The 55923-nt window shown below is 50.1% G+C and carries 65 protein-coding genes (1 of these 65 only partly in view); 17 read left to right on the forward strand and 48 right to left on the reverse strand.

From position 1 onward, the window contains the following. Positions 1 to 89 precede the first annotated feature (89 nt). Both KTR06_RS06715 and KTR06_RS06720 read right to left on the reverse strand, forming a co-directional pair. Complete coding sequence (locus KTR06_RS06715; protein ID WP_217290095.1) at positions 90 to 287, reverse strand: hypothetical protein; 198 nt, start codon at positions 285 to 287, stop codon at positions 90 to 92. 111 nt (positions 288 to 398) lie between these two features. Beyond that, positions 399 to 674, reverse strand: coding sequence for a hypothetical protein (locus KTR06_RS06720; RefSeq protein WP_204393653.1), 276 nt, complete (start codon positions 672 to 674; stop codon positions 399 to 401). 555 nt (positions 675 to 1229) lie between these two features. Between KTR06_RS06720 and KTR06_RS06725 the strand changes: the two genes are divergently transcribed. From KTR06_RS06725 to KTR06_RS06760, 8 genes are read left to right on the forward strand one after another with little or no spacing between them, the layout of a single operon-like run. Next, positions 1230 to 1490 carry a hypothetical protein gene (locus tag KTR06_RS06725; protein ID WP_204404715.1) on the forward strand — a complete coding sequence of 87 codons (261 nt, stop codon included), beginning with the start codon at positions 1230 to 1232 and terminating at the stop codon, positions 1488 to 1490. A 12-nt stretch (positions 1491 to 1502) separates the two neighbouring features. Then, complete coding sequence (locus KTR06_RS06730) at positions 1503 to 1991, forward strand: SLOG family protein (RefSeq protein WP_117616271.1); 489 nt, start codon at positions 1503 to 1505, stop codon at positions 1989 to 1991. A gap of 8 nt (positions 1992 to 1999) precedes the next feature. Further along, positions 2000 to 2218 (forward strand): hypothetical protein, encoded by a 219-nt coding sequence (locus KTR06_RS06735; RefSeq protein ID WP_205095309.1) that lies wholly within the window; start codon positions 2000 to 2002, stop codon positions 2216 to 2218. A gap of 12 nt (positions 2219 to 2230) precedes the next feature. Continuing rightward, the gene (locus KTR06_RS06740; RefSeq protein WP_217290096.1) at positions 2231 to 2821 is read left to right on the forward strand and encodes a hypothetical protein; all 591 of its coding nucleotides are present in this window, start codon (positions 2231 to 2233) and stop codon (positions 2819 to 2821) included. A 25-nt stretch (positions 2822 to 2846) separates the two neighbouring features. Then, on the forward strand, positions 2847 to 3104 hold the full coding sequence (locus KTR06_RS06745) for a hypothetical protein (RefSeq protein WP_071150616.1): 258 nt from the start codon (positions 2847 to 2849) through the stop codon (positions 3102 to 3104). Positions 3105 to 3115: 11 nt separating this feature from the next. Further along, positions 3116 to 3349, forward strand: a complete 234-nt coding sequence (locus KTR06_RS06750) for a DUF3873 domain-containing protein (RefSeq protein ID WP_071150844.1) — start codon at positions 3116 to 3118, stop codon at positions 3347 to 3349. Continuing rightward, positions 3342 to 3587, forward strand: coding sequence for a hypothetical protein (locus KTR06_RS06755; RefSeq protein WP_071150617.1), 246 nt, complete (start codon positions 3342 to 3344; stop codon positions 3585 to 3587). Before KTR06_RS06750 ends, KTR06_RS06755 begins: the two co-directional genes overlap by 8 nt. A gap of 4 nt (positions 3588 to 3591) precedes the next feature. Beyond that, on the forward strand, positions 3592 to 3759 hold the full coding sequence (locus tag KTR06_RS06760; RefSeq protein ID WP_158098078.1) for a hypothetical protein: 168 nt from the start codon (positions 3592 to 3594) through the stop codon (positions 3757 to 3759). Positions 3760 to 3790: 31 nt separating this feature from the next. Here KTR06_RS06760 and KTR06_RS06765 read toward each other — a convergent pair whose 3' ends face one another. The 17 genes from KTR06_RS06765 to KTR06_RS06845 all read right to left on the reverse strand — a co-directional run bounded on the left by KTR06_RS06765 (position 3791) and on the right by KTR06_RS06845 (position 15796). Further along, positions 3791 to 4249, reverse strand: a complete 459-nt coding sequence (locus KTR06_RS06765) for a DUF3872 domain-containing protein (protein ID WP_072545356.1) — start codon at positions 4247 to 4249, stop codon at positions 3791 to 3793. Positions 4250 to 4264: 15 nt separating this feature from the next. Further along, positions 4265 to 4852 (reverse strand): conjugal transfer protein TraO, encoded by a 588-nt coding sequence (locus KTR06_RS06770; protein WP_217290098.1) that lies wholly within the window; start codon positions 4850 to 4852, stop codon positions 4265 to 4267. Between the two features lies 1 nt (position 4853). Beyond that, positions 4854 to 5852 (reverse strand): conjugative transposon protein TraN, encoded by a 999-nt coding sequence (gene traN, locus KTR06_RS06775; protein WP_217290099.1) that lies wholly within the window; start codon positions 5850 to 5852, stop codon positions 4854 to 4856. Positions 5853 to 5883: 31 nt separating this feature from the next. Further along, a complete protein-coding gene (traM, locus tag KTR06_RS06780; protein WP_162612727.1) occupies positions 5884 to 7185 on the reverse strand; it encodes a conjugative transposon protein TraM in 1302 nt (433 codons plus the stop codon). Then, positions 7124 to 7447: a TraL conjugative transposon family protein gene (locus KTR06_RS06785; RefSeq protein ID WP_217290101.1), complete on the reverse strand. Its 324-nt coding sequence runs from the start codon at positions 7445 to 7447 to the stop codon at positions 7124 to 7126. Before KTR06_RS06785 ends, traM begins: the two co-directional genes overlap by 62 nt. Before the next feature lie 6 nt (positions 7448 to 7453). After that, a complete protein-coding gene (traK, locus tag KTR06_RS06790; protein ID WP_072545361.1) occupies positions 7454 to 8077 on the reverse strand; it encodes a conjugative transposon protein TraK in 624 nt (207 codons plus the stop codon). A 30-nt stretch (positions 8078 to 8107) separates the two neighbouring features. Next, on the reverse strand, positions 8108 to 9115 hold the full coding sequence (gene traJ, locus KTR06_RS06795) for a conjugative transposon protein TraJ (RefSeq protein WP_072545362.1): 1008 nt from the start codon (positions 9113 to 9115) through the stop codon (positions 8108 to 8110). A gap of 2 nt (positions 9116 to 9117) precedes the next feature. After that, positions 9118 to 9750: a DUF4141 domain-containing protein gene (locus tag KTR06_RS06800; protein ID WP_071150624.1), complete on the reverse strand. Its 633-nt coding sequence runs from the start codon at positions 9748 to 9750 to the stop codon at positions 9118 to 9120. Positions 9751 to 9776: 26 nt separating this feature from the next. Next, positions 9777 to 10058 carry a DUF3876 domain-containing protein gene (locus KTR06_RS06805; protein ID WP_087210234.1) on the reverse strand — a complete coding sequence of 94 codons (282 nt, stop codon included), beginning with the start codon at positions 10056 to 10058 and terminating at the stop codon, positions 9777 to 9779. Between the two features lie 4 nt (positions 10059 to 10062). Continuing rightward, complete coding sequence (locus KTR06_RS06810; RefSeq protein ID WP_217290102.1) at positions 10063 to 12567, reverse strand: TraG family conjugative transposon ATPase; 2505 nt, start codon at positions 12565 to 12567, stop codon at positions 10063 to 10065. After that, on the reverse strand, positions 12564 to 12884 hold the full coding sequence (locus KTR06_RS06815; RefSeq protein WP_071150627.1) for a DUF4133 domain-containing protein: 321 nt from the start codon (positions 12882 to 12884) through the stop codon (positions 12564 to 12566). Before KTR06_RS06815 ends, KTR06_RS06810 begins: the two co-directional genes overlap by 4 nt. A gap of 33 nt (positions 12885 to 12917) precedes the next feature. Further along, a complete protein-coding gene (locus KTR06_RS06820; protein WP_071150628.1) occupies positions 12918 to 13220 on the reverse strand; it encodes a DUF4134 domain-containing protein in 303 nt (100 codons plus the stop codon). Between the two features lie 31 nt (positions 13221 to 13251). Beyond that, entirely contained in the window at positions 13252 to 13944 is a 693-nt protein-coding gene (locus KTR06_RS06825; RefSeq protein ID WP_087250212.1) for a conjugal transfer protein, read from the reverse strand. A gap of 13 nt (positions 13945 to 13957) precedes the next feature. After that, complete coding sequence (locus KTR06_RS06830) at positions 13958 to 14350, reverse strand: DUF3408 domain-containing protein (protein WP_087250209.1); 393 nt, start codon at positions 14348 to 14350, stop codon at positions 13958 to 13960. 2 nt (positions 14351 to 14352) lie between these two features. Then, complete coding sequence (locus tag KTR06_RS06835; RefSeq protein ID WP_072545369.1) at positions 14353 to 15117, reverse strand: ParA family protein; 765 nt, start codon at positions 15115 to 15117, stop codon at positions 14353 to 14355. Between the two features lie 118 nt (positions 15118 to 15235). Further along, a complete protein-coding gene (locus tag KTR06_RS06840; protein ID WP_217290103.1) occupies positions 15236 to 15436 on the reverse strand; it encodes a hypothetical protein in 201 nt (66 codons plus the stop codon). A gap of 24 nt (positions 15437 to 15460) precedes the next feature. Then, on the reverse strand, positions 15461 to 15796 hold the full coding sequence (locus KTR06_RS06845; protein WP_217290105.1) for a hypothetical protein: 336 nt from the start codon (positions 15794 to 15796) through the stop codon (positions 15461 to 15463). Between the two features lie 18 nt (positions 15797 to 15814). Here KTR06_RS06845 and mobA point away from each other — a divergent pair, with 18 nt between their 5' ends. From mobA to mobC, 3 genes are read left to right on the forward strand one after another with little or no spacing between them, the layout of a single operon-like run. Continuing rightward, positions 15815 to 16258: a conjugal transfer protein MobA gene (gene mobA, locus KTR06_RS06850; protein WP_217290106.1), complete on the forward strand. Its 444-nt coding sequence runs from the start codon at positions 15815 to 15817 to the stop codon at positions 16256 to 16258. Further along, a complete protein-coding gene (gene mobB / locus KTR06_RS06855; RefSeq protein WP_217290107.1) occupies positions 16233 to 17462 on the forward strand; it encodes a conjugal transfer protein MobB in 1230 nt (409 codons plus the stop codon). The genes mobA and mobB overlap by 26 nt, the downstream gene beginning before the upstream one ends. A 57-nt stretch (positions 17463 to 17519) precedes the next feature. Then, on the forward strand, positions 17520 to 19535 hold the full coding sequence (mobC, locus tag KTR06_RS06860; protein ID WP_217290108.1) for a conjugal transfer protein MobC: 2016 nt from the start codon (positions 17520 to 17522) through the stop codon (positions 19533 to 19535). A gap of 1 nt (position 19536) precedes the next feature. Here mobC and KTR06_RS06865 read toward each other — a convergent pair whose 3' ends face one another. Continuing rightward, positions 19537 to 19929, reverse strand: a complete 393-nt coding sequence (locus KTR06_RS06865) for an RteC domain-containing protein (RefSeq protein WP_217290109.1) — start codon at positions 19927 to 19929, stop codon at positions 19537 to 19539. Between KTR06_RS06865 and KTR06_RS06870 the strand changes: the two genes are divergently transcribed. Next, entirely contained in the window at positions 19915 to 20115 is a 201-nt protein-coding gene (locus KTR06_RS06870) for a hypothetical protein (RefSeq protein WP_217290110.1), read from the forward strand. The genes KTR06_RS06865 and KTR06_RS06870 overlap by 15 nt on opposite strands. 115 nt (positions 20116 to 20230) lie before the next feature. On the opposite strand, the gene KTR06_RS06875 is transcribed toward KTR06_RS06870, so the two are convergent. The 13 genes from KTR06_RS06875 to KTR06_RS06935 all read right to left on the reverse strand — a co-directional run bounded on the left by KTR06_RS06875 (position 20231) and on the right by KTR06_RS06935 (position 30932). Further along, positions 20231 to 21088 (reverse strand): helix-turn-helix transcriptional regulator, encoded by an 858-nt coding sequence (locus tag KTR06_RS06875; RefSeq protein WP_217290111.1) that lies wholly within the window; start codon positions 21086 to 21088, stop codon positions 20231 to 20233. A 119-nt stretch (positions 21089 to 21207) separates the two neighbouring features. Further along, on the reverse strand, positions 21208 to 21729 hold the full coding sequence (locus KTR06_RS06880) for a hypothetical protein (protein ID WP_217290150.1): 522 nt from the start codon (positions 21727 to 21729) through the stop codon (positions 21208 to 21210). A gap of 170 nt (positions 21730 to 21899) precedes the next feature. Further along, the gene (locus KTR06_RS06885) at positions 21900 to 22925 is read right to left on the reverse strand and encodes a hypothetical protein (RefSeq protein ID WP_254306400.1); all 1026 of its coding nucleotides are present in this window, start codon (positions 22923 to 22925) and stop codon (positions 21900 to 21902) included. Positions 22926 to 22990: 65 nt separating this feature from the next. Beyond that, a complete protein-coding gene (locus tag KTR06_RS06890; RefSeq protein WP_217290112.1) occupies positions 22991 to 24073 on the reverse strand; it encodes a hypothetical protein in 1083 nt (360 codons plus the stop codon). Positions 24074 to 24118: 45 nt separating this feature from the next. Next, positions 24119 to 24502, reverse strand: a complete 384-nt coding sequence (locus KTR06_RS06895; RefSeq protein WP_254306401.1) for a hypothetical protein — start codon at positions 24500 to 24502, stop codon at positions 24119 to 24121. A 94-nt stretch (positions 24503 to 24596) separates the two neighbouring features. After that, positions 24597 to 25325 carry a hypothetical protein gene (locus KTR06_RS06900; protein WP_217290114.1) on the reverse strand — a complete coding sequence of 243 codons (729 nt, stop codon included), beginning with the start codon at positions 25323 to 25325 and terminating at the stop codon, positions 24597 to 24599. 69 nt (positions 25326 to 25394) lie between these two features. Further along, positions 25395 to 25757, reverse strand: a complete 363-nt coding sequence (locus tag KTR06_RS06905) for a hypothetical protein (RefSeq protein WP_217290115.1) — start codon at positions 25755 to 25757, stop codon at positions 25395 to 25397. Positions 25758 to 26437: 680 nt separating this feature from the next. Continuing rightward, the gene (locus tag KTR06_RS06910; RefSeq protein WP_217290116.1) at positions 26438 to 26857 is read right to left on the reverse strand and encodes an NTF2 fold immunity protein; all 420 of its coding nucleotides are present in this window, start codon (positions 26855 to 26857) and stop codon (positions 26438 to 26440) included. Between the two features lie 49 nt (positions 26858 to 26906). Further along, positions 26907 to 27326 (reverse strand): hypothetical protein, encoded by a 420-nt coding sequence (locus KTR06_RS06915; RefSeq protein ID WP_147346651.1) that lies wholly within the window; start codon positions 27324 to 27326, stop codon positions 26907 to 26909. 12 nt (positions 27327 to 27338) lie between these two features. Beyond that, positions 27339 to 27884, reverse strand: a complete 546-nt coding sequence (locus KTR06_RS06920; protein WP_117858198.1) for an SMI1/KNR4 family protein — start codon at positions 27882 to 27884, stop codon at positions 27339 to 27341. A gap of 114 nt (positions 27885 to 27998) precedes the next feature. Continuing rightward, complete coding sequence (locus KTR06_RS06925; RefSeq protein ID WP_217290117.1) at positions 27999 to 29105, reverse strand: site-specific integrase; 1107 nt, start codon at positions 29103 to 29105, stop codon at positions 27999 to 28001. A 96-nt stretch (positions 29106 to 29201) separates the two neighbouring features. Continuing rightward, complete coding sequence (locus tag KTR06_RS06930) at positions 29202 to 29813, reverse strand: TetR/AcrR family transcriptional regulator (protein WP_217290118.1); 612 nt, start codon at positions 29811 to 29813, stop codon at positions 29202 to 29204. A gap of 468 nt (positions 29814 to 30281) precedes the next feature. After that, on the reverse strand, positions 30282 to 30932 hold the full coding sequence (locus KTR06_RS06935; RefSeq protein WP_217290119.1) for a hypothetical protein: 651 nt from the start codon (positions 30930 to 30932) through the stop codon (positions 30282 to 30284). A 269-nt stretch (positions 30933 to 31201) separates the two neighbouring features. Between KTR06_RS06935 and KTR06_RS06940 the strand changes: the two genes are divergently transcribed. The 4 genes from KTR06_RS06940 (at position 31202) to KTR06_RS06955 (ending at position 40974) form a co-directional block, all read left to right on the forward strand. Further along, positions 31202 to 32542, forward strand: coding sequence for a DUF3945 domain-containing protein (locus KTR06_RS06940; RefSeq protein ID WP_217290120.1), 1341 nt, complete (start codon positions 31202 to 31204; stop codon positions 32540 to 32542). A 27-nt stretch (positions 32543 to 32569) separates the two neighbouring features. Further along, positions 32570 to 34675 carry a type IA DNA topoisomerase gene (gene topB, locus KTR06_RS06945; RefSeq protein WP_217290121.1) on the forward strand — a complete coding sequence of 702 codons (2106 nt, stop codon included), beginning with the start codon at positions 32570 to 32572 and terminating at the stop codon, positions 34673 to 34675. 142 nt (positions 34676 to 34817) lie between these two features. Beyond that, entirely contained in the window at positions 34818 to 35282 is a 465-nt protein-coding gene (locus tag KTR06_RS06950; RefSeq protein WP_217290122.1) for a DUF1896 domain-containing protein, read from the forward strand. Beyond that, a complete protein-coding gene (locus KTR06_RS06955) occupies positions 35272 to 40974 on the forward strand; it encodes an N-6 DNA methylase (RefSeq protein WP_217290123.1) in 5703 nt (1900 codons plus the stop codon). Before KTR06_RS06950 ends, KTR06_RS06955 begins: the two co-directional genes overlap by 11 nt. Positions 40975 to 41072: 98 nt before the next feature. Here the strand turns inward: KTR06_RS06955 and KTR06_RS06960 are convergent, their stop codons facing one another. The 7 genes from KTR06_RS06960 to KTR06_RS06990 all read right to left on the reverse strand — a co-directional run bounded on the left by KTR06_RS06960 (position 41073) and on the right by KTR06_RS06990 (position 46720). Next, on the reverse strand, positions 41073 to 41228 hold the full coding sequence (locus KTR06_RS06960) for a hypothetical protein (RefSeq protein WP_164488585.1): 156 nt from the start codon (positions 41226 to 41228) through the stop codon (positions 41073 to 41075). A gap of 20 nt (positions 41229 to 41248) precedes the next feature. Further along, positions 41249 to 42208, reverse strand: coding sequence for a nucleotidyl transferase AbiEii/AbiGii toxin family protein (locus KTR06_RS06965; protein WP_217290124.1), 960 nt, complete (start codon positions 42206 to 42208; stop codon positions 41249 to 41251). Continuing rightward, the gene (locus tag KTR06_RS06970) at positions 42205 to 42930 is read right to left on the reverse strand and encodes a DUF6088 family protein (RefSeq protein ID WP_072545381.1); all 726 of its coding nucleotides are present in this window, start codon (positions 42928 to 42930) and stop codon (positions 42205 to 42207) included. Before KTR06_RS06970 ends, KTR06_RS06965 begins: the two co-directional genes overlap by 4 nt. Before the next feature lie 194 nt (positions 42931 to 43124). Next, positions 43125 to 43538 carry a helix-turn-helix domain-containing protein gene (locus KTR06_RS06975; protein WP_072545382.1) on the reverse strand — a complete coding sequence of 138 codons (414 nt, stop codon included), beginning with the start codon at positions 43536 to 43538 and terminating at the stop codon, positions 43125 to 43127. Positions 43539 to 43557: 19 nt separating this feature from the next. Continuing rightward, positions 43558 to 45600 (reverse strand): bifunctional DNA primase/helicase, encoded by a 2043-nt coding sequence (locus KTR06_RS06980; RefSeq protein ID WP_191762904.1) that lies wholly within the window; start codon positions 45598 to 45600, stop codon positions 43558 to 43560. Then, positions 45593 to 45952, reverse strand: coding sequence for a helix-turn-helix domain-containing protein (locus tag KTR06_RS06985; RefSeq protein WP_072545384.1), 360 nt, complete (start codon positions 45950 to 45952; stop codon positions 45593 to 45595). Before KTR06_RS06985 ends, KTR06_RS06980 begins: the two co-directional genes overlap by 8 nt. A gap of 546 nt (positions 45953 to 46498) precedes the next feature. Continuing rightward, positions 46499 to 46720, reverse strand: coding sequence for a hypothetical protein (locus KTR06_RS06990; protein WP_120068070.1), 222 nt, complete (start codon positions 46718 to 46720; stop codon positions 46499 to 46501). A 190-nt stretch (positions 46721 to 46910) separates the two neighbouring features. On the opposite strand from KTR06_RS06990, the gene KTR06_RS06995 reads away from it, so the two are divergent. Beyond that, a complete protein-coding gene (locus KTR06_RS06995; RefSeq protein ID WP_004317740.1) occupies positions 46911 to 47507 on the forward strand; it encodes a type 1 glutamine amidotransferase family protein in 597 nt (198 codons plus the stop codon). Positions 47508 to 48083: 576 nt separating this feature from the next. Here the strand turns inward: KTR06_RS06995 and KTR06_RS07000 are convergent. From KTR06_RS07000 to KTR06_RS07035, 8 genes are all read right to left on the reverse strand, one after another. Beyond that, a complete protein-coding gene (locus tag KTR06_RS07000) occupies positions 48084 to 48506 on the reverse strand; it encodes a pyridoxamine 5'-phosphate oxidase family protein (RefSeq protein WP_008025491.1) in 423 nt (140 codons plus the stop codon). Between the two features lie 91 nt (positions 48507 to 48597). After that, entirely contained in the window at positions 48598 to 49476 is an 879-nt protein-coding gene (locus KTR06_RS07005; RefSeq protein ID WP_008771206.1) for an AraC family transcriptional regulator, read from the reverse strand. Between the two features lie 122 nt (positions 49477 to 49598). Further along, the gene (locus tag KTR06_RS07010) at positions 49599 to 50147 is read right to left on the reverse strand and encodes a Crp/Fnr family transcriptional regulator (RefSeq protein WP_009039845.1); all 549 of its coding nucleotides are present in this window, start codon (positions 50145 to 50147) and stop codon (positions 49599 to 49601) included. Between the two features lie 40 nt (positions 50148 to 50187). Further along, complete coding sequence (locus KTR06_RS07015) at positions 50188 to 51552, reverse strand: MATE family efflux transporter (RefSeq protein ID WP_120068067.1); 1365 nt, start codon at positions 51550 to 51552, stop codon at positions 50188 to 50190. 260 nt (positions 51553 to 51812) lie between these two features. Continuing rightward, entirely contained in the window at positions 51813 to 53342 is a 1530-nt protein-coding gene (locus KTR06_RS07020; RefSeq protein WP_120068129.1) for an STM4011 family radical SAM protein, read from the reverse strand. Positions 53343 to 53353: 11 nt separating this feature from the next. Further along, on the reverse strand, positions 53354 to 54628 hold the full coding sequence (locus KTR06_RS07025) for an STM4012 family radical SAM protein (RefSeq protein ID WP_008020253.1): 1275 nt from the start codon (positions 54626 to 54628) through the stop codon (positions 53354 to 53356). Continuing rightward, positions 54625 to 55479 carry an STM4013/SEN3800 family hydrolase gene (locus KTR06_RS07030; RefSeq protein ID WP_120068059.1) on the reverse strand — a complete coding sequence of 285 codons (855 nt, stop codon included), beginning with the start codon at positions 55477 to 55479 and terminating at the stop codon, positions 54625 to 54627. The genes KTR06_RS07025 and KTR06_RS07030 overlap by 4 nt, the downstream gene beginning before the upstream one ends. Then, a protein-coding gene (locus KTR06_RS07035; protein WP_120068055.1) for an STM4014 family protein crosses the window boundary here: on the reverse strand, positions 55466 to 55923 show its end. The gene runs 553 nt beyond the window's last position; only the last 458 of its 1011 coding nucleotides appear in the window; its start codon lies beyond the right edge, outside the window — the gene reads right to left on this strand; the stop codon is at positions 55466 to 55468. The genes KTR06_RS07030 and KTR06_RS07035 overlap by 14 nt, the downstream gene beginning before the upstream one ends.

Consider the following 55923-nt stretch of genomic DNA (forward strand, 5'->3'; position numbering starts at 1 on the left):
CCTGTTCTTGGGACGGACGGTGAAAACGGGGAAAGAATAAAAGGAACATTTCACAGAGTCGGACAACCCAAAGTTCTGAGTTGGGCAACTCAAAGTTGTGAGTCGGGCAACTCAGCAAAACGAGTTGGGCGACTTGCAGGCTTGGGATAAATGCCAAAGAATACAATATTCCAATCCCCGACCCAAGCAGCGGAATGTAAAAGCCCGTCATTTCCGTCGGCAAGCATATCCCCGTTCCCTTTGGGAATGGAAATACCCTTGCCGCCTACGCAAAACCGTAGAAACATGCCGCATGGTCAAGCGTGATGAACCCAATCATCACACCATATCCCATACGCCACCTTTCCTTGACCGGTTTTGTCGCCAAGGTAGGCTTTTACGCTTGTCCGACCCGCCCGTTATTGCACGTTGCCGCCTTCGAGGGCGGAGTCGAAGGCATTGTAATGGTCGTCGTCATGCACGCTCAATGCCGCCACGAGGCTGTTCAACGTGCGCACGGCATCCAGCCTCTGTTCCGGCGAGCATTCCTCCGGATGGCTCAATACATCAATGGCGCAGGTCAGATGCGCCTTCGTCTGCTGCAAGGTGGACACATCTTGGATGGGAAACAGATAGAAAAGTTCTTCATCGGAAGAACGGACGATGCCCTTCAGGGCGGTAGCTTGTAATTCCATATCTTTCGGGTATTAACAAATGACGTAACGCTGCCGGCCACCGCACCCAAAGCATCGCCAAACGCTTAACACGAAGTGAACCGGCAGGTTACGTCAAGGTATAACCTACCCGGTTCATTTACCTTCGTGTTTTGAAATTGGCGATTTCTGGATGCCGGTAAATGAACAACATTACCACGATGCTATTTGCACCGCTGGCACAAAGGTAAGAAAATAAAGCCAATAATCCATTGCCATCCTTAAAAAACCTCCTTCGGAAAAGTCCATTGCGGAGAGAAATCAACGTTCCTACGGTATGTTTCCCTTGCCGCTTTCATTCCCCATCACTCCACCATGCGCGATTGAAAGGTTGGATGGGCTGACTTATTACGTGCGCAAAAGTAATTTCGGGTTTTGACGGACTAATCAAATTTTTTAGGCACAATCTCCACACTTCGCAGGCTCAGGTAGTATTCCACCGAAAAAATTTGCTTCTGCAAAACCCTATCCTTTGCCCCGCTTACGAAATAAGTCAGCTCACCCAACTCGTCAATGCATAAAAAAAATGTCGTGATTATGAAAGCAACAAGAGAAACAAATGGAAATAAGTCGCTTCCCAATCTGCCTCTGCATAAATTCGTGGGCGTGGCGGTGAGGTTCTCCCTTGCGGCACTCGGCACATCCCTGTACGGTGGCTCCCTTCTGGTGTGGTTCGTCGGGCTGTGGCTGGCGTGGAACTTCCTTGTGGGTGTAGTCCGTTTCCTGTGGGTCTGCCTTGTGTTCCTTTTTGCGTTTGTTTCGGTTGTCGCTTTCATAGTCTGGGTATTAACACTCTAAACTCACATCATCATGGATACAACAAACATTTCAAAGAACGTTTCGTTTACCGGACACCGCTCCGGCAGGATAAGCCAACCCATGCTTACTCTTTTTACAGGCATGGTGACGGAAATCAAAAGACTGTATGCTTTGGGCTACCGTAACTTTCTCTCAGGCATGGCGGAAGGCAGCGATTTGATTTTTGCAAAGGCAGTCTTGACGGTAAGAAACGAATTAACCGATATACGGTTGGTAGCTGCCATCCCTTTCCGGAAGCAGTCCGCACGCTATTCCGACACGAACAAGAGGCTTTACATCAGTCTGTTGGAAGAAGCGGACAAGACGGTTATCCTTTCAGAAAGCTATCACAAGGGCTGTTTCCACCGGCGCAACGACTTTCTGGTGGAACATGCGGCAATCATGCTCGCTTATTGGGACGGACTGCCCTATGGCGGCACATACTATACCATAGGAAAGGCGCAGATGCTGAACAGAATAATTATAAACCTTTATAAATAAGAACGCTTATGAAACGGTACAGCAAGACTGTCGCACAGCAGTGCAAGTATTATGAAGTGGAGGACATTTTCGAGTACATGGTGGAAACCTACATCAACGGCAACCACAGCACCTTTACCCGGCTGTTCAAGGAACTGGAGAAGGACGCACGCAGGCTGTTCATCGAATACCTGTTATGGGAAGTCAATCCCCAATACCATGTGGAAATACTGAAAGCAACCATCTAAAAAATTACGGTTATGGACAAGAAAATATCCCAAATGACGAGAGAAGAAAAATTGCAGGTTTTGGCGGACTACCATGCCTGCAAGCGTGAGCGGCACATCATTCTCCGCTATGTCCAGGCACTCCGCCGGGAAGATGCGGAACAGACCGCCTATTTCGAGAGCTTCGGCGAAAGCGTGCATCAAATTGTGCTGAACGTGAATACCTACGAGCGCAGGCTTGTTTTCGGCTATGTGGACAAGCAGTTCAACGAATATGGATGGATAAATGGCATGTTGCCCATCGTGGAGGAAATACGGTTGGACACATCCAACGTGATACACATCGGCCAGTCCGTGAATGGCACGTATGCCGTTACGGTGAGCTGGTGTACCGGCACGGCAGGAGGCGGTAGCCACCCATCGGTATGGGATGAACCCATTTCCGACTACAAGGAAGCGGTACGCACGGGAATACATCGGCTGGAAGGGCATTACACTTATGCGGAACGCCACTCCCTGACAGACAAGGGAAATTACAACCCGAAGTATATCCGCAAGTTGAAAGCCGGATTGCGGGAACTGAAGTTACGCTATACCGCCCCGCAGCAGTTGAGCCTTTTTTGATTATTCACCTATAAATATATAATGTATGGACGTAAAGATTGAAAGCATGATTTTCGGGTGGGACGAGCGGATACCCGAAGTGTTGGTAAAGTTCATCAATTCCGTGACGCTGACAAAGGACGAACAGGAGCTTCGCGAACTGGTGAAAGTATTTGCACAAAGCAAGGAGTTCAACCGCTTCTTCGCTTTCGGATACGGGAGCAGCCACTTTTGGCTCAAACAAAGGATGGCATCTGACCCGGACAAGTGCATGGAGAACCGCTTATTGATTGTCGAATTTTAAGGAATTGTATGATGGTTACAAGAATGACAGAAAACGGCGTTTCGACCTGCCGGGCAGCAGGAACGGAACAATTCGAGAAATTCCAGACTGGTTTTGGGAGAAGAAAACGCACGCTTGTGCAGTACGATTACAGGGCATCCGATGGGGAATTGTTCTCCTGCGTGGCTCCGACTTTGGAGGAATGCCGCCGCAGGCGCGATGCATGGTTATCGGAAAAGGAAAGAAAGGAGGCCGGCAATGAATGACGGTTACGAAACGCTGATAATCACATTTAGCGAACCCATCGAGGTTTTGGACGGTAGGTTTGAGGACATCGACACATGGGGCGTGGACAGCCTGAAGAAGTGGGTGGACGATTACGAGACCACACGCTTCACCCCGATAAACGGCTATACGGCAGTCATCACATCCGAATACAACATGAAGCCCGTAAGGGAATGGTTGGAACATTACATGCCCATAGCGGAAATGAAGGAATTGTAGAGGGATGATGCGCTTGCAGAAGCAGCCCGCCGGAACCAATCCGACGGGCTGCAACCGTTTCACACCACAGGCATGTCAGTCCGTTTCCTCGCCCCAAAGCTCCGTATCAGTCGGGGCATGGCGTATGGCACGCCAGATGCAACAGCCGGTTACGGCAAGAAGCGTCAAGTAAGCAATGGCAAAACAAAGCATAGCCGTCAGTATTATGGAGCAGGCTGTTCCGGGTTCTCTACTCCTTCTTCCGTCTCGTTGTTGAACGAAAAGCTCTTGGTTACCGTCTGGTTAAACGAATCCACAATGTAGATGTCAATCGTCTGCTGGTCGGTGCAGAGCGACCTGTAATAGAGCCGGAAGGTCTCGCCCGGCAACGAATAAAGGTCATTGGGCAGCAATACCGTGCCGTCCTCCAGACGAAGCTCCCCCTTGCCCGTAGGCTGGAAATAGCGGATGAAATACTCCGTTTCCTCGTACCGCCCGCTGCGTACCAACTGGCAGCGTATTTCGGCTTCCCCGCCTTCCACGATGGTACTCTGTACCGGCAGGGTTGCCAAATCGAACTCATACACCTGCTGGATGTCCAGCTTGTCGGAACAGGCGCAAAGCAGCACGGCGGCAACCAGCGCGAAACCGGCGGTAAAAATCAGTTCAGTCATTCGTTTCATTTTCTTGATGATTTATTAGTCCAATATGAATTTCAGTCCCACCCCGAACTGGAAGTGGAAATTTCCCGTATCGCCACCCCACAGGCAGCGTTCACGCGCATGGAGCAGCAATACCGTCCGGTTGGTGAGGTAGGTCTCTATCTCCAGCGACACCGCGCCGCCATAGACGAAAGCGTCGCCGTCCGTGATGCGTGCCCCGTCATAAAGCAGGCTCTCGCCCCAGTTCACCGTTTCATAGCCCGCTATCGCCGAGCCGCCCACGTAGCAGAGGAACACCTTGTTCGCATCCGAGAGGAAGTTGTAGTAGTAGCCGCCCTCCGCCGTGAACTGCGACAGCGGCAGGCGCGTGTCCTTGTACGGGTGGTACTTTTGCAGGTACTCCGCGCCGAACACCCACTTGCTGCACCCTTTCGTGTACGAGTCCATCGACAGCCCGAAGTGGTAGCCCAGCTCATTGCGCCGGCTTGCCGAATGGAAGCCGTCCGCCATGCCAGCCGTCAGCCGCAGCCCTTTCATGCCCGGCAGACAGCGTTGCGCCTGCACCTTGTCTGCAAGGACAAGGCACAGCGCCATGCCGATTAGAATAAACACCGTCCGTTTCATCTTACTTCACCTTCAGTTCGTTGATGACACGGGCACGCACCAGTTCGGCATTGGTGACCGTGAACTGCTGATGCCTCCCGCCGTTCTGCTCGTTTATTTCCACCACCAGTTGCTTGTCGTCCGGCAGGGTGAACTTGGGCAGGGTGAACACCGTGCGCTCCCGGCTCTTGCCGCCAATCTCCGTCACGTAGTTATAGGCACGCAGCGGTACAATCACTTGCTCTTGGATGGCGGTGCGCTTCGCCACTTTCCGGTCCACCACCTTGAACGACACGAAATCCACCGTGAACGGCACGTTGGAGGAGTTCTTCAGTTCCGTGTGGAAGTAGAGCAGCCCGTTGTGCGTGTAGATGCCCTTCAGGATGTACTGGATGCCGAAGCGTTTGCAGCCGATATGCTTCACCAGCCGCTTGTCGTCCTTGTGGATGGACTTCATGATGAGCCGCACCAATAACGGAGACTCGCTGCCCAACTCCTTCAGGTACACTTCCTGCGAATTATTCGGGCGGTTCACCGCCTCCCCGTCGTGCAGGAAGTCCTTCATCTCGATGTTCAGCTTGACCGGCTCGTCGGCATATTTCACGTTATAAGTATAGTAGCTCCCATCCTCGGTTATCACCGCCAGATTGGTCTCTCGGGAGAAGTCGCGCAGGGCGGCCTTCACCCGGAGCACGTTTTCCGAGCCGTCCGCCTTGCCCGCAATGATGTCGGCGGAACCCAAGTCCACATACTTGATGGCGGAGGGAAAGATGATATGCACGGTCTTGTAAAACGTAACCTCCAGCGCATACGGTGGTATCATCCGGTCGAAGGTTATCGGGCGTGTCAGCCCGTCGAACAGGTCGCCGGTGGACGGGCTTTGTTTTACCCCATCATCGCCCGTTTCAGTTTGCTCTACTGTTTCTTCCGTTTCTTTCAAGTCGGTTTCTTCCACGACCTTTTGCGCATGGGCTTGGGTCATTGCGGCGATGAACGCCGCCATAAGCATAATTTTCTTCATTTTTCCTTGTGAATAATAGTGATACATAAGATTATTTCTTGGCCACGAGTAGCACCGCGTGGTTCGCCTTGAGCGTTACCTTGACGGTGCGGAACTTCGTGGCGAGGTATTGCGACAGCCCCTGTATCGCACCGCGTCCCAAGTCCGAGGCCAGTTGCGCCCCGGCATCGGTGGAGATGTTGATGCTGCTGCCCATCGTGGAACCCATGTTGGCCGCCATCTCCTTGAGTGCGGTCAGTTCCTGCGACCCCGGCACCGAGATGCCTTTCATGCCGCCCATGTCATATACCTCCAGTTCCACCGGCACGACCCTCCCTTTATAGGCAATGGTACTGATGGTCAGTTCCATGCGCTCCCCGTTGATGCGTGCCGTGGCGGTCAGCACGGTGTTGGCCGGTATATACATGCCCCCGACGTCAATCGGTTCCAGCAGGCGGATTTCCGCCTCCTTGCCGTCGCTTACTGTAACCGTGCGCCGGATGCAGGCACGGATGCTGTTCCTGCCTGCCGTGTGCGCTTGGTCTGTTACCGTGTGGAACCCCATGTTGTGGGGCCGGCTGTACCGTTCCATGAACTCGGCATCGGACATCGGTTGTGCCAGCATCGACACGACCTGCTCCGCCACCTGCGTGACCGGGCTGACCGTCCTTCCCTTCGTTTCCGTTACGGGTACGGACTTCGCTCCGCCACCCTCTTGTGGCAGGTAGCGCGAGGCCATCTCGTAGGATTTCTCCATCAGGCGGAGCTGCTCGTCGGCGGTTTCCTTTGCCTTGCGTTCCTCTTCCGCCCGGCGTTCCAGCTCTTGTATGCGCCATTCCAGTTCCAGCGTTTTCTGGTCGTCCTCCGGCTCCGGCTGCTCGTAGAAGCTGCCAATCTGCCGGTTGATGTCCCGGTAGGCATCCGCCGAGGTGCGGATGGACGACCCGCCCGATGATGCAGTTTCTTCGGTCTGGAACACATCTTCCACGGCCTCCCTGTCCGTATCATCCTCCGCCACCGCCAAGTCCTGCAGGGTGCTCATCTTCTCCCGCTGCTTGCGCTCGAAGTCCTGCTGCTCGTAGGCGGCACGCTTGTCCGAAGGCAGGTTCTTCTCCTCCGGCATGGGCACTTCCACGTTGAAGCCGTCGGGCAGGCTCTCCCCTTCGTCCGACGGTGCGAATATCAGCCACATCGCCACGCCGAAGACAAGGAACAACAGCGGATAGACCAGCATCTTCCTCCGTTTCCGGATTTCTTCGGGAGTCAGCGGTTGGGACTCCTTCCGCCCGCGTTCATTCTTCTTTGCCGTTTCCGGCTGTTTTTCCGTTTTGTTCTCTTTCATGTTTCCTGTCATGATTAAAATGGATACTGTCTTTGCTTATGTCCGGATGCAGTTCCAACTGCCGCATCCGTTCTATTCTCATCTGCTCTCCCCGGCGTTTGCCGATGTTGTATATCGACGACACGGTGATGTAGATGGAGAGGGCGCTGAATCCCACGAGCATCGCCACCACCACGATGAGCCGCACATCGGGCGACATCCGCCCGCACACGCAGCGCATCCCGTCGCTTATCCGGTCAGGGATGTAATGGAGCCACTTTCTTGTCTTTCCCATACGCCTTTACCTTTCTATGGTCCGTAAATCGCGGTTCTCCAGAATGGTGAACTGCTCCATCGTGAAACCGTGAGGATTGTTGTCCGACCGCACCGAGTTCAGCAGGCGGCAGCGGGTTACAAGACTGCGCTCGGTGATGTTGCTGCTCCTGACGAGCGACTGGCGGGCATAGGTCGTCACGATATAGGGGTAACGCTCGAAGTCGCACGCCACGCTGTCCACCCGCACGGTCTGGTTGATGTTCGCCGAGATGATGCGGTTGTAATATCCTTTTTCTTCCCAGTCCTTGTAGTAGCGGAAGGCACTTTCGTCACACAGGTACAATGCCCGGCGGATGTTGCCCTCAATGGCCGCCTTGTCGGGCGAGAGTGTGAAGAACAGTTCGTGGAACCGCCTGACATGTTCCCGCGCCTCGACCGGACGGTTCTGGGAAAGGTCTTGCGAGAGCGCGAGGATGAGCGACTTGCCGTTGTCCAGCACGTAGATTTTCTCCCGCTGCTTCTCGGCGAAGCTGTATGAACTCCACAGCGCGTAACCCGTGACCAACGCGCACAGCACGACGAAGGCTATTGCCATCGTGCGTATCTGCCGGAAGCTCGTTTCGATGTTCTTTAATGACTTGAATTCCATTTTCTTTAATTCTTGTTGTTGATTGTTGAATCATTTGCCCCGCAGCTTGCCCGCGACATGCCCGGCACCAGCCCCGGTAGCCGCTGCCGCCACTTTGCCGGTCTTGACTGCGGAGTTGTTCACCTGCTTGCCGTAGTTGCCAGCGCCCGCCGCCTGTATCACCCATGTCGATACCGTCGGGATGGTGAAATACCCCACGATGGCGATGAGCATGAAGATGATGTAGGCCGAGTTGTTCGTGTCCGGCACGAAGTTCGGGTCGGTCAATGCCGCGATGTCCTTCTCAATCATCAGCGTCTGGATGCGTGCCAGCACCGAACTGAACAAATCGGAGATGGGCAGCCACAGGTAGATGCTGATATACTGGCATATCCAATGCACCATCGTGCTGTGGAAACCGTCATACACCGAAATGGCGAATGCCAGCGGCCCCAAGATGGAGAGCACGATAAGGAAGAATGTCCTCAGCGTGTCCAGTATCAGCCCCACCGCCTGAAAGAGCAGTTCCAGAAAACTGCGGAAGGCGTTGCTGATGGTCTGCTTGATTTCATACTTGCCGCGCTCGATGGCCATCCCCGCCATCGTCTTCAGTTCCGACGGTGTCCAGCCCAAGTCTTCAATCTGCCGCTCGTATTCTTCGTCGCTGACCAGATAGGCCGTTTCCGGGTTACGCACCAAAGCCTCGTATTCCAGTTTCTCCCGCTTCTCGGCGTACTCCTCCATGTCAAGCGTCTGCCCTTGCAGGATGCCGTGGCAACCGGTGACGATGGGACTCATGATGCCGTTGATGGTTCCCAGCACGAAGGTGGGGAAGAACATGATGCACGCCCCGATGCAGAACGGACGGAACAGCGGATACACGTCTATCGGCTCGGCACGTGAGAGCGCCTGCCACACCCGTGAGGCCACGTAGAACAACGCGCCCAATGCCGCCACCCCGGTGGCCACGCCCGTGATGTCCGAGCAGAGCGGCATCATCTCGTCATAAAGGCTGCGCAGCACTTCATGCAGGTTGCCGAATGTACTTTCTCCCGTCATGGCTACCAGTATCTTTGGTTATCGGTCCCGTACAGGTCGAGCACGCGCCGCGTGTCGTTCTTCTCCTTTGCCCGGAGGTACGACACGCCGATGTTGCGGTTCGTGTAGTAGCGCACTAAGTTGCGGTGGTTCTTCACATCGCGGTAGATGCGGTCTATCAGGTCCATGCGCTCCTTGTCCGTCATCGACAGGCCGGTCTGCGTGACGACCGTCTTCAGCTCGTCAAGCATCCCGCTGCTTTCCTCCAGCATCTTCGTGTAGCCGGAGGCGATGGCGGCCAGTTCGTCCGTCGTGTAATTCTCGTCGGCAAGCATCTTCTGGAACGAGTTCACGTAGATGTCCGATATTTCCCCCACGAGCAGCACGGTCTGTTGCACCTTACGCGCGTCTTTCACCAAGTTATGTACCGACTTGAGCGCGTCGTAATACTTCTTTCCCTGCTCGTAAATCTTGACCGTTTCCTGAAAGTTCTTCACCATGTTCTCAGCGGTCGTGGTGGTCTGTATCACGTTCCGCGTGGTGTTCACGATGCTCTGCGCGAGGTTCGACGGGTCAAAGGTCACCCATTGCGCCCGGACCGTCGTGGCGGTGCAGAGCAAGGCCGTAAGGCAAATTGCTATTGGTATTCTTTTCATGTCCGTTGATGATTAAAATGTCCTTGTCAATATTCGTATTCCTTGCAGTCCCGTACATACACCCCTTCCGAGGCGAGCACGAGCCGCTCGTTATCTTCGTCATAGGCGACCTGTACCCTTTCGGGCAGTTCCGCCCACGTTCCCTGTCCGTTCCGGTAGAGCGTGGCGGTCAGCACGGCTCCCCAGCGGTAGGCGAGGGCGATGCGGTACGTGCGCCCTTCGCGGTACACCCTGACCGGGGGCGACTTGCCCCGGCTTTTCCACCGTCCGCAGATGCGGTCGAGCGGGAACAACGTGGCATATTCCATAGGCTCATCCCTCCCTTGCGTTCCGTTTCTCCTCCGCCAGCCGCTTGATGGCCAGCTCGATGTTGCCGCCGAGCTTCTCCGCCATGCGCTGCACCTCCACTTTCTCGCTCTCTTCGGTGGTGTAACAGAGGTATTCCTCCAATGAGGTTTCCGTCGCATACACCGCCGACTGCACGCCGCCCAGCCCGAACCACACCTCCTTATACTTTCGCGTCGGGTCGTTGGACATGTTCACCGAAAGAATCTGCCCCTTCTCCTTGTCCGTCAGCCCGAGCAGCGTCTGTATCTGGTCGAACTTGTTCAGGTATTTCCGCTGGTCAAGGAGAATCTTGCAGTCCGAGTTGTTGATGATGCTCTCCTTCACAATCGGCGAGGAGATGATGTCCTCCACTTCCTGCGTGACCACCACCGCCTCCCCGTAGAACTTGCGGACGGTCTTGTAGAGGTAGCGGATGTAGTCCGCCATGTTCGCCGAGGCGATGGCCTTCCACGCTTCCTCGATGACCACCATCTTACGGATGCCTTTCAGACGGCGCATCTTGTTGATGAACAGTTCCATGATGATGATGGTCGTGACGGGGAACAGGATGGGATGGTCCTTTATCTGGTCGATTTCGAAGACGATGAAGCGTTTCGTCAGCAGGTCAAGCTGCTTGTCCGAGTTGAGCAGGAAGTCATACTCGCCGCCCCGATAATAGGGTTCCAGCACGTTTAGGAAGCCCGCCAGGTCGAAATCCTTCTCCCGTACCTGCTTCTCCTCCAGTATCCGTCGGTACTCCGACTTCACAAACTCGTAGAAGGTGTTGAACGAGGGTTCTTCCACTTCCCCCGAGCGGATGCGCTCGATGTAGAGCGACACGGCGTTGGACAGCGCCACCTCCTCTGAGCGGGTTGCCGGTTCATTGTCCTTCTTCCACAAGGTGAGCAGCAGCGTCTTGATGCTCTCCCGCTTCTCGATGTCGAACACCCGGTCGTCGGTGTAGAACGGGTTGAAGGCTATCGGGTGCTCGTCCGTGTAGGTGAAGTAGATGCCGTCCTCGCCCCCGGTTTTCTGGTGTATCAGCGAGCAAAGCCCCTCATACGAGTTTCCGGTGTCCACCAATACGATGTGCGTTCCTTGTTCGTAGTATTGCCGTACCAAGTGGTTCATGAAGAATGACTTGCCGCTGCCCGAACCGCCCAGCACGAACTTGTTGCGGTTGGTGGTGATGCCACGTTTCATCGGCAGGTCGGAGATGTCCACGTGCAGCGGTTTGCCGCTGATGCGGTCCGACATCTTCAGCCCGAAAGGGGAAAGCGAGCTGCGGTAGTTCGTTTCCTCCGTCCAGAAGCAGACGGCCTGCTCGATGAAGGTATAGAATGATTCCTCCGCCGGGAAGTCGGCGGCGTTGCCCGGCATCCCCGCCCAATAGAGCGTGGCGGCATCCACCGTGTCGTGGCGCGGTTTGCACTCCATTGCGGCAATCTGGCTGCCCGTGTCGTTGCGGATGACCTTCACTTCGTCCGGGTTGTCCGTCCATGCGATGACATTGCAATGGCAGCGCACCGAGGTCAGCCCGTAGGAATGCGCGTCGTTCAGGTACAGGTCTATCCATTCCTTGTTGATTTGGTTGCTCCGCGAGTAACGGGAGAGCGACTGCATGTTGCGTGCCGTCTTCTCGAAGCGTTGCAGGTTCTCCGCGCTGTCGTCGATGAAGAGGTACTGGTTGTACAGGTGGTTGCACGGGAGCAGCAGCCCCACCGGGCTGGCGAAGGAGAGGCAGCAGTCCGACCGGTCTGTGGAGAGCCGTTCATAGCGGCTGTCCGTACCGACCCGGCCCGGCAGTGCATCCAGTTCCGAGAGCGTATAGACCGACAGCCGTTTGTCGCCGATACGCACCCCGTCGTCGCCCAGTTCGATGTCCTCCAGCGTGCCGGTGTCCTCCAACGACAGGCAGAGGTATTTCTCCAGCAGGCCGGACTGTTCCTCCGTGCCGGTTACCTCGTCGCCCGACAGACGGCGCAGTCTGACCAGTCCCGTGTCGTTTACAATGCGGGCGAACTGCCCGGCGGCATCTAAAAAACGTGCCGCCGTGTCCCGGTTCACTTCCTTGGGGATGATAAAGCCCCGGCACAGCGACGAGAAGCTGCTCTGCATCCGCATCCGCTCCTTGGTCGTCTTGGTCAGATACAAGTAGCAGCAGTGGTTCAGGAAAGGCCGTTCGTTGAAGTGCAGTTCATAGCTCCGCGAGAGGAAGCCGAGCTTTTCGCCCTCCGTCCGGCTGCGGTAGTGTTCCTTCACGAACCAGTCCTGCTTGTGTACCACCGTGTAGTCGGGCAGCACCTTAACCGCTTTGCACCATGCCGCATGGATGGCGGCATATTCGGCAGAGGTTACCGTGAACAGTTCGGGAAGCTCCACTTCGAAGGCCACGGTGATGTCCGCGTCTTTCGAGACGATGCAATCCGACTCGACGGCCAGCAGCGGGAACTTGCTTTCCAACGTGGCGGCTTTCAATATATTTCTCATAGGCTTCTCTTTGGGGTGAATAACTTCCGGACGCTAATCCGGTTAATCAGGTATCGCGGGTGCTGCCGTTTGGCGAGCCGTTTCATCAGCCCGTGCTCGCCGTACTTGGCGTTCAGGCGGAATGTGAGCCATACCAGTATCGATGCGGATACCGCGCCAAAGGCGATGCACACCCATTGACCTGTTCCTGCCATGTACATCACGATGAACACCACGAACACGGCAAGCAGTCCTCCGGCGAAGATGAACAGGTATTGTGCCTTCAGCCCCTTGAACTCCGCGCTCTGCCCGATGCCCTTGTTCAGTTCATATTCCATAATCCTATTCTATATATTATTTATGTATAGGGATTAGAGGAAGAACGAGCGCAGGATGGTGGCGGCGACTATCAGGAAGATGCACGCCCCGAACCACGAGGCGGCGGTCTTGCTCGTGTCCGGGTCACCCGAACTGAACTTGTTATATACCTTGATGCCTCCTATCAGGCCGACCACCGCACCGATGGCATAGACGAGTTTCGTTCCCGGGTCGAAGTACGAGGTGACCATCTGCGTGGCTTCCGTGATGCCCGCTTGTCCGTTACCTTGCGCGTAGAGCGCACCGGCTGCCATCAGGCAGGCCGCCATGAAAAAGATTCTCTTTGTTGTGTTCATAAAAAGTTGGTTTTATGCGGATAGACCGCTGTTAAACAATGTCGTCAATGGAAAAATCACCGGGTACGATACTCTCGGCGGGAGGCTCCGGTTGTCGTATCCGGCGGTAGTCCGCCAGATGCAGCTCGATGAGCGAGGCGATGCGCCGTTCCCGTTCCGCATCCCCGGCGGTGAGCTGGTCGAACATCGGCGTGCCCTTGAGTTCGGCAAGTGCACGTCCGGCCTGCTGCCGTTCTGCTTCGGTGGCGGTGCGGTCATCCATCGCCACGCGCACCGCCAGCCCCATGTCCTCGAAACGGAGTCCCGCCGCTTTCGGCGCATGTCCTTCCAGCATCTCGTCCTCGTCTATCGGAGGCTCACCGGCTTCCGTGTCCCGGTATTCCATCGGTTCGTCCTGCCCCTCCACGGGTTCCAGCCCGCCTTCGGCAAAGAGCGCGTCCAGCTCGTCGGCGGACACTACCTTGGGGTATCGTTCCGATTCCGTTGCAAAAGTATCCGCTTCGACTTCCGGTTTCACGGTTTCCGTTTTCTCGGGTACTTGTGGCGTGGAGTGGCACAGGGAAAATGTGCTTTTGCCCAAAATGTCTTCCGCGTCGGCTACTTTCCGGGGCAGCGTTTCCTCGCTTTCGCGCTGCCTTTTCCGGCGTTCATGCCGCTCATACAGGAGATAGGCGGCTGTCCAGAGCAGGTAGCCCGCGACGCATAGCGTGATAAAAGTTGTCATAGATGATTGTTTTTTAAAAGATTCCCGTATTCCGTTGCTTGTATTCGCGTTCGATGTCCCCCTGCCAGTCGGCAAAATGCTTCTCTAACACATTGTCCACGTAGCTGAACAACGATACCCGGTTGCCTCCGATGGTCTGCACGATGCGCTGTATCCGCTCGTGGAACTCCTTGCGCAAGTAGATGGTCTTGCCCAGCCGGGCGCATACGGGCGACTCGTGGATGAACAGGCGGAGGTACTCGCTCTCATGGGCTGGCTTGATGTCCGGCTGTTCCGTCTGGCGGGGTACGGGCGTTTCCGGCTCCACCGTAGGAGGGACGGCCAGAGCGGGCTGTTCTTCCTTGAACGAGGCGACGATGGAGCTTTCGTCCAGTTCCGTCAGGCTGATTTTCTTCCGTTCCCCCATGGCTACCTCCCGATAATGGTGAGTATCTCTTCCGTTATCTCCCGGATGTGGCTTCCCTTGGCGAGCGTGCCGTCCACCGGGAACAGCGTCGAGCGGAACACCGCCTTGTGTTCCCCCGTCAGTTCGCGCCGGAACCGCTTGCTGTCGGGCAGGAAGGTCTGTAGCACCTGTAGCCCCAGCTCCCGGATGATTTCCTCATATACCCTGTAGAGTTCCGACTTCTCGCGCCCGTCCACCATGTTCCACAGCAGGTACAGCCCCTTGATGTTCGTCTTGCCCGTGTCCATTAGCGTGTCCTTCAGCTTGGTGGCGAAACGCAGTGTGCTTTCCATCACCACCCGGTCTGCCGCGATGGGCGAGAAAATGTAGTCCATGTTCGCCAGCGTCCGCAGCACGCCGCCGCTGTTTACCGTGCCGGGCAGGTCGAAGAACACGATGTCCGTGCCGGGCAGCTTCTCCAATAGTCCTTCCGCCTTTTCCACGGCATCCTCCGCCGTGCCCTCGACGACCGGGTAGGCCTTCTTGCCGATACGTTGCAGTTGGCGGTAGGCCATCGCCTTGTAGTGTTCGTCCTCCATGACGGTTTTCAAGTCGCGCTTGCGCATTTCGGCGATGCTGTGCTGCGGGTAGTCGCAGTCCACCACCGCCACGTTCAGCCCTTTCACGTAGTGCAGGTAGCTGGCCGCCAGCACCGTCAGGGTCGTCTTGCCCGCCCCTCCCTTCTGGGTGGAGAAGGCGATGTAAAGTGTTTCTTTTTCTGTTGGCATAACCGTTTCGTTTCAAATGATGCGGCAAAGGAAAAGAGAAACGGGAGCGGTGGAAAGGGATTTTTACGTTTCGGGGTACGAGTGGCTCGGCTTTGGCGTGGAGTGGCTGGCTGGTTGGTCATACATCTGATTGTCCGGATAGTCCGTTGGACATCCGTATGATTGCCGGGTGGAATGGCTGATGTACCGGTGGCTTGTATGGCTGGATGGCTGTTTGTGTCATTAGCCGCTTGACGGGTTGTCCGGTTCTGCAACCGCCCGGTTGTCGGTACGGTTGGATGTCGGGCTGGCTGGTCAGTCGGCTGTCCCAACGTTGCAACGGAGGTGCTGGCTACCGTCGGAATTATCCTCCGGGCAAAGTGGCTCCCCTATGGCATAATGTGGCTGGTCGGGGTGTTGTGCTGCAAACGGCTCCGCTTCCTACCTTTGCAGCATGAATCCGTTGGCGTGGTCGGAGACTTTCCGTCTGGTTATCGTCCGCTTTCCCCGAAAGCGCTTTTCTCCACCGGTGGGGAAAACGTATGTTCGCCAGAACATAGCAAGCTGTGTTTTTTGCAGCACGCATCCGCTTCTGCCGCAAAAAACGCTTGCCCTTGCAGGGGGCGCAATTTGGCTCCGAAGTCGCAAATTGTAGGGATGGGGCATAACGGCGGCACGGCCACGGACGGGCAGGTTTCACCTTTTAATGACAGCAAGCATGAATGAACAGCAACAGCACCCGAAAAGAAGGAAAGGCGGACGGACACCCAAGTCCGCGCCCGCCTTCCACCGCGAGACCGTCAATCTCGACGCCGCGCAGCACGCCCGGTTCCTCACCCTTTACGAGCAGTCCGGCCTTTCGTCCAAGTCGAAGTTCATCGCCGCGCGTATCTTCGGCGACGGCTTCCGGGTCATACGCACCGACCGGGGCACGATGGAATATGTGGCCAAGCTCACCGCCTTGTACCAGCAGTACCGCGCCGTCGGGGTGAACTACAACCAGGCGGTCAAGGAACTGCACGTGCATTTTACCGAGAAAAAGGCGTTGGCTTTGCTCTACAGGTTGGAAAAGCTGACCCTCGAACTGGTGGCGCTCAGCCGCCGCATTGTCGGACTTTCAGAAGAACTCAAAAGGCATGGTGGCGAAAATCAGCACGGGTAAGGACTTGTACGGCGCGTTGGCCTACAACCAGACGAAGGTAGAGGAAGGGCATGCGAAGATATTGGATGCCAACCTGCTCCCGTACCCGGAAGACGGGCGTTTCCGCATGGGCGAAACGATGGAGGCTTTCACGGCATGGCTTCCCTCGCACTACCGCACCGAGAAGCCGGTCATCCACATCTCGCTCAATCCGCATCCCGACGATGTATTGACCGACGGGCAGCTTGCCGCCATCGGCAGGGAGTACATGGAGAAGTTGGGCTACGGCAACCAGCCTTTCCTGATTTTTAAGCATACAGACATCGACCGCCACCACATCCACATCGTGTCCCTGCGCGTGGACAGCGGGGGCAGGAAGATTTCCGACCGCTTCGAGCACCGCCGGAGCAAGGAAATAACCGAGCAGTTGGAACAGAAGTACAGGCTGCGTCCGGCAGAGGGACAGAAGAAGGCGGAAGAATGGAAGCTCCGCCCGGTGGATGCGGCGAAGGGCGACATACGCCGGCAGATAGCTGATACCGTCAAGCCGTTGCTCAAGCTCTACCGCTTCCAGTCGATGGGCGAGTTCCGGGCGTTGCTCTCCTTATACAACATAGGCATGGAGGAAGTCAGGGGCGAAGCGGGCGGACGCGCCTATCACGGCATTGTCTATGCGGCATTGGATGCGGACGGGAACAAGGTGGCGACCCCCATCAAGTCGGCAAGGCTGGGCAGGATGGCGGGTGCGGAGGGCTTGCAACGGCGCATGGAGTGGTCAGCCTCGCGCATCAGGGCGGACGGTTGCCGCGAGCGGCTGCGCCCTCCGTTGGCCGGGGCATTACTGAAGGCAAGGGACGAGGCGGATTTCTGCCGCCGTCTGGCTGCCATGAACGTGGATTTGGTGCTACGCCGCAATGAATCCGGCAGGATTTACGGGGTAACCTTCATCGACCACACGAGCCGTACCGTGCTCAACGGCTCCCGGCTCGGCAAGGAGTTCTCCGCCAATGTGCTGGAAGCGCGTTTCAACGTGGCGCAGCCCGGACTGTCGGAAGAGGTACAGCCACATATAGCAACATCTGCGCCGGAACCCGATACGGACGGCAAGGTATTGGGCGGCCTGTTCTCTGCCATCGAGCCGGAGACAAGTTTTGTCCCCCGGCATCCGCGCCTGCACAAGCCTGACAAGAAGAAACGCCGCCGCAGGTACGGGCGGCAGGACTGAATGCAGCCCGGATAACATTCAACCGAATTTCAATCACCGTTAAAACAAGTATAACTTATGTCACAGGAAGATGATTTGAGAGGGCTGGCCAAGGTCATGGACTTCATGCGTGCCCTCAGCGTATTGTTCGTCATAGTCAATGTATATTGGTTCTGCTACCCCTCGATGAAGGAATGGAACATCGACATCGGGGTGGTGGACAGGATACTGCTCAATTTCCAGCGGACGACCGGGCTGTTCTCGTCCATTCTTTGGACAAAGCTGTTCGCCCTTGTGTTCCTCGCGCTCTCCTGCTTGGGGACAAAAGGCGTGAAAGAGGAAAAGATTAAGTGGCCGCATATCTGGGCGGCGCTTGCCGCCGGTATCGTGCTGTTCTTCTTCAATTGGTGGCTGCTTGCCCTGCCGCTGCCCCTTTCGGCGCGTACCGGTTTCTATCTGCTCACCTTATCCGCAGGCTACGGCTGCCTCTTGGCAGCCGGGGTATGGATGTCCCGACTGCTCCGGCAGAACTTGATGGAGGATGTGTTCAACAACGAGAATGAATCCTTCATGCAGGAGACACGGCTTATCGAGAACGAGTATTCCGTCAATTTGCCCACCCGTTTCTGGTACAAGAAGAAGATGTGGCACGGCTGGATAAACGTGGTGAACCCTTTCCGCGCCTCCATTGTCTTGGGTACGCCGGGCAGCGGCAAGTCCTTTGCCGTGGTCAATTCCTATATCAAGCAGCAGATTGAAAAGGGTTATGCCACCTATATTTACGACTTCAAGTTCCCGGACTTGAGCACCATCGCCTACAACCACCTGCTCCGCCATCTGGACGGCTACAAGGTCAGGCCGAAGTTCTATGTCATCAACTTCGACGACCCCTCGCGCAGCCACCGCTGCAACCCGCTCAACCCGAAGTTCATGACCGACATCTCCGATGCCTACGAGAGTTCCTACAACATCATGCTCAACCTTAACCGGACTTGGGCGGCCAAGCAGGGCGACTTCTTCGTCGAGTCCCCCACCATCCTGTTCGCGGCCATCATCTGGTTTTTGCGTATTTATAAGGACGGCAAGTATTGCACCTTCCCCCATGCGGTCGAGTTCCTGAACAAGCCCTACGAGCAGATTTTCCCCATCATGTCCTCCTATCCCGAACTGGAGAACTACCTCAGCCCTTTCCTCGACGCATGGCTCGCCGGGGCTGCCGACCAGCTCATGGGGCAGATTGCTTCGGCCAAGATACCGCTCTCGCGCATGATTTCCCCGGCACTCTATTGGGTGATGTCCGCCGACGAGTTCTCCCTCGACATCAACAACCCCGACGAGCCGAAGGTGCTCTGCATCGGCAACAATCCCGACCGGCAGGCCATCTATGGGGCTGCACTCGGACTGTACAACTCGCGCATCGTCAAGCTGGTGAACAAGAAGGGCAGGCTGAAAAGCTCCATCATCATCGACGAGCTGCCCACCGTGTTCATCAAGGGGCTGGACAACCTTATCGCTACCGCGCGCAGCAACAAGGTGGCCGTGCTGCTGGGCTTTCAGGACTTCTCGCAGCTCATCCGCGACTATACCGACAAGGAGGCGAAGGTCATCATCAACACCGTCGGCAACATCTTCTCCGGGCAGGTGGTGGGCGAGACCGCCAAGACGCTCTCCGAACGCTTCGGCAAGATACTCCAGAAACGGCAGTCCATCTCCATCAACCGCAACGACGTGTCCACCTCCATCTCCACCCAGATGGACAGCCTTATCCCGCCGAGCAAGATTTCCTCGCTGACGCAGGGCATGTTCGTCGGTTCGGTGGCGGACAACTTCGGAGAGAAAATCGAGCAGAAGATTTTCCATTGCGAGATTGTGGTGGATGCAAAGAAAATTGCCGAAGAGGAAAAGACCTACCGGAAGATACCGGTCATCACCGACTTCAGGGATGCCGACGGCATCGACCGCATGAAGGAAATGGTACAGGAAAACTACAACCGCATCAAGGAGGAAGCCCGGCAGATTGTCGCCGATGAGCTGGAGCGCATCGGGAGTGACCCGAATCTGAAGCACCTGCTGGAACTGAACAAACAGGCGTAGGCTACTTGTTCCGCCGGTATTGCTTCTCGTCGTCCGTGTCCATCTTCCGCAGCAGGACTTCCCGGAGCCGGTCGATGAAATAGGTGCGGTCGTCGCCTTTCCGACGCCGCATCCGGGCATAGTAGCTCGATACGTTCTTCACGTCCACGCCGAAAGTCTGGCAAACATGTGCTGTCAGGTCTTTCAGCGAGATTTCCCCGTTGTTGAACAGCTTCAGTTCGTGGCAGGCATAGAGCAGTTCAATAAGATGGATGGCATCGTCAGTCCACAGCACGGGAGGCCCGTCGCCGGGCGGACGGGCTTCTCCGTTTCCGGAACCCGTCCGTCTTTTTTCCATCCGTTCCATCGTGTTTTCCACATACATGATAGCTCCCACCACATGGCAGTAGCACACCAGATGGCTCTGCCCGTTGTTGTGGTAGCGTTCCCGCAGGACGGTCAGCCGGAACTTCGTGTATTGGAGATGGAGGAACACGCAGGTGTGGTTGCCGTGTTCCTCATGCAGATGGCTGAGGTGGCGTATGAAATCGTCACTTGCCTCGTTCAGCCTTTCGGTATCGCAATCCCCCTGTTCCAGTAAAAGCAGGTAGGGGCACAGGTAAAATACATCCATTTGAAACTATTTTATCGGTTATGAACGGCAAAAATAGCGGTGTACATGGATGTGGCAGTTCCGTTTTTCGCCGGAAATGCCGTCATTCCCCCAAATAAAACTTCCGCCGTTCCTCGCACAGCTCGTCGTACAGCTCCTTGTGCAGCTCGCTGGGGCTTTGCTTCATCTGTCCCGTGCAGAATTCCCAGAAACGGTTGGCGGACTCGAAACCGTTCTTCTCGGCTATCTCCCTGAGCGGGCGGTCGTAGTGGTATTTCAAGTCCCGCCGTATCTGTCCGATGCGTTGCTCCCGCAACCATTTGTTGGCGGACTGGCGGTATATCTTGCTGAATTTCTCGCGGAAGGTCGATGCGCTCATGCAGAGCATCCCCGCCAGTTCCTCCACGCTGTTCGTGCGGTAGCTGTAGCGGTTCACCTTCAGCCGGAACACGGCGGCATACAGGGGCTTCAGCCGTTTCTCGGCATATTGCAGCTCCGCTTCGGTGAGCGGTGTGGGCTGGTGGCTCACCTGCTTGCGCCGCTCCACGAAAAAGTAGTCGCACACCTCGTTGCACATATTATACAGGGGACGTGGGATGCGGGTCTGGTACAGCACGTCGCACAGGTAGAGCATCTCCGGCGTGCGGCAGGCTTTCCGCCATGGCTCCACCAGTCCGTGCAGCAGCCGGTTCTGCACCTCCGTGTCTTCCGACAGGGCGAGCAGCATCAGCAGCGGGCGGCATCCGGGAGCCGACACCTCCGGCAGCGCGGGCTTTCCTGTCAGCAGGTCAAGGAGGTGGTGGCATAAGTTTGTGTCTTGCGCATAGGGTTCCAATACAAGGTAACGCTTTGGGGTACGGGCTTTCAGCAGCCCTCTCACTTCTCCGCACAGGGCGGCGGTGGTCTGTTCCAAGCCTGCCGGGACGGTGGCGGACAACTGTTCGATGAAGTCTGTTTTCATAAGCGGCATGTTTTTTATAGTTCGATGAATCCACAAAGATAACCGGTCGCACGTGCCCGGTTGTTCCGATTTCCGCCGGAAATGCCGCACGGTAGGGAAAATTGTGTTCACGGCAAATATTATTTCACTATTTCCATAAGCAACAGATAGAAAGTCGCCAACTGGACAACGAGGGAAACGACATAGATGCCGTAGTAGAGCAGATACCTTTTCTCTTTTTCGAAATTGGCGAAATACTTCTCGTATTTGTCGTTCTTGAATAAGAATATTTCATTGACATAATATCCGCATATCCCGAAGACTACGAGTAATGGATAAAAAATGATGTCGTTTTCCAAAATAATACGCACTAATTGTACACTTAGTATCTTGGAGCAGACAAGGCAGACAAGACTGAATATCCAAAAGCTGATGGTGATTGGGGTGCTAAGTGCCAAATCGCTGAGATAGGCATCGACACCTCCTTTATCGGGTTCATTTATTTGCTTATTAATCGAAATGCACCGATTTATATAGCCGTTTTTCCATTTCGAGAAACTTAGCCAATAGAAAGGATTTAGCATCCTGTTGAAAATGAAGAACAGCAGCTTATAAGTGCAGTAATAATTGATATTGTAATATTTCTCCAATAATTTCATCATGCTTAATAAATAATGATGCATCCTTTTTCCACCTTGTTTTACGATTCCAAGCCAAATATCCAGTAACACGCCAGCAAGTACAGAATGAGAAACACGATAAATCATACTCGAAAAAAGTGTCATTGATGACAGTTTTTCCGAATAGGGCATTCGCCATTATCTCTATATACCTAATTGTCATGAAAACAATTCAGCGAATCGTTATCAGCATTTCTTTCCTTTTCTCTTATTCCTTCTATCTCCTTATAAGTATCGTCCACGACTTGACGGGACACCCCGTTCAGTTTCTTCGCATGTTCCTGAACAATAGAACCTATTTCATGACAAATCCAAGCGGCGGCAATCAGTACCGCGAATACCATCAATATATTCTTTATCGGTTTGTAGCGCAGCAGATACCCCAAGAAAGCGAACAGGATATACGCGACGTATATACATATAGTGTTGAGAGTTCTGCCGAAATATTCTTTTTGATGGCGTTGCAGTTCGGTGGAGGTTTTCCATGCGGTGATGGCGTGTCGGTACAATTCCGTATGAGCTATGAACATCAGACTGTCTTCGCTGGCAGCGGGATGAGCGGCATATTGATAGGCAACGCCCATTGTTTCCAACTGGTAGCTGTCGTAGGCTGCCGATGCCAAGGTGTCCGGCAGCATGGAGAGCAACAGTCCGCACGTGTCCACATCGGCCTCAAAAGATGCCTTGAGGGAATCTATCCGGGCGATAAGTTTCGCTTTGGGCATCACCATGGGCATATCGTACAGTATTTTTTCTGGGTCGATGCGGAACGTGTCTGCCAGCTCTTGGGGATAGGTCTGCTTTATCTCGACTGCTTTCACGGCGTATGCGGCCTTGGTTTCGGGGCGTACAAACCAGTCGTAGTAATAGGTCATGGCCGATAAGGGTAAGACAAGAACCAGACCGATGGCCGTATTGCGGAAAAAGCCCGTCCATTTTTCGTCGCTCATTGCCCAGAAGCTCAGGAAAGCCGCGACGCTCAGACTGTATGGAATGAGGGCAGTAAATGCTGCCATCCCCAATTGCAAACAAAAGGCCAATGCCTCCGAGGTGGCTAAGTCATAAAATGTGCCCTTATCTACTTCCTTAATTACAAGTACCGTGAAGCCACATACCAAAACGATGGCAAGAATGATAACAAAATATATACTAAGTTTCTTCAAATACTTCATATTCATTTTACTGATTAATGGGATGCAGCTTGCCGCCGTTAGGCGGAACAGGTGCTTGTTACCCACGTAATTTATTCTTTGTTTTTTCGATTTATTTGTATATTACTTATTTCTGATTTTCCGCCAAAACAATGTAATTCTTCCACATTTGGATTATCTAATACTGCATATACAGATTCTTTTGTCATACTTTTAATGCCTGACATATATACTTTTCTCAATTTTTTAGCATTTACAAGACTTGTAATATCAACCAACTTGTTTAGGTCATCAATATAAACTTCCGTCAAATTGTTTAGATTGGATAAGTTTGGTATCTTAGTAATATTGGCCAACCAAATCAACTCAAGCCTTTCAAGTCCCGTGAGTGTACTAACAAATGAAATATCATCCAATTTAGATATTCTAAAAAGTCTTAGTTGGCGCAAAGTCCTAAAATCACTCAAAACCGTCAAGTCTATTTTTGAACCGTCACACCACCAAATGGACAAGTCATTAATAGGCGTTTGTTTTAAGAAAGACAAATCCTTGTTCTTGACAGCCCTTAATTCCAACTTTTTCAATTGACTTAGTCCTACAATAGATTCAAGATTCTTATCTAATTTCCCGAGAAAGAGGGATTGGAGATTTTTGAAACGCAAAAGCCATTGACAATCAAACACAGGTTTGCCATTCTTCAAAACCGCATCTATATACAGATGCTCTAACCGGCTTGACAGCGTTTTGATAAAAGAAAAATCCCTTAAATTATAAATATCTAATATTAACGATTTTAGATTTGACAAACGTGAAAGAATCGATAAGTCAGTATTCTTATATTCAAATCTGCCTATTTCGATATTTTGTACATCAGGAACAAATCGTAGGAAATCCAGATTCCAACCATTGAAATCATCCTCATATCCAGAAGTTTTATCAGCCCCTCCATATACACGAAAAGAAATATCAGGACGTGATATAAATATGCGATTCAATTTTTCGAGAACTGTATCAGGAATATAATCGCTTATTTGAACTCTCTTTATAAGTTTCTCCTTGATTATTTGCTGAATTACGGATTCTGTCACATCTTCTACCATGTAACCATCTTCGGGATGTGTTGGAATCCTTCCAAAACTGCGAGGAGTAAATATTTCGATTTGTGTTCTAAACATATCTTTACTACGTGGGTAATGGTTAGAAAGGAGCATCGTCAGATGCTATCTTTCGTTGTTACCGATATTTTTCCTTAATGTCTTACGGATAAAGTTATCCAAACCTTTGGAGTTATAGAATTTCCATGATGAATATGCTATCATATTACCTTCCGGATTTTGAGATACACTCCAATAATTCATACATTCTTTATCCACATATTCCTTAATTCTGATAATTTCTTCCAGCGATAAACTGCTTAATTGAACAAAATACTCGCCGGAATAATCTTTGTTGATAACTGATGTACTATCAACAGACTTGTTCATGTGTGTGATACAAGCATAAAGGGCATATCCTTTTGCTTCTTCAAGCCGTTCTCTATATGCAACCTTTTGCGTTGTACAACTTACGGTTACATAAAGTATGCACACTATTGTTATTATCATTTGTATATGCTTCATTTTATAACTTTATTCGTTATCGTTAATGGTTCAGCAAGGAACGGCTTGCCGTTACCTTGCGTTGTTAGCTGTATTTTAGTCAAAAGTCATGTAACACAAACAGACTTTTAACAAGATAATTTTCTACTGTCCATACGGCATAATATCCACCTGCACCGTCACTGTTCTGTGTGCTGATGAACAGAGTGTTTCCATTACCCAATGCTACGACAACATTGTTTTGGTTCGGTTCGTATAGATGCGTTATATATGCTGTTGGAAATTCCAATATCCCGGCAGGGTACTTGACGGTGATAGATTCATATTCTTTATTTGGAATATTATTATCTATACCTATTAAATCAGAACAACCGTCAATGCTCCGAACAAAACCTGTGTCCAAATCATAAACAATGGAGTGTCGTTGGAGATTAAAATCTCGGAAACCTATTTCTACGGTTAATGTGTCGTTGGCATATACAAGATAATTATCCGTACTTTGCGGCTGTTTCTTTAACTGTGGCAAATCTGGTAAATAACAGATGCGGCTTTTATGGATTTCTCCTATATGGGTATTTCCATTCGGATAAGTTTTGGTTATACCCGTTTCGGCTCCATATTCTACGCTATGCCATTTTTTATGGTTCTTTTGTGCATCCCAATCGACAAACACATGATTATCCAATAATTTGTCTATTACTGTTCCATTTGTGTCACGTACATTTGTATATCCGTCCGCATCCTGAATGACACCGAAGAAACGCTGTTGTTGTGCTTGTATAGGCAAACAAAACAGAAATGCCAGTATGTAGAAAATAATCATTTTCATGCTTATATTACAGCTAATGGCTAAGCGGGGAACGTTATTAAACGTTATCACGCTTTGTTAGTCACGTTATTATTCTTGTTTATCTATAAAATCATAAAACTCATCCAAACCATATCTGGCTAAAGCATTATCTAACCATTCCTGATAACTGTCGGGGATTTCTTCACGTTCAGGATGTCCAAGCCAATACATTTCACCATATCGAGCAAGCATTGCCCAGTAATAAAAGGGTTCGTGAGCAAAGATAGAAACAGCAATAGTACTTTCTATTGGATGTTGAATCGGATAAAAATTTTTAACCAATTGCTGTGCATTCTCTATGGTAGTATTTCCATATATAGATATGCACTCTACCAAAAGTTCGCAAAACACTTTGTAATGAAAGATGGCTATTTCTTTTTCATCTTCTACTACTATTATATCTTTATTCATATTGCTTTAATTTATAAGTTATTTCAAGTTGTGACTAATGGTTAGCAGGGAACGGCTTGCCGTTATCCTGCGTTGTTAGCGAAATATTACTTGAAATTTTTTATCATATTTAGTTATAAATCAATTTGCATATACCTATTCCTACCAAGAACACCAATAGAGGAGAACAATATATCATCCATGCTGGGATTATCTTGTTCCACATGTTACCTTTGTATTTCGAAAGTATAGCGGCTGTCCTTTTGCGAGTATATCGCAAAAAGAATGCGATAAAGCACAACATACCTGCACCCACAAATATACTTTGTATCTGAATGGGAGTGAAGTTCTCTAATGAAAACCAATCATCTGTCAGTACTTTGTTAAAGAAGATACTGAAAAAGAAAAATATTATCATAGAAACCATGCCCAATAAGAGGCAGGCACTGAGACGTGCAGCTTCATTATGTTTTCGATAAACCACATATAACCGATAATACAGGTAGTCAAAAAAATAATACTTGTATTTTCCCCCTTCTCGCATCAGATTGTTTCGTGCGAAATGACTTATTGTTTCTTTTCTGTATCTCATCTTTCTGAAATTTTCGCTAATGGTTTGGTGAGGAACAGCGTTCAGCTGTTATCTCGACCTTGTTAATAATAGAGTTTATTATAGTAAACATCAAAGTTGGTTGTTTGACTTATAAATAATCAACACTCCATTTATCCTCACTTAAGAATTTCCTTTTTTTACTATCTATCAAATACTTATTATTTTTTTTGACGACAATATACTGTAGATATTCGTCATCAGTTCGTGTTGTCACAAAAAATTTATTTTTCCTGCTTTCTTGTATATCTATTATTTTTTCCTTATTTGGATCATAGTCATAACTTCCTTCAAGTCCCCATGACAAAGCATTCGGGCGGCTCATTTTTCGTTCCTTGTCTGTACAATATTTACTAATGATAGAAGCAACCATTTGCTTTATCTTATGCTCTGTTTCGTCCAATTCTAACTGGTCTTCGTCAAACTCGTTACAATACTTCTCCCATTCATTCATTTCTGAAATAAAATCTATAACAAGTTCTTCAAGTATTTTTTTCGTAATATCGTCCATACTTTAATTATCTTTATTATTAATGGGGTAGCAGGGAACGGCTTGTCCGTTATCCTGCTTCGTTATCGCTATTTATAAATTTGAGAAATATTTGTTCTTGCCTACAAAAGAAATCTTTATTCGCATTATATGATTTTTTTAGATATTCGGCAGCCTTAGTGTATTCCTTCAATTGGAAGTACACTTTACCTCTTAAAAAGTCCATTGCATATTGAGGTGATTTAGGGGAAATTTTATCCAATTCGCACAACCATGTTTCTATTTCTTCCGAAATGTTCAGTTGTACAAGTTCATTGATAATTCTAACTATTATGATTTTGCTGTTTCTTTCGTTGTACTTATTACTATCTGTTGCCACCCACATATCTTTTAACTGTTGTACGAATGGCAAATGGTCTATACTTTCTCTTTTATCTGACATATCTATAAAGTTCAATATATCAAATAACTGTTGTCCTATATTCTTCATATTATCCATGTTTTATATTTTGACAATTACGTTTCCAAATCCTGCGCAATTAGCAAGCCCACGAATAAAATCTTCAAAACTTACTGCAAGCATAGTAATTTTATAATTGTTTTCTTGGTCTACATGAACAACACTCGGCTCACCTGCCAAACAGCATTTACGATAATCTAAAAATATCATATCATGTCCGGCAGAAGGAGTGGTACATATTGCAATGCCAATAGTAGGATAGCCCCATTCTTCTATCCAAAAACGATTTCCCATTTCTCCACAAAGAGAATATGGTTTGTTTTTATCAACGCCCATAATTCCGCTAATAGCAATATGATTATCAGCCCAGCAAGTTGGAACTGATGTCGGGAAACAAGTGTTAATCGGCATACCCCCATTGTGTTGTTGTACCAACGCAATATATGACTGAGGTAATTTATATCCCAATTCATTTTCCACTTCTTCCAATTGCTCATTAGTAGGGGTAGTACCAACATAGTATTTCTGCGCATACTCACTATCATTCCAAAAGGACATATCGAAATCTTCAAAAAAAGTTTTGTTCATATCTGTTCATTACTTTAATTAGCGATAATGTATTAATAAATGCACCCTTAGGTGTAAAATATTTCGATAACCGACACCCGGCAGGTGTGTTTCCTAATCTCTAATAGCTGTACCCTACGAATCATCCAGCGAATCAAGCGGATTGGGGATCTTGGCTTTGTGCGCACTCGACACATGAAGATATATGGCAGTGGTCTTTATATCGTTGTGCCCGAGCAGTTCTTGTATCGTATGCAAGTCTGTCCCTTGCTCCAAAAGGTGGGTGGCAAAGGAGTGGCGGAGCATGTGTACATGTACCCGGTGCTTGATGCCCGCACGCATGGCGGCTTCTTTCAGCACTTTCACCAATGCGCTTGCCGAGTACGGCTGTCCGGGCGTTTCGCCCTCAAACAGCCATTTCTTCGGGCGGTATTCACGGAAGTACCGCCGCAGCTCTTCCAGCAGCTTGGGCGAAAGCAGCGAGTAGCGGCATTTCTTGCCCTTGCCCATGACGCGCACGGACATCGTTTCACTGTTGATGTCTTTTGGTGTGAGGTTCAGCAATTCACTACGCCGCAATCCGGCTGAATAAACCAAGGAAATCATGCAGTGATGCTTGATGTTGGACAGTTGGTCGAGGATGCGTTTTATCTCGTTCTTGCTCAATACTTCCGGGACGGTCTTGTATTCTTTGGCTCGTGTGATGCCGCCGTAATACTGCCGTTTCCCGCCTTTCACCTGCTCGTAGTAGAACTTGATGGCGTTGATGCGCATATTCTGCTGTGAAACAGAAATTTTCTTTTCGTTTACAAGATAAAGAATGTACCTGTTGATGTCCGCCACTTTCAGGCGGTCGATGTTGCGCCCTTTGTGGTACTCCACGAAGTCGCTGAAATAAGCCCGGTAGGTCTTTATGGTGGATGGGCTGTAGCGTTTCTGTTCCAGCAGTTCCAGATAGCCTTCCGGCAGCGTGTATTCCCTCTTGGGTCTGGGATGCCGCACATATACCCGGCTGTAATCAATGTAGGCATGGGGAGAGTAGCGGTCGTAGAAATCCGACAGCTTGAAAACGGCAGCCGCCATGCAAGCGGAATCCTTGCCGGTCATTTCCACGCCTGTATCCTGGGCAAGCAGCAGGGGGATTGCCCCGTTTCCTGCATACTCTATCCGGACATAATCCACACCATCCTTTTCTTCCTTGTGAAGAACGATGCTTCCTCTTTGCCTCTGAGCCTTGTCCATGTCGTCGAATTTTGCTTCATGGCTTCAAAGGTAGTGAAAAAACGGTATATTTTGAACAATCGTTCAAAATATGGAAGTTAAAAAGACTAAACGGCGTCAGGCTTTAAGCAGGGAATAGATATAGCGGAAGTTTTTCTCCAGTTCGTCCACGTCCAGACCGTTCAGGAACGCCTGTTCGTAGGACAGTCCGAGAAAAATCTGCCGGAACAGGGTTGCCGCCTTCTGCACGTCCGTGTCGCTCCTGATTTCTCCGCTCTCTTTCGCCTTCCGTATGACTTTCTCCCAAAGTTCATAGTCCAGTTGGAAAATCCGCTCGATTTTTTGCCTGATGTCCGGATAGTACATGCGCACTTGCGAGAGAAAATGGAAGTAATAGGAATTAAGGCTGCAATCATGCGGGCTGTGGTTATCGCCAATCAGTTCGAGAATCCTTTTCATGGAAGCGGCTACTCCCGCCACGTATTGCCCGATAAATTCCGCCAACGTATCGGCGGGAGCGGCAAACTTGTTGTCCGGCTTGTGTATTTGCAGCACATACTTGTCCACCACAGCCATGAACAAGTCCAGCTTGTGCGGAAAATAATAGACGATGCCCGTCTTGGTCAGTCCGCAGGCTCTGGCAAGCGTGATGATGCTTGCCTTCTCATAGTTCATCCTGACAAATACCCCGAATGCCCTGTCAATGATTTCTTCCCGGTTGGTTATCATGCTGATGCGTAGGTTTATGTTTTTTGGTCAGCGAAGATAAGGAAATATTGTGTTTATGGCAAGCATTTGGCGCAAAACGATTAGATGAAGTGCAGCCAATGACCTCAATTTTCTCATAGACGGGCAACTTACGATGTTCTGAATTATATCGGACTCACGTTAGTCAATTGAAAAATAGGTTATTGCTATAACTAAAAAGATGACAACAACAATACTCCCCAATGCTATAAAGAGATAGTTGGGATAATGAAACTCAAGGTCCATATAAGGTATATGTTTTCGTTTTACATATTTACTCCATAGCCAAATAATATATTTGCCTATACTTCCCAGTCCTACAATATCAATCATTATTATCGTTTTTTGAAAATTCATTCCATATACTGCTTACATAGTCCATATCGTTCCGAAATTTTTGATTTTCCTTATTACAAAGGCTTCGAGTTTCATCATCTTATCTGCCATCAATCATTCCTGTTTCAGGAAATCAAGGTCGAAAAAGTAGTCCTTTTTATTTCGGGGATTGACATAAATGATTCCGCTTTTATGCAAGGCAAGAAAAACGCCCAAACTGCACTTGTCCATCAGTATGGGTTCGCTGAAAAACTGCGTCCGTTTACCCTTGTAATCCAAGATTGCTTTTACGATGCAATAGCAGCGTTCATAAGAAAACGGTTCATACATCCGGTCTGGATTCATAAGTGCTTCGCTGGCATTCGTACTCTGGCTGCGCCATGATTGGTAGGGCAAATCCGGTTCATCCAGTGAAGCAGGCGCATGTAAACGTGTTTTTAACGAATAAGCAGGAATGTCCATCCGGGTATAATGGACGGTTCGTTTGTTTTCGGAAATTTTGCAACTGTTCAAATCCACTTCCAACGCAACGCCTTTGGAACGGAGCCATTCCTTGTGTTTCTTTTTGTTGTCTTCTTCCCGCCTTTGGCTTCTCCGCATATTCCAGTACATAATGGCAAACGGAATCACCGCAAGGCTTCCGGTTACCAACATATAGCCGTATTTCCCCATATCCAAGAATATATAGGTTTGAATTATCAACAGAAACTCTATGGCTATTCCGATGTAGGAAAGGCATCCTAAAATATTGCTTTTAATGTTCATGGCCGTATCTTATTGCTAATGGTAAATAACCTGCCCGGTATTCAGCACACCGTCAGGCACATATCTAATCCCACTGCCCCAAAGATACGAAAAGAATCGGAAGGGCAAACCGGGTGGTCGGATGTTTTTTCAAAAGAAGCGGGCGGACACTTCACGCCACCCCATAGCCACTTGCCTCCCGTCCGCCGATTTCCCATTGCCCGGCAAGGCAGCCCGTTTACTTTCGTGCCGCAATCAATTTATTGTTTCACGATTTAATTCATTTGTATATGGACAACCTCAAGGACATGAAAGACGAAGTGCTGGTAATGACCAACGCTTCCGACGGCAACAAGCCCCATGTGGTAGAGCGCATCGAACAGGACGGCTCATTGAAGACCCAGCCGCTGGCAAAGGCCAAGCCCGACGGCGATTTCCTGAAAATCGACCGCAGCGAATCCATCCTCGAAGCCTTCTTCTCCAATTTCAAACGGCAGTTTGACAACCCGTCCGACTTCCGTTTCTACCACATCCCGGCGGAACTGCTTGCCGCCGCCAAGGATATGGCGGACTTGTTCCGCAAGCCGGAAGAGAACGCGGCCATGATTGACGGGTACAGGTTAGACCCGGAACAGCACGTGCGGAAACAGGACTTGCGGCAGGCTCCCGCCACCGAAGAACCCGCCCCGCAGCAATCCACGAAATGGAGCATGGAACAGGTGGACTGGCAGCAGCTCGCACGCATGGGCATCACGCCCGAATCGTTGGGCGAAATCGGTACGGCACGCCTGCTCAACGGGCATGAATCTGCCGTGCTTGACATCCGCACCAACTTCGAGGGCATCAGCTTTGAAACACCGGCCTGCATCCGGCTGGTGGAATCGCCCGACGGGAAACCCGTGCTCAACATCGAGTGCTGCAAACGGTATCCGGATTTGAAGGAGTACATGGGGACGGAACTGCCCCAAGAAGTGCAGGACAACCTGCTGAAAACGAACAACGCCGGACGAACCATTGACATCCGCCAACCTGACGGTACGGTGGAGTCCTGTCTTCTGTCCTTCAACCCCAAGACCAACCGCCTGCACCACCTTCCCATGCAGGATATGAAGCAGGTGCGCGAAATCAACGGGGTCGCGCTGACCGAAGACCAGGGACTACGGCTGATGAACGGCGAGTCCGTACTGGTCGAGGGCATGTGGTCTGAGCGAAGGCAGAAACATTACGACGCACGCCTCCAGTACAACGTCTGCAAGGGCGGCTTCGATTACGACTTCCGGGGGCTGAACCGCAAGGTGGAGCAGGGGCAGAGCCAGAGCGGACAGCGCGAAATCATCATCCCGCAGAAGCTGAAAGGGGTGGAACTGAGCCAGGAACAGAAAGATGCGTTGAAAGCAGGCAAGGCGGCGTATGTCAAGGGCATGTCCGACGGTGGCGGGGGCACGTTCAATGCCTACGTGCGCCCCAACTACGAGAAGATGAAGTTCGACTTCTTCCGCTGGAATCCCGACAAGAGCAAGAAGCAGTCGCAGGGACAGACTGGCGGGCAGCCGAAACAATCCGCGCAGACGGCGTCCCAGAACCGCCGTATCCGGAAGTCGGAGAAAAAGGGAGTCGGTGCATCACTCTAATTACTTACCTATAATATATAAGTGTATATGAAGAATGTTATCATCGCAGAAAAGCCGTCGGTGGCGCAAAGCATCGCGGCGATTGTAGGAGCCGGACAGCGGAAGGACGGCTATCTGGAAGGCAACGGCTGTGCCGTAACATGGGCTTTCGGGCATCTGGTCGGGCTGGCCATGCCCGAAGCCTACGGGTTTGCCGGTTTCCGGCAGGAGAACCTGCCCATACTGCCAGCCCAATTCACGCTCATCCCCCGCCAGAAGCGTGAGGGGAAGGAATACAAGGACGACCCCGGCGTAGTGCGCCAGTTGAACATCATCAAAGGACTGTTTGAGGGTGGCGACCGCATCATCGTGGCGACTGATGCCGGACGCGAAGGGGAGCTGATATTCAGATATATCTACCATTATTTAGGCTGCACCAAACCGTTTGTCCGCCTGTGGATAAGCAGCCTGACCGACAAGGCCATCCGCGAAGGGATGGAACGGTTGCTGCCGGGCAGCAATTATGATAATCTCTATCTTTCCGCCAAGGCACGCAGCGAAGCGGACTGGCTCATCGGCATCAACGGCTCGCAGGCGCTCAGCCTTGCCGCCGGGCGGGGCGTGTTCTCGCTCGGACGGGTACAGACACCCACATTGGCCATGATTTGCTCCCGTTATCTGGAGAACAAGTCGTTTGCCCCGAAGAAGTACATGCAGATACGCATCACGGTGGAGAAGGATGGCATTGCGTTCCATGCCACAGCGGAACAGCGTTACGAGGACAAGACCGCCGCAGACAGTGCGTTGGGCGAAATGAAAGCGTGCGGCACGCTCCGCATAACAGCACTTGCCCGGCGGGAGGTCAAAGAAGAACCTCCGCTGCTCTATGACCTGACCGCCCTTCAGCGGGATGCCAACACCCGGCTGGACTTCTCCGCCGACCGCACGCTCTCCCTTGCGCAAAGCCTGTACGAGAAAAAGGTGCTGAGCTATCCGCGCACCGGCAGCCGGTACATTTCCGAAGACGTGTTCGACGAAATCCCCTCGCGCATCGCCCTCTTGCGGCAACATCCGCGTTTCGGGCAGTATGCCGCGTCGCTTTCCGGCGCACCGCTCAACCGCCGCAGCGTGGACGGAGGGAAAGTGACCGACCACCATGCGCTGATTGTAACCGAAAACCTGCCCTCCGGCCTTTCCAAAGACGAACAGGCCATCTACGACATGGTCGCCGCCCGCCTGCTCGAAGCCTTTTCCGCCCCCTGCATCAAGGAGGTGACGGAAATCCATGCGGCGGTGGGCAGCAGCGAAGCGCAGGCCAAAGGCACGGTGGTCAAGTCCGCCGGATGGCGTGCCGTGCGCGGCGAAAAGGAAGAGGACGACGGCGGGGGTATGGCACTCCCAAATCTGGAACAGGACGAGACGCTCCCGATAAAGGCACTCGAAGCGGTAGAGCGGCAGACCAAACCCAAGCCGCTGCACACCGAAAGCTCGCTGCTCTCGGCGATGGAGCATTGCGGTCGGGAGATTGACGATGAGCAGCTACGGGCAAGCATCCGCGAGACGGGCATCGGAACCCCTGCCACCCGTGCTGCCGTCATCGAAACGCTGTTCGCACGCGGTTATATCCAGAGGGAGAAGAAAAGCCTCGTGCCCACCGACAAAGGCATGGCGGTCTATGAAACGGTAAAGGAGAAGAAGATTGCCAATGTGGAAATGACTGCTGCATGGGAGGACACGCTGGCACGCATCGAATCGGGCGAAGCCGACGCAGCCGCCTTCCGGCGCGACATCGAGGCATATACCGCACAGATTGTGACCGAACTGTTGGAAACCAAAGTGTCCGTAGCGCCTTCGGAAAGCGAATACCCGTGTCCCAAATGCCGGAACAGCCGGGTGCTGTTCTTCCCCAAGGTCGTCAAATGCGCCGATGTGGACTGTGGCTTTACCCTCTTCCGTAACAAGGGCGGCAAGGAACTGTCGGACAAACAGCTTGCCGAACTCCTGACCAAAGGCAGAACCGGTGTTATCAAAGGTTTCAAAAGCAGGGAGGGCAAGGCTTTCGATGCTTCATTGGTATTGCGCCCTGACTTCTCCGTGGGCTACGAGTTTGCCGACAAGAAACCATCCAAAGGCAAATCTGCCAAGCGGAAATAAACCCTCTTGCATCAACCCGGACTTGATGCAGGATAAGGCCGTACTTGATGTGCCATGAAGTCCGGCTTGATGGTACATCAGGTACGGCTTCATCCTATACCGGTATAAAATGTATTTTGTAACACGAATAAAAAGAAAAATCATGAATCCGAACAAACCGAACATCCCGGCTCCGGCAGTTGAGCCGGACGAACTGTCCTATTACCGTCTTACCCTGTTGTCCTACCTCCGCGAATCGCATCCCGAACTGGCGACGGACGAGGCTTTCATCCGTGCGCGTGCCGACCTTGCCGCCGAAGCATTCAGCAATGCTGTCCAGTCGGGCATGGATTATGACGAAGCCGTCAGACAAGCGGACGAGGTGCTGTTTAACGGGTTGCACTTTTCCCGGCTCGACACGCTCATCACCGTGCTGTGGAACGAGTTTGCCGACGAAGTGCCCGCAGGTCGCGCCCGCGAGGTAGCTCTCCAGCTCCTGCCCGAATGCGGCAGGGTGTTCAGCGGTTACGACCTGAGCGACGGTTTTGAGTTTACCCCCGACTTCGACCGGCTGTGCGGGGAACTGGCCGGTGTAATCTCAATCTGGCTCGAAGAAAATGGCATATAACAAGAAGGCACATCTTAGGGACAACATCGAGGCCATCCGCCTGATGTTCCGTCTGGAACGGGAGAGGCGTGCCGCCACACCGGAGGAGCAGACGGTATTGGCCGCCTACACCGGCTTCGGGGGCATCAAGGCGGTGCTGTCCCCTTTCGGCAAGCTCACCGACATCCTCCGCTGGACGCAGAGCGACCGCGAACTCTTTCCCCTTGTGTCGGAACTGCATGGCGTGCTCCGCGAGGGGGCGACGGATGAACGGGAATACAAACGGCTGGTGGACAGTGTGAAGGCATCCACCTTTACCGCGTTCTATACACCGCCGGAAATCATTAGTGCCGTCGCTTTCTCGTTGGAGGAGCACGGTGTGTCGCCGCACCGCTTCCTCGACCCGTCATCGGGCACGGGCAATTTCCTCTCTGCTTTCCAGCCGCATTTCTACAACGCCACCGCCGTGTCCGAAGCCACCGCGTATGAAAAGGACTTGCTCACGGGGCGCATCCTCCGGCAGCTTCAGCCCGGTACGGATGTCCGCGTGCAAGGGTTCGAGGAACTTCCCCCGCAGGACAACGGACGGTTCGATGTGACGGCAAGCAACATCCCTTTCGGCGACATCCGGGTATTTGACCCGTCGATGGACGATGGTTCGGCACGGCGTTTCGCGCTCGGTTCCCTGCACAACTATTTCTTCGTCAAGGGGCTGGATGCCGTGCGCGAGGGCGGCATCGTGGCTTTCATCACCTCGCAAGGGGTGATGAACTCCGCGATGGGCACTCCCGTGCGCCAATATCTGATGGAAAGGGCGCGGCTCCTGTCCGCCATCCGCCTGCCCAACAATCTCTTTACCGACTATGCCGGTACGGAGGTGGGCAGCGACCTCATTGTGTTGCAGAAGGACACGGCATCCGGAAGGGAATACACCGGCCTTGAAAAAGCCTTCGTGGAAGTCAGCACGCAGGCCGACGGCACGACCCAGAATGAATACTTTGAGCGTACCGCCGCCATTGTTCATACGCGCGGCCATGTGGGAACCGACCCTTACGGCAAACCGGCACGCGTCTTCCTGCATGACGGGGGCATGGATGCCATCGCCGCAGACCTGAAATGGATGCTGGACAAGAACCTGTCGGAAAACCTCGACCTTGACCTTTATCTCCGCTTCTCGCCGGTGCGTGAGTTGCGCGAACTGGCGGAAGTACGGGCGGAAAGTCTTCAGGAACGCATTGCACAGGTGCGGGCGTTATCCAAGCCGGAACAGCGGCGTGTCGCGACGGAAACGCCGGAGGCGGTTGTGGAAGAACCGCCCATTGTCCGCTCTGAACCGGAGAAACCCGTCACGCAGGAGCCACTGATGTCCCTGTATGACCTTTTCGGCTTCACACAGGAGGAACGGCAGGCGTTCAGCACCGGACGGAAGCCCAAGCGGAAGAAGAAGCAGGAGACCCCGCAGCTCTCCCTGTTCGACATTGTGGAACCGCTCAGCGGCCAGTCCGTACCCGGAAAAGGGGATGCCATTGCCGCATCGCCCGCAGAAAAGCCTGCCCGGACTGCACAGCCCGAACCGGCAGCCGCACCCCAAGCCCCGTCGGAAGAAGAACTCCGGGAACGGGAGCGCCGCCGGGCGGAGGAAGAGGCCGCACGGCAGGAGCGCATGAAGCCACGCCCCTTCACCGGTGAAAGGCTGGAGCACTACCGGAACGGCTCACTGGTGAATATGGACGGGCAGATTGGCTACCTCTCCGACATGGATAGAATCCCCGTGTTCCATCCGCTGGAACTGCCTGCCCGCCAGCAGCAGCGTGCCGCATCCTACATTGAACTTCGCGACACTTACCACCGCCTGTACAACGACGAAGCGGAACACCGGCAGGAGAACGGGGAACTGCGTGCGGGCCTGAACGGGCTGTACGACGGCTTTGTCCGTCAGTTCGGCAACCTGAACGACAAGAAGAACATCGACCTGTTCCGCATGGATGCCGATAACCGGGAAATCCTCGCCTTGGAGCGTTACACCGACGGCAAGGCGGTCAAGGCAGACATCTTCGACCATCCCGTATCGTACAACGTGAACGAGATTACCCACACCGACGATGTGCACGAGGCATTGGCGGCCTCGCTCAACAAGTACGGCGAGGCAGACATGGAATATATGGAATCGCTCACCGACAAACCGCAGGCACAATTGCTGGAGGAACTGCGCGGCAGGGTGTTCTACAACCCGCTGGCAAAGCGTTTCGAGATTGCCGACCGCTTCATCGCGGGCAATGTCGTGGCAAAGGCGGAGTATGTCGAAGAATACTTGCGGACGCATCCCGACGATGCCGAATCGCGCGTTTCGCTTGAAGCATTGCGTAAGGCGGCACCGGTACCCATTCCTTTTGAGGAGCTGGACTTCAACTTCGGCGAACGCTGGATACCGGCTGCCGTGTACAGCCGCTATGCCTCATGGCTGTTCGACACCGACGTGTCCGTCCGCTACAACGCCAGCGCGGACGAGTACAATATCCGTGCCTCCGAACTCAGCCCGCGTATCTATAACCAGTACGCAGTCCGTTCCGAAACGCGCCTGTTCAACGGCGTGGCCCTCATGCGCCACGCCATCCACAACACCACGCCCAACATCACCAAGACCGTCACGGACAAGGACGGCAAGGATATCAAGGTGCGCGACCCCGAAGCCACGCAACTGGCCAACAGCAAGATTGACGAGATACGTGAAGGCTTCTCCGACTGGCTTATGGGGCAGTCGCCGGAGTTCAAGAAGAAGCTGGAGGACATGTACAACCGCAAGTTCAACTGCTTCGTGCGCCCCAAGTTCGACGGCAGCCACCAGACCTTTCCTGACCTTGACTTGAAAGGGTTGGGCATCAAGGATTTGTATCCATCTCAGAAAGACTGTATCTGGATGCTGAAGATGAACGGCGGCGGCATCGCTGACCATGAGGTGGGTGGCGGCAAGACGCTGATAATGTGCGTCGCCGCCTACGAGATGAAGCGGCTCGGACTGGCGCACAAGCCGCTCATCACCGGTCTGAAGGCGAACATCCACGAGATTGCGCAGACCTTCCGCACCGCCTATCCCCATGCCAAGATTCTCTATCCGGGCAAGGAGGACTTCACGCCCGACCGCCGCGTGGAAATCTTCAACCAGATGAAGAACAACGATTGGGACGCCATCATCCTCTCGCACGAGCAGTTCGGCATGATACCGCAGTCGCCCGAAATCCAGCGCGACATCTTGCAGCAGGAACTGGACAGCGTGGAGGAAAACTTGGAAGTCTTGCACCAGTTAGGCAGTGAGGTAACCAATGCCCAACTCAAGGGCGCGGAAAAGCGCAAGATGAACTTGGAAGTCAAGCTTAAGGAGCTGACGCACGAGATAGAAACCCGCAAGGATGATGTGGCGGACTTCAAGCGCATGGGCATCGACCACATCTTTGTCGATGAGAGCCACCGCTTCAAGAACCTCATGTTCACCACGCGCCACGACCGTGTGGCGGGGCTGGGCAACTCGGAGGGCAGCCAGCGTGCGCTCAACATGCTCTTTGCCATCCGCACCATCCAGCAGCGCACCGGCAAGGACTTGGGAGCCACATTCCTGTCGGGGACGACCATCAGCAACTCACTGACCGAGCTGTACCTCCTGTTCAAATACCTGCGCCCCAACGAACTGGAGCGGCAGGGCATCCGCTCCTTCGACGCATGGGCGGCGGTGTTCGCACGCAAGTCCATCGACTACGAGTTCTCCGTGACCAACGAGATTGTGCAGAAGGAACGCTTCCGCTATTTCATCAAGGTGCCCGAACTCGCCTCGTTCTATTCCGAGATTACCGACTTCCGCACGGCGGAGGACATCGGCATCGACCGCCCGAAGAAGAACGAGATACTGCACAACATCGCGCCCACGCCCGACCAGCAGGAGTTCATCGCCAGGCTCATGGAGTTCGCCAAGACCGGCAACGCCACCGTATTGGGCCGTCCGCCGCTGACCGAGAAGGAAGAAAAGGCCAAGATGCTCATCGCCACCGACTATGCCCGCAAGATGTCGCTTGACATGCGGCTCATCGACCCGCTGAAATATGACGACGACCGCGACAACAAGGCGACCCACTGCGCCGACATGATTGCGCAGTATTACAACCGATACGCCGAGCATAAGGGCACGCAGTTCGTGTTCAGCGACTTGGGCACGTACAAGCCCGACCAGTGGAACCCGTACAGCGAAATCAAGCGCAAACTGGTCGAAGACCACGGCATCCCCGAAGACGAGATACGCTTCATTCAGGAAGCCAAGACCGAGAAGAAGCGCAAGGCGATGATTGAGGCGATGAACGAGGGGCGCATCCGTGTGCTGTTCGGCTCCACCGAAATGTTGGGCACGGGTGTCAATGCGCAGAAAAGGTGTGTGGCCATCCATCACTTGGACGCACCGTGGCGCCCAAGCGACCTCCAGCAGCGCGACGGGCGCGGCATCCGCAAGGGCAACGAGGTGGCGAAGCTCTATGCCGATAACAAGGTCGATGTCATCATCTATGCGGTGGAGAAGTCATTGGACAGCTACAAGTTCAACCTGCTCCACAACAAGCAGCTTTTCATCACCCAGCTCAAGCAGAACCGCATGGGCAGCCGCACCATCGACGAGGGCAGCATGGACGAGAAGGGGGGCATGAACTACTCCGAGTATGTGGCCATCCTCTCCGGCAACACCGACCTTTTGGACAAGGCGCGTCTGGAAAAGAAGATTGCCGGACTGGAGGGCGAGCGCAAGGCGTTCCAGCGCGGCAAGGGCGATTCGCGCATCCGGTTGGAGACCCTGTTGGCCAACCAAGCCTCCAACAGCGACATCATCGCGAGGGCGCGGCAGGACATGGCCGACTTCGAGAGCCGCGTGCAGTACGACAAGGATGGCAAGAAGCTCAACCCGCTGAAGATTGACGGGGTAACGGGCAGCGACCCCAAAGTCATTGCCGCCCGGCTGCACGAGATAGAGGACAAGGAGCGCACGCACGGCCAGCCGGTTCCCATCGGCTCCCTCTACGGCTTCGAAATCGTGGTCAAGACCGACACCACCGTCAAGGAGGGATTGGACTTCTGCGAGAACCGCTTCTTCGTGCGCGGCGCGGGCAAACTCCTGTACAATTACAACAACGGACGCTTGGCAGCCGACCCGCAGACCGCCTGCCGGAACTTCATCAACGCTTTCGACAGCATCCCCCGCCTGATTGAGAAATACACGCGGGACAATGCTGACATTGAAAAGGAAATTCCCGTCCTGAAGCAGGTCGTGGATGAAACATGGAAAAAAGAGGATGAGTTGAAGCAACTCAAGGCCGAGCTTGCCACGCTTGACCGCAAGATATTGCTCTCCTTGAAATCCGTCGATGCGCAGGAGGCCAACACTGAAGGGGTAACGGAAATCCGGCCGGAGCCGCAAGCTCCATCGGTGGCGCAACCCGCCCCCTCAATGCCCGGCGACCCTGCCGTCCCGGCAGCATCCGAACCATACGTCCACCGTATGCCCGACTACATGGCACATGCGGCGGAGCGCAAACCGCCGGTGCTGTCAGCCATGCCCAAGACCATCAGCATCAAGGAGCTGATGAGCGCGGGCAAGGAAAAGGTCGTAATCGGCGGCATCCCCCAACCGGAAGACGGCACGGAGAAGCCGCAGGAAAAACCGAAATGGAGGATGAAGCTGTGAGCGGGGTACACTTAATGAAAAACTTGGCAACTACATATAGTAAGGTGGTTGCCAAGTTTTCTATTTCAAATCTCGCCAATACATTCTTTATATGTTTTTCACCAAAATGTATATTGAGCCTTGAACTTCGCATAAACCTTCTTTGCCGCCTCCCTTTCTTCCTTGCTTTCAGGTTTCAAGTGAGCTATCTTCTCCGCAAAGCGTTTAGCGTCCTTACCGGTAACTACCGGCGTTTCTTTAATCGGTCGAGCCATAAATCCCTGTATGTTGTAAATTATATCTTGTTTTCAATTATCGAAATGAAATCGTGCAATTTCTTTCCAACTTGATTCGCATCAGGTATCCGGCTATATGCCAGATAATTTAATTCCCGTTCATAATATCCGCCCAATTGCTTCCATAGCTCATTGAATGAACCAAGAAGGGGAGATTCTTTAATGGGTGTATGTTTCCATTTTTCCGGTGAGTCAAACATTTGTCGGTCATGCGCCGCCAGTTCTTGCAGGTCTTTAATGAAATCCTGTTCCACATATTCCATACATTCCCTATCGTCAAGCAGAAAATAGATATCATAGAAATGGCGGATTTTCCCGGTTAATCCTTGCACCGGATTATCCATAAAGGAGAAACGGAGCAGCGAAACGACTTTCTCGCACAAGGTGCGCCGTTTGTCCAGAATGTTCAGTTCAAACGGATGCAGGTCATATTCTTCAATGAAAGAGTCCATACCTGTATTTTCAAGGTAGGAAGTGATAAAGCTCTTTATTTGCCGTCTGACATATGGATAAGGATTGGCAAACGAATTTATTTCCACGACTACACGGTTGGCGACAAAATCAAACAACGGGTCATGGACGCTTGCCGGATATTGGTACAAGGCTTTCCGATAACGGGAACCCTTACTTGTCAGTTTAGGCACAACCTGTTCCTGCAAGCCTTGGGTCATTTCTTTGCAGACCTTGGAAATCAAAGTCTTTATCTGATTTCCGCTCAACTTTTGCGTGAGTACAGCCACATCCACATCTTCCGAGAAGCGGTTAATCAATCCGTACCCTTTTGACAAGGATGTGCCGCCCTTGAACACCGTGTTCTCCATATAAACGCTTCGGGAGAGTTGTTGCAATATCTTGCTTATCCAATAGTCTTTTTCGATATAGACCGGTGCTATATGGTAATATTCGGAAGCCGCGCGTATTGCATCTGCTAACAGTTCAGGTTGTTTTTCCAGTATCATTCAATCCTCCATTTCTTTTTATTAGGCAATGTATCTTCATTTATTCCCAATTTATAGACCGTTACTGGATTCAATGAATCCCATAAAGGTTGCGCTTTCGCCATACCGCAATCGTTCTCGATGATGGTTCCCAACAAGGCGCGTACCATTGGCGGATAGGCCTCGGCCAAGGCAACCATCTTTTCCTTCTCCCTCCTGCCAAGTTCTCCTACCAGAAAAGCTATGCGCCTGTATGATGCCTCTATCGTGGTGTCGGGTATTTCCTTGATGAAGCGGATGGCATCCAATAATTGCAGGAGCGGAATATTGTCTTTGGTTATCGGGTTAGGTTGCAGGACAAAGCAGACGGTGAATATATCCCGTTGTTTCTTGTTCCTGCGTTGGTTTGTGCCGATTTGGATGATGTTGGGCACTTGTGTAGTAAGCCCCAACCGATTAAAGACGGAGTAACCGGTCAAATATCCGATGCGCTTTCCGTTCTTTTCCAACAAATCCTTCACCAACTCTTCTTGTCTGGGTTTCAACGTTCCGAACACGCTCTTTTTAGGCTTGTAGAACCGTCCTTTGGATATTTTAGCCAAGTAGCCTTCACCCGCCAGCCGATTCAGCATTTTAATGATGCTTTCGCTCGTTTCGGCAGGCAAGTTTAAGTCCCGGTAGGTAAACACATAATCGGGCTGAAAATCTTCCAATCGTTTCTGTACTTCTCTTGTGATAATCATAATCCCATGTCCTTGGTTGTCGGTGCAAAGATAAGAAATATTCTTGTTTTTACGACACAAAACTGGAATTTTATTAGAAATGGCTCCACCCTGTCCTCCCGACAGAATGAAGCCGGTTGTTTAACCTAATTAGCGGGAACTTCCTGCTTCACAGCGGTAGAGAGTATCCCTGAACGATGAACATCCAAGATGCATTATCCACAATCATCTGAGAGTTCTTTTTCTTCTGTTTCTTTCTCCCCGCCGTTTTCATCCATTTCTTCGGGCATCGGATAAGTTTCCGACAGCTTGTCCTTCCGTGCCTGACGCTTGATTTCGTTCTCGTCGAAGTTGTTGCGGATGAACTCGTGCAGGTCTGATTCCTTGTAATAGGTCTTGTGGTATATTGAATGGAATTTCAATGCCCCGTTGTTCCGGTATCGCTGGAGCGTGCGCTTGCTGATGCGCAGCAGTTGGCACACCTCCTGGTTGTCGTACAGCCGTTCCCCGTTCAGGTAGTTCAGGTGCTTCTGCCGGTTCTCCGCCTTGTCCAGCTTGCGCGATATGCGGTAAAGTTCACCCATGATGCGCTCCATCCACGCCTCAAATTCAGTCTTGTCCACTAACATGGCCGTTCCTCCTGTGCTTTTATACCTCGCCCAGCATGTAGCTGTTCGGGCTGTCGGGTGATTTCACAATGATTTCCTTTTCCCGCATGAAGCGGATGTAGCTCTTGGCCGTGCGTTCCTTCACCTCGAACGCCGCCTGAAGTTCTTCCGAAAGCTCCATGTAGCCGATGAAGCGTTTCCGGCTGAACAGTTCGCGTGCTACCGCCACGAGTTCCTCTTCCTTGCGCCTGTCCTTTTCCTCTTTCGGTTTCTCGCCCAGATAGGCGTGCATCGCCTTCTCCTTGTCCCATGCGAATTGCATGAGCGGTACATCCAGCGGGCTGCCGTCCCGTACTTTCAGGGCTTTCACCACCGAAACGGCGGGGTTCGTGTCCTTTTCGATGGAGAGGATGGCGGCAGCCTTGCGTTGCAGCTCGCTGCCCAAGTGCCCGCGCAGCTTCAGCCCGTTGGGGATGAAGTGCAGCACCGTGACGATGCACGTGTTGTAGATGCCCGCCAGCCGGTAGAGTTCCTCCACGACGGCGATGCTCTCCGCCTCGTCGTTGGCGCAACGTATCAGGTCGGCGATGCCGTCAATCACCACCAGATGGATGCCCCCGTACTGGTAATGGAACTTGTCCATGCTGAGCACGATGGACTTCAGCCGCTCCTTGCGGCTCATTCCCGTCAGGCAGTATGCCTTGAACCACTCCGGCATCGTGTCGCGCCCGCAACGGCGCAGCAGGGTACTTACGTTCTTGTATAGTTGCACCTCGCTCTGTTCGGTGTCATAGAACAGCACCGCCTTGCCTTTCGGGTTCCCTTCAATGGAAACGCCCAGCGTGTCGATGCCCTCCGCGTTTTCCGGTTTCACAGCACCGGCAATCAGGGCGGCCACATAGTTGCTTTTCCCCGTACCCTCCCCGCCGGTGATGCAGAGCAGGTTCCCTTGTGTTCCCAGCGGCACATCGTTCACCGATACTATCATTTGTGCCACAGGTGGCGGGTTGTTGAAATCCAACTCGCATGATTTTAATGCTGACATATCTTCCTTGTATAATGAATCCAAATGGTTTAAGAACAATTTCAATAAATCGTCGTGCGTGTGTCCCAACGCAAAATAATCCGTTACATCCTTTTCTTCTTTTGTTCCTGACAGTGGCAGCAAAAGGCGTTTCAATGCAAACGGCTTCAATTCTTCCTGCCGTTTGGCGGAAACTTCCAGACCGGTCTTGTCCATATCATACAGCAGGACAATGTGTTTGAACCGGTAGGAGAGCAGCATCAGCACAGAGGTAGGGATGACCGTCGTTTCCGAATTGAAACAGATGGCATGGAATCCGTTTGCCGCAAGGCTCATCACGTCTTTCTCACCGCCTGTGATAAACAACAAATCCCCTTTGGCGGATAATTGGTCAAGTCCGAAGCAGTAATTGTCGCCCAAATCTCCGGCATAGAGGAAACGCATCTCCGAGCGCGGGCGGTAGATTTTAATGTATTTGTCGCCTACATAGCCATACATCGGTTCCTGTGCCGTTTCAGTCAAGGTATAGCTTTTCCCTTCCTGATTGACGGAACTGAACGAATGCAGAGGCCGTACATTATATTTATTTAATGTATGCTCCGTGATTCTGGATTTGCTCCAAAATATCCGGTCTGTTTCATTGAACGCCCTTGGTACGATATTATACGGGCGTATTTTCTTTATCACCTGTTCCGGCGTGGGCGGACAAACTACCTGAACGGAAGATGTGTCCACACAATTTTCGTAACCGTCCGCCAACCCCAAATGCAGGTCATGGTCAATGATGCGCATGATTTCAACGAAATCCTTCGCGTTCCTGCAACTCAGCCCCGTCATTGTCCCTACCAACTCGAAGCAGTCCCCGGAATATTCCTCATTGCCGAAATCCTTCATCTTATACACCGAATGCCGCCGGTCATAATATACGTTGCACGATGCCTTCGTATCCTTATATAAAGGATTCAGGAACTTCTTACCGATGCGGAACGGCACGGGCAGGTAGTGTCTGAACACCGAAAGCCCCCTGTCCGTCGCCTGCAAAATATCCTCCTTATTCATTGTCTTCGTCCTTTGTTATATCCAACAACCGGTTCTTCTTGTAAACGTCTATCAGGTGCGGTTCACACGTGATAACCTTTTCCCGTACCTTTTTCTCTATTTCTGAGAGCTTGTACAGGCACTTGCGGCGGAACACCGAATACTCTACCAGTCCGTCGCTCCTTAACCGTTGCAGGGTGCGTGTGCTGATATGGAGCATATCGGCCACTTCTTGACTGTCCAGCCATACATCGTTGTCAAAGTCGCAATCCTGCAACTTGTGTTCATTCTTGGTAATGAACTCAGCGATTTTCGCTATTTGCCCCATCATCTTTTGATAGGCGGCACTTTCCATTACGATAACTTCTGTCATAATCCTAATTATTGAAATGTTTGCCGCAAAGTTCCCGATAAGTCAAAATCCGCATGGTATACTATACGTGTACTACACCATAATTTTTTTGTTCCTGCATTTTTTTTTGCGGGAAAATGCGAGGTCAATCCGTTTCGGTCAGGAGTAAGGTTAATAGGTTCAAAATTAGTTCAGTGCAAGGTGCAAGCCTATTTATATATATAGGCTCGCACCTTGCACTTGAAAAAAAGGCTGAAAAAAAATATTGTCAAGAACTTGCATGTTTCAAAAATGTGTAGTACTTTTGCACTCGCAATCGAAAGGTGACACGGTGGTGTCATAAGCTACGAAAATTGACAAGATGAAATCGTAACCAAGTCGTAACCATTAAATTTCAGGTTACGCATAAGTTACTGATTAAAAAGATATTATAAGCGGCAGGTACGATTACCGTCCGCACCGCTTCTTAAGAAAGCGAAACAAAGAAAAAGCTCTGTAATTCAATGATTACAGAGCTTTTTTATTTCACTTTTCTACTTTGTACACAGTTGGCTATCTAGCCGGAAGTCATATTCTCGAAGCTAACTTCAAGGTTTTCAAATCATAGATTAAGATTTCATCCTTATCTGTTTTGTCATACTTGTTATTATTGTTTGTATCATAATAACCTGCGACGACAAGTTTACCTGTTTGTGTATTGACAACAAAAAATTTATCTTCCGTTAATTGAGTCATTTCTTTTCCGAGCGTATCGCACTCCCCCATAAGGTATTGTACCTTCCAATTCATTTTTCCTGAATGAAAAAGTTATAGTTTTTACTTCACGCCCTTCATCATTGCTCTTTGAATGATAAAAAGTTTCCTATTGTAAATTGAATAATCATATTTTAAATGTATTATTCGAGATTTTACCACAATTACTACTACAAAAGTCAATTAAATATCACACCTTTGTACTCACTAAAAATTAGAACGATATATGAAAGAAGTAATATTTGTAATTTTAGAAGGGTTCGCCGACTGGGAAGGCGCATATATAGCTACCTGTTTGAATCAGGGAGTCAAGCCCGGAAATCCTATTAGTTATAAAGTGAAAACCCTATCAATAACCCAAGAACCTGTAAGTTCAATAGGCGGATTCAGAGTGCTGCCTGATTATGGGCTAAAAGATATGGCGGAAGATTATGCGGGGCTGGTGTTAATTGGCGGTATGAACTGGTTCTCACCTGAAGCTGAATTAATAGTCCCACTTGTAGAAAAAGCTATTAAAGAAAAGAAATTAGTTGCCGGAATATGTAATGCTTCTGTTTTTCTGGGTATGCACGGTTTCCTTAATGAGGTAAAGCATACCAGCAATACGCTCAATTATCTAAAACAGTATGCTGGGGATAAATATACAGGCGATTCGAACTATATCAATGAACAAGCTGTAAGAGACGAGAATATTGTAACTGCCAACGGAACCGGGCAATTGGAATTTTGCAAAGAAATATTATATGCATTAGAAGCTGATACTGCCGATGCGATAGAGGAAAGTTATCTGTTTTATAAAAACGGATTCTGTCCGGGAGCATAAAATGAATGAAAGAATGACCATTCTTAAAAAAGGAATATTTAAGCAATCAGAAAGAGAGACAATAGCATAACGATTTAAGAAAAATAGAAAAAAGCCCGGCATCTGTCGGGAGAAAGTTCTTTATTATTATCATTTGGGACATATATCATCCAAATAGCAGCTATTTTCCATTATTCATTCACCATTCAACATAAAATATTAAGATAACCGTTCTTTTTATTATTCCTATCCTTTCTAACAGTTATGCCAAACTAGAGAAAAACCACCCTCAAAAAGACCAGTTTCAGCTTCCTCACCGATGACAAACAAGTTCCTCGGTGAGGAAGCTAGCGACGCACACCGAGGAACACCCCGCTCCTCACCGAGGAACGAACGCTTTGCCAACAAGAAAAGATGCATTCCGTATGTAGTTTTATGCGAAATAGACCTGTATTTCCGCATATTATTGCACTATTTTATGCCGTTTATTCACTGGTTCATTGTTTTTAAAGTTGCTATTCTTTTATACAATCTTAAAAATAGCACATTGAGACTATAAAAGCGCTGTCTCTTAGTATCTCTTATATACTATGAGTTTTATTCTACGATAAAGCTCTCCGATTTGAAATTACTATAAAACCTACCGGAAGTTGCCGTAAATTTCAATACACAATAGTCGGGTTCTGTCACTCCTTCCGGGTAATACATGGTATCACCCTCCTGCCAAATCATTTCTTTGCTGGCACTGTCTGTCAATACTTCCATTGTACCCCGCAGCATCGCACCTCTAAAAAATCTTGTATCACAAAAGTAAATACACGCATGATTGTTTTCCCGGTATTGCGCCACACGCATGGATGAAGTATTCGTTGTCAGATAAATCGTTTTTATCCCTTCCCTTTTTCTTGGCTGCAACATTGCCTTGATATTAGGAAATCCCTCCCTGTCTATAGAACCGATAAAAGCTGTTTTCAACTTATCAATCATGTTCCCTACTGTTTTTTCTGCGTCTCTCATCATTTCATTTTTTATTGTTAGTTATTATCTGATGCGAAAGTAGAGAAATAGAAGAGGAACGGCGTAATAAAAAGAAAGGGGAAAATAGTACTTTTTACGGTTTATGTGTTTTCCGATAAAGTAATGGAGTTTCTCCCGTATGTTGCCGGAAGCTGCGAATAAAATAGGAGACCGTTGAAAAGCAGAGTTCAAAAGCAATATCCGATATAGGGACGTTTGTATAAACGAGCAGTCTTTTAGCCTCATCCATCACTTTATTCTGAATATATTGTTTGGCGCTGAACCCCATTGTCGAGGTTACCATCTCATTCAAATAGTTTGAAGTAATGCAGAGTTTATCCGCATAATACTGAACCGAGTGTTGCTCTTTCGAATGGATATTTACCAAATTCATGAATTTACTTACATGATTATTAGACGCTTCTCTGCTCCTGCCCTCCTCTATCGAAGTCATTTTAAGATAAGCCCGGTCCAATAACATCAGGACTTCATAAAGCAACGCTCTCAATACATGCACATCGTTTTGCTGATACGAGTCGATCTCCATCTTTATATGATGCAAAATTTGGAGTATACGGGCATAAAGCTCATCTGGCAAATGCAGTCTTGATGAAAAGCTTTCCAGCTGAAAAAACGAAAGATGCTGTACAAACAAAGAATCTTTAAAGAGGGAAGACAAGAACTCTTCCTCGAAAATCAGCGCATAACCATTGATGATATGACGCGTATCCCAGTTCCGGATTTCTCCCGGTTTAGAGAATAGAACGTCACATGGGGTTACTTCATAGGTTTGGTTATCGACAGAAAACGTCCCTTTACCTTCTGTTATAAAAGTAACATCATAATAATTCAACGTGTGAATAGCACTTTCAGCCAAGAACTTCTTCACATATTTCAGTTCTACCACATCGACCAAAAGTTCGCTTCCATACTTATTCTTATAAAAAGTATATCGAGGTATTGAGTTTTTCATTTGGAATACAAAAATAATATTCCTTACCAAATAATCCAAAGACTTTTCAAACTCAATTTTGAATAGTCAATGAACCATCTGATAAGGAATACATAGAAAAATAGATGTCCAGGTTATATTTCCTATTTAGAACTTCCAGCCATATATCCCAAACTGGTTACATCGGCACCCAGATAATGAGTAATATACTTCAAAGGTACCCTGTACAGAATATCTGGGATTTCTGCCAATAAAGAAAGATACCTCTCTCTTACCGTCAGTTTACGAACGTTCATATTCTCTTCTTCTTTAAAATAGAACTGATATTCCATCAGTTGACGAACCAAGTTGGCAAACGAAATAGATGTTGCGCACAACTCTTCAATCTCCTCTTCGCTGATGTAATAAGCAGCACATTTCGTCAGCGCCTTTACAGCATACTGACTGGAGTTATAGCACAATACAGCATCCCCTTCAGATAAAAACCGGATGGTTCTGTCCTCTCCTTCATGGGTCGTGTATGTATGCAGAATGCCGGAAACAATAATATACAAGCTCTGCTCGGGCATTGTGGCAGATGCAATCGTTTCTCCTTTATCCAGATACACCATTTCCATACGAGCCAACAGCTCTTTCACTTCTTTTTCATCAACCTGATACTCAAAACAGAGTTTCTTCAAATAAGCTTCCATACAAAATAGATTTTAGTTAATATATGTCACTTAAAAACACCTAATTCGACATAGCAGGCATCAATGTGCCTCTCAAGTATAATTTCCTTTGCGTATATCGCAAATACCAGATACAAATCAATAATGAAACCACCGTTGAAATGGGTGGAGCAAATCCCATGATAAACAGCGACGAGCTATCCATCTGACTGAACCAGTATGACAATGGTATACGGAACAGGAAAGTAGCTATCAGACTGTGAATCATCGGGAATAACGAGTTCCCTTGTCCGCTGAAATAAGAATTGATGCAGAACACAAAACTGACTACGATACAGTCGATGCTATATCCCCGCAGGTACTCTGCTGCCATTGCCACCACAGCGGCATCTTTCGTAAAGAAAGCGGTAAGCGTCTCCGGCAGGAATTGCGAATACACGCAAACCGACACACCGAAAACAAGAGCAATCCCTATTCCGGAAGCAAGACATTTATTCATTCTCTTGATAAGTCCCGCCCCGTAATTTTGTGCAGTCATGGTTGCCACAGCCGATGATATAGCCATCGGAGGCAGCATGGCAAACACTATGATTTTCTCAACAACACCTAAAGAAGCAGACGCAATGACTCCCATCTGATTCACAATGACAGTGATTATCAGAAATGAAACATTGATTAAAGCATCTTGCAAAGCAATAGGCGCTCCCAATACCATGATCTTTTTAGACAGATTCCGGTTCAAACGGATATCCTTCCGTGAGAAATCAAAGTGGAATCCATGCCGGTATAAGAACCAAAGCGCTATTCCAAAGCTAACGCCTTGCGCGGTTACAGTAGCAATAGCCGCTCCTGTAGCTCCCCAATGGAAATAGCCGACCAGTATAAAATCGAGCACTATATTGATTATACATGCCAAGCCTACAAAATAAAGCGGTGTCTTTGAATCACCCAATCCACGCAGGATACCACATACAACGTTATATCCTATTATGAACAGAATACCAGCCGAACATACCAGAATATAGTTTTTAGTATCAGCCATCGCTTCCGCAGGCGTGTGCATCAGTTCGGTTATCTGCCCATGAAATGCCACCATGACCAAGGTCAGCAAGACTCCTACGATTGAAAATAGCCACACGGAAGAACCGATTGTAAAAGCTACTTTCCGATCATCTTTTGCTCCGATGGCGATAGCAATCAATACGGTTGTGCCTGTCGTAATGCCAAGAATAATACCCGTAATCGTCTGCATCACCTGACTGCCGATAGCCACAGCCGCCACACTTGCCGAATCATCATATTGCCCCACAACAAACAAGTCGGCTCCACCATAAAGTGCCTGAAGCACATTGGCAATAAGAAAAGGCACTGCAAATTGCAGCAATACCTTCGGAACACTTCCTTGTGTCAAATTTAACTCTTTCATAGTTTCTCCGCTACTTTACCTCTTATCTTAAATTATTACAATAAAAAATAGTGCCGGACAAGCGAATGATTTACACCATTCATCTTATCCAGCACTATAATTATCTATTATAGCACCCTCCGATGAGGATTTTTATGCCTGTCCCTATTTTCGGGCTGCAAATATGGGCTTTGTTTTTATAACTACCAAATTATAACTGATTTTTATTTTTGAATGGTACAATCAGGTATCAATGTGAAGCTTTTATTGCAGCCGCTTTTCTACTCCCGGAAGCGGAAGAAAGCAGCCAATCGGTCCGGATTCAGCGTATAGCGGGCACGTTCTTTTAAAAGTGGTTCGGCGTTCATCACTGCACAAGAATGAGATACTACTGACATCATCTCCCAATCCTTCAGTGAATTTCCGACAACCAATACTTGGTCAAGGGGAAAAGCTAAAGCCTTGCATATATGAAGCACTCCTTTCCGTTTGTCAACGTCCTTATGGATAACCGTAATAAGAGGTGGTTTATAAAACACCTGATAAGGTTTCTCTTTTAAGCGAGAAAGAATATTTATTCTCTCTTCCTTATCATAAACCAGCATGCTGTATTTATAGACTTGACCTTCATAGCTATGCGCCGTTATCTTTGCGGATTCTTCGTTTATGTCCAGTAGTAATTCAACTGGCATACACCGGTTCTGCCCGGCATATACCAGTAATCCACCATCAGCAAACACCCCTCCTTCAAACAGGCTGAAAAGAGCCTTGCCTAACTTTCTCCGCGCCTGTTGCATAGATAAAGAAGTAGCAAGATATAAGGGAACAAATTGCGCTATGTACCGCAAAGCATGGGCATAACTTTCCGAAACCCTTCCCTGGGCATCGGTAAGTGTTCCATCCACATCAAAAAACACGGAAGTAATGAAAGGCTTATCCGGGATCCGCCAAAATGCACCTGCTCTCATTATTCGATGCAAAGGATGATTAGTCAAATTACTGAAAGCAATGTAACAGTCACAGACCTTCCGCCGACAAGGAAGCAAGGGGTCCAAGATCTGATTCTGATAAAGATTTCCTATCTTCACCTGACTTCTGGGACAGCCAAAGATATCTCCTTTCCAATCAATAAAACAACTACTTCTCCCTCCCGAACAGATATCCCATTGAGCTGAAGCGTTTTTTAAATCATACTCAAAAAGGTTATCCAGTTGCGTAAAGAAACGAATATCTTCTACGCTCAACGGAGACTTCAAACCTTGCATAGCATTAATAAACAAGTAAATATCCGGCAAAAGAGCATTTCGCAAATCGCTAAGTACACTTTTTGCCATCGGATTGCCTACGGCTCCGGCACAGACCTGTATTCCTGCATTATAAAGGGTATGAAGTCGCCGGACAAAGCTTTCTACTGAAGTCATTTCCGGATGAAAGCTGGCCCAAATCTTTATCTTACTTATCAATGTCGGTGTAGCCGAAAATTCGTCCAGCCATTCATCGGCAGAGAAAGAAAGATTAGTCTGACAGGAAATTCCGGCCACTTGTGGCAACGCCGCTAAATGAATGATCCCTTTCCGATAATAACGATGTATCAATGCTTCACCGTAAGGAATAATAAATAACTGCAACGGTCCTCCCTGCCATTGTTCAATAGCCGTAATAAAACGGTTCCACGCCTGTTCATCCTGCGTAGTAGCTGTCAGATGTGACTTTTTGCCGAAAGGACAATAAGAGCAGGTATAATTGCAGCTATTCAATTTACCGCGATAATAGATACGCTTGATGGAAAGTAAATCCCCCTCGTTTTTCATTTCCATTTCGTTCAATAAGAATAAGTTTCCATCAGCCCTCTTATTTCAGGAGTAATGAACAACTGACCAATATAATCAGAATATCCTATTCCTTCGGAAGTAAGACAAATGCGGTCATCTGTACTTTCTATCCATTGCCGTTCTGCCAGTTGCCGGAATAATGGAATATCATCCGGTGATTCGCCAAAACGACGCTCATATTCGGCTTTATCAAGCCCCATATAATACATCAGATTTTTAATGATGAAACGTTGCCTCCGTTCTTCTTGAGAGAGAATAAATCCATTGCGAGCTACTGTAAAATCAGCAGTGCCCATATAGTCATCTATCTCTCCGGCAATGCAGTGTTGAGAAACAGTATACCGGGTGGCATAATGCAAATGACCCAAGTAACTACGTCCACCGGAACCACACGAAAGCATCACTTCATCTCCACAGGAAATTTCCGCATCAGTAGACGGATGATGAATAAAACGCCGCATCGAAGTTTGTAGAAAGCCTCTGTCTTTCAACAGATCACGGGCGGCACAATACATCCGGAAACAGACATCATCAGGTTCCCGCTCCGTGATAGCTGTTCCCTGTCGCACATATAACGGATAAATAAAGAGTTCGTTAGGCTGAAACAGAAGAGCTTGCTCCAACGAATAGAGAAAACTATCCACCGTTTGTCCTTTGATTCCGTAAATCAAGTCGATATTAAAAAAAGGAAATTCCATCTTCCGGATAGTTTCCAACGCCTGATTGATCGTGTCTTGCCGGGGACGTCTTTTCAAAGCGGTTAACTCTTCGTTGAGAAAACTTTGTATACCGATACTTATACGAGCCACTCCGGCTTGTTTCAACCATGTCAAACGGGCAGGATCAGCATACTCCGGTGATGTTTCTATGGAAGTAAAAGCATGTGAGGGATGCACTCCGAACAGGGCAGCCGTCTCCAATAAGTATTCCAGTTGGGAAACGGTGAGAAGCAACGGTGTACCTCCTCCAATGGCGAAACTGTCAAAGATCAGTCCGGTGGTGAGAGGTGACAATTGTTGTGCCTGCTTATGAAGGGTTTCCAAATAAGTTGCGATATAATCCGCACGATTGGTTTGTAGAGAAAACAGGTTACAATATCCACATTTATGACTACAAAAAGGAATATGAAAATAGAGTGATGCCTTCTGCCCTTCCACCTGTTCCAGGTAAGGAAGCAGCGAAACCGGAGATGGAAAAGGACGATAGGCAGTTTTATGTGGATAGCTATACATATAGTCTACATATCGTGGTAGCGGTTGATTCATTGTTTCGTTAAAATAAAGTGTTTGTAAGGGACTGTATAAACCGTTTCGTGAGATATGCAATGGTATTCATACCCATCTTCACCATAACAAGTGCCATGATCGGAAAAGGCAATCACCAGCGTATTGCTCCGTTTCTGAAAAGCCTGAAACAAACAAGGTAACTGACTGTCAATATATTGCAGGGCAGCCGCATGTGATTCTTTATCATCTTTCATTTTACCCTCCACATAATGACAGTTCGGATAATGGATAGCAGAAAAATTGATATACATAAAGATCCGTTTGTCGTCCGGATAATTTTCTAGTTTTTTCAATGCAAAATCAATCTGTTTTTCAGTACTATCGGGCGCTGTGCATCCAAAGGTAGGCAGCCAATAACTTTTAGTAAAGTAACCGGGGAATACACGCCCCAGCTCATTACGCTTGCTAAAGAAGTTTACACCACCTATACAAATCGTTTCATAGCCTGTATGGGCAAGACTCTGCACAAAAGTCGCTTCTGTAAATGGATAACTTCCTTTGGGCGGAATACGTCCTGTACCCGCTTGCACGGGGAAAAACAACCAGTTACGACTACGCAGTGAATGAGGTTCTGCCGGAGAAGGCAGAAATCCGGCAAAGATGGCAAAATGAGACGGGTAAGTGAAATTTCCCGGAGCATGTCTTTTCTCCCATTCTCCTCCATGGCTGTTCAGTACAGGCGTTCTTCCGGCCGCTTCTTCCTCTTTGCTGACATCATACCGCAAGGTGTCAAAGCAAAGCATCAATATATCATGAGTACCCACCACCTGATTCATATCCAGATCCGGATGACGGGTCTGTTCGCCAGCCGGCAGTTCATCTATTTGCATGGTTATATTTCTTTTTTATGTTTTTTATTTGTTGAGTATAAATAGAATTATGAGCAAACATATCCTGATAAACATGGTCTCCTTGTCCGTTGACTTCTATTATATAAGGAATATCCGTCCCTCGTTCTATCAATACATCTACTCCTGCATACTGCAAATCCAAGGATTGCACAGCTTCCTGACATTGAAAATAGATTTGTTGCCGCACCTCTTCGGATAGAGACAATTCATTCCACCAATGCGCCTTGTTGTTCAGGTGTAGATTCGTTATGCTTCCTTTGCTGCATCTCACAACGATATAATCTATTTCAGACTCCCGGCACACTACCCGAAGGTCGTAATTTTCTCCTTGCAATTGTGCTTTAGGAATCCATTCTTCGAGGATCGCTTCTGTTTGTATCACAGCTTCTGCCAACGGGATGATCTCTTTTTCCACGCTCAAAC

It is taken from the genome of Bacteroides sp. MSK.20.12, assembly GCF_019052435.1.
GTDB lineage: Bacteria > Bacteroidota > Bacteroidia > Bacteroidales > Bacteroidaceae > Bacteroides > Bacteroides xylanisolvens.

Bases quoted from the DNA above. Each gene is read 5' to 3' on its own strand.
- KTR06_RS06715 (WP_217290095.1), bottom strand. From the start codon at position 287: ATGTTTCTACGGTTTTGCGTAGGCGGCAAGGGTATTTCCATTCCCAAA.
- KTR06_RS06720 (WP_204393653.1), bottom strand. From the start codon at position 674: ATGGAATTACAAGCTACCGCCCTGAAGGGCATCGTCCGTTCTTCCGAT.
- KTR06_RS06725 (WP_204404715.1), top strand. From the start codon at position 1,230: ATGAAAGCAACAAGAGAAACAAATGGAAATAAGTCGCTTCCCAATCTG.
- KTR06_RS06730 (WP_117616271.1), top strand. From the start codon at position 1,503: ATGGATACAACAAACATTTCAAAGAACGTTTCGTTTACCGGACACCGC.
- KTR06_RS06735 (WP_205095309.1), top strand. From the start codon at position 2,000: ATGAAACGGTACAGCAAGACTGTCGCACAGCAGTGCAAGTATTATGAA.
- KTR06_RS06740 (WP_217290096.1), top strand. From the start codon at position 2,231: ATGGACAAGAAAATATCCCAAATGACGAGAGAAGAAAAATTGCAGGTT.
- KTR06_RS06745 (WP_071150616.1), top strand. From the start codon at position 2,847: ATGGACGTAAAGATTGAAAGCATGATTTTCGGGTGGGACGAGCGGATA.
- KTR06_RS06750 (WP_071150844.1), top strand. From the start codon at position 3,116: ATGGTTACAAGAATGACAGAAAACGGCGTTTCGACCTGCCGGGCAGCA.
- KTR06_RS06755 (WP_071150617.1), top strand. From the start codon at position 3,342: ATGAATGACGGTTACGAAACGCTGATAATCACATTTAGCGAACCCATC.
- KTR06_RS06760 (WP_158098078.1), top strand. From the start codon at position 3,592: ATGATGCGCTTGCAGAAGCAGCCCGCCGGAACCAATCCGACGGGCTGC.
- KTR06_RS06765 (WP_072545356.1), bottom strand. From the start codon at position 4,249: ATGAAACGAATGACTGAACTGATTTTTACCGCCGGTTTCGCGCTGGTT.
- KTR06_RS06770 (WP_217290098.1), bottom strand. From the start codon at position 4,852: ATGAAACGGACGGTGTTTATTCTAATCGGCATGGCGCTGTGCCTTGTC.
- traN (WP_217290099.1), bottom strand. From the start codon at position 5,852: ATGAAGAAAATTATGCTTATGGCGGCGTTCATCGCCGCAATGACCCAA.
- traM (WP_162612727.1), bottom strand. From the start codon at position 7,185: ATGACAGGAAACATGAAAGAGAACAAAACGGAAAAACAGCCGGAAACG.
- KTR06_RS06785 (WP_217290101.1), bottom strand. From the start codon at position 7,447: ATGGGAAAGACAAGAAAGTGGCTCCATTACATCCCTGACCGGATAAGC.
- traK (WP_072545361.1), bottom strand. From the start codon at position 8,077: ATGGAATTCAAGTCATTAAAGAACATCGAAACGAGCTTCCGGCAGATA.
- traJ (WP_072545362.1), bottom strand. From the start codon at position 9,115: ATGACGGGAGAAAGTACATTCGGCAACCTGCATGAAGTGCTGCGCAGC.
- KTR06_RS06800 (WP_071150624.1), bottom strand. From the start codon at position 9,750: ATGAAAAGAATACCAATAGCAATTTGCCTTACGGCCTTGCTCTGCACC.
- KTR06_RS06805 (WP_087210234.1), bottom strand. From the start codon at position 10,058: ATGGAATATGCCACGTTGTTCCCGCTCGACCGCATCTGCGGACGGTGG.
- KTR06_RS06810 (WP_217290102.1), bottom strand. From the start codon at position 12,567: ATGAGAAATATATTGAAAGCCGCCACGTTGGAAAGCAAGTTCCCGCTG.
- KTR06_RS06815 (WP_071150627.1), bottom strand. From the start codon at position 12,884: ATGGAATATGAACTGAACAAGGGCATCGGGCAGAGCGCGGAGTTCAAG.
- KTR06_RS06820 (WP_071150628.1), bottom strand. From the start codon at position 13,220: ATGAACACAACAAAGAGAATCTTTTTCATGGCGGCCTGCCTGATGGCA.
- KTR06_RS06825 (WP_087250212.1), bottom strand. From the start codon at position 13,944: ATGACAACTTTTATCACGCTATGCGTCGCGGGCTACCTGCTCTGGACA.
- KTR06_RS06830 (WP_087250209.1), bottom strand. From the start codon at position 14,350: ATGGGGGAACGGAAGAAAATCAGCCTGACGGAACTGGACGAAAGCTCC.
- KTR06_RS06835 (WP_072545369.1), bottom strand. From the start codon at position 15,117: ATGCCAACAGAAAAAGAAACACTTTACATCGCCTTCTCCACCCAGAAG.
- mobA (WP_217290106.1), top strand. From the start codon at position 15,815: ATGAATGAACAGCAACAGCACCCGAAAAGAAGGAAAGGCGGACGGACA.
- mobB (WP_217290107.1), top strand. From the start codon at position 16,233: ATGGTGGCGAAAATCAGCACGGGTAAGGACTTGTACGGCGCGTTGGCC.
- mobC (WP_217290108.1), top strand. From the start codon at position 17,520: ATGTCACAGGAAGATGATTTGAGAGGGCTGGCCAAGGTCATGGACTTC.
- KTR06_RS06870 (WP_217290110.1), top strand. From the start codon at position 19,915: ATGGCAGTAGCACACCAGATGGCTCTGCCCGTTGTTGTGGTAGCGTTC.
- KTR06_RS06875 (WP_217290111.1), bottom strand. From the start codon at position 21,088: ATGAAAACAGACTTCATCGAACAGTTGTCCGCCACCGTCCCGGCAGGC.
- KTR06_RS06880 (WP_217290150.1), bottom strand. From the start codon at position 21,729: ATGATGAAATTATTGGAGAAATATTACAATATCAATTATTACTGCACT.
- KTR06_RS06885 (WP_254306400.1), bottom strand. From the start codon at position 22,925: ATGAATATGAAGTATTTGAAGAAACTTAGTATATATTTTGTTATCATT.
- KTR06_RS06890 (WP_217290112.1), bottom strand. From the start codon at position 24,073: ATGTTTAGAACACAAATCGAAATATTTACTCCTCGCAGTTTTGGAAGG.
- KTR06_RS06895 (WP_254306401.1), bottom strand. From the start codon at position 24,502: ATGATAATAACAATAGTGTGCATACTTTATGTAACCGTAAGTTGTACA.
- KTR06_RS06900 (WP_217290114.1), bottom strand. From the start codon at position 25,325: ATGAAAATGATTATTTTCTACATACTGGCATTTCTGTTTTGTTTGCCT.
- KTR06_RS06905 (WP_217290115.1), bottom strand. From the start codon at position 25,757: ATGAATAAAGATATAATAGTAGTAGAAGATGAAAAAGAAATAGCCATC.
- KTR06_RS06910 (WP_217290116.1), bottom strand. From the start codon at position 26,857: ATGGACGATATTACGAAAAAAATACTTGAAGAACTTGTTATAGATTTT.
- KTR06_RS06915 (WP_147346651.1), bottom strand. From the start codon at position 27,326: ATGAAGAATATAGGACAACAGTTATTTGATATATTGAACTTTATAGAT.
- KTR06_RS06920 (WP_117858198.1), bottom strand. From the start codon at position 27,884: ATGAACAAAACTTTTTTTGAAGATTTCGATATGTCCTTTTGGAATGAT.
- KTR06_RS06925 (WP_217290117.1), bottom strand. From the start codon at position 29,105: ATGGACAAGGCTCAGAGGCAAAGAGGAAGCATCGTTCTTCACAAGGAA.
- KTR06_RS06930 (WP_217290118.1), bottom strand. From the start codon at position 29,813: ATGATAACCAACCGGGAAGAAATCATTGACAGGGCATTCGGGGTATTT.
- KTR06_RS06935 (WP_217290119.1), bottom strand. From the start codon at position 30,932: ATGAACATTAAAAGCAATATTTTAGGATGCCTTTCCTACATCGGAATA.
- KTR06_RS06940 (WP_217290120.1), top strand. From the start codon at position 31,202: ATGGACAACCTCAAGGACATGAAAGACGAAGTGCTGGTAATGACCAAC.
- topB (WP_217290121.1), top strand. From the start codon at position 32,570: ATGAAGAATGTTATCATCGCAGAAAAGCCGTCGGTGGCGCAAAGCATC.
- KTR06_RS06950 (WP_217290122.1), top strand. From the start codon at position 34,818: ATGAATCCGAACAAACCGAACATCCCGGCTCCGGCAGTTGAGCCGGAC.
- KTR06_RS06955 (WP_217290123.1), top strand. From the start codon at position 35,272: ATGGCATATAACAAGAAGGCACATCTTAGGGACAACATCGAGGCCATC.
- KTR06_RS06960 (WP_164488585.1), bottom strand. From the start codon at position 41,228: ATGGCTCGACCGATTAAAGAAACGCCGGTAGTTACCGGTAAGGACGCT.
- KTR06_RS06965 (WP_217290124.1), bottom strand. From the start codon at position 42,208: ATGATACTGGAAAAACAACCTGAACTGTTAGCAGATGCAATACGCGCG.
- KTR06_RS06970 (WP_072545381.1), bottom strand. From the start codon at position 42,930: ATGATTATCACAAGAGAAGTACAGAAACGATTGGAAGATTTTCAGCCC.
- KTR06_RS06975 (WP_072545382.1), bottom strand. From the start codon at position 43,538: ATGTTAGTGGACAAGACTGAATTTGAGGCGTGGATGGAGCGCATCATG.
- KTR06_RS06980 (WP_191762904.1), bottom strand. From the start codon at position 45,600: ATGAATAAGGAGGATATTTTGCAGGCGACGGACAGGGGGCTTTCGGTG.
- KTR06_RS06985 (WP_072545384.1), bottom strand. From the start codon at position 45,952: ATGACAGAAGTTATCGTAATGGAAAGTGCCGCCTATCAAAAGATGATG.
- KTR06_RS06990 (WP_120068070.1), bottom strand. From the start codon at position 46,720: ATGAATTGGAAGGTACAATACCTTATGGGGGAGTGCGATACGCTCGGA.
- KTR06_RS06995 (WP_004317740.1), top strand. From the start codon at position 46,911: ATGAAAGAAGTAATATTTGTAATTTTAGAAGGGTTCGCCGACTGGGAA.
- KTR06_RS07000 (WP_008025491.1), bottom strand. From the start codon at position 48,506: ATGATGAGAGACGCAGAAAAAACAGTAGGGAACATGATTGATAAGTTG.
- KTR06_RS07005 (WP_008771206.1), bottom strand. From the start codon at position 49,476: ATGAAAAACTCAATACCTCGATATACTTTTTATAAGAATAAGTATGGA.
- KTR06_RS07010 (WP_009039845.1), bottom strand. From the start codon at position 50,147: ATGGAAGCTTATTTGAAGAAACTCTGTTTTGAGTATCAGGTTGATGAA.
- KTR06_RS07015 (WP_120068067.1), bottom strand. From the start codon at position 51,552: ATGAAAGAGTTAAATTTGACACAAGGAAGTGTTCCGAAGGTATTGCTG.
- KTR06_RS07020 (WP_120068129.1), bottom strand. From the start codon at position 53,342: ATGAAAAACGAGGGGGATTTACTTTCCATCAAGCGTATCTATTATCGC.
- KTR06_RS07025 (WP_008020253.1), bottom strand. From the start codon at position 54,628: ATGAATCAACCGCTACCACGATATGTAGACTATATGTATAGCTATCCA.
- KTR06_RS07030 (WP_120068059.1), bottom strand. From the start codon at position 55,479: ATGCAAATAGATGAACTGCCGGCTGGCGAACAGACCCGTCATCCGGAT.